Annotated in this window: 46 protein-coding genes and 1 pseudogene; 16 read left to right on the top strand and 31 right to left on the bottom strand. The window is 37.6% G+C overall.

Translation table 11 applies throughout. The features are described 5' to 3' along the window. Positions 1 to 117: 117 nt before the first annotated feature. Positions 118 to 1,029, top strand: a complete 912-nt coding sequence (gene gltC / locus AN964_RS21410) for a glutamate biosynthesis transcriptional regulator GltC (protein WP_055741824.1) — start codon at positions 118 to 120, stop codon at positions 1,027 to 1,029. Between the two features lie 139 nt (positions 1,030 to 1,168). Further along, on the top strand, positions 1,169 to 1,678 hold the full coding sequence (locus AN964_RS21405) for a DUF2179 domain-containing protein (protein WP_055741823.1): 510 nt from the start codon (positions 1,169 to 1,171) through the stop codon (positions 1,676 to 1,678). Between the two features lie 100 nt (positions 1,679 to 1,778). Here the strand turns inward: AN964_RS21405 and AN964_RS21400 are convergent, their stop codons facing one another. The 4 genes from AN964_RS21400 to AN964_RS21385 form a co-directional block, all read right to left on the bottom strand. Beyond that, the gene (locus tag AN964_RS21400) at positions 1,779 to 2,921 is read right to left on the bottom strand and encodes a mannitol-1-phosphate 5-dehydrogenase (protein WP_055741899.1); all 1,143 of its coding nucleotides are present in this window, start codon (positions 2,919 to 2,921) and stop codon (positions 1,779 to 1,781) included. Positions 2,922 to 2,926: 5 nt separating this feature from the next. Further along, entirely contained in the window at positions 2,927 to 5,014 is a 2,088-nt protein-coding gene (locus AN964_RS21395) for a BglG family transcription antiterminator (RefSeq protein ID WP_055741822.1), read from the bottom strand. Positions 5,015 to 5,160: 146 nt separating this feature from the next. Continuing rightward, positions 5,161 to 7,077, bottom strand: coding sequence for a PTS mannitol transporter subunit IICBA (locus AN964_RS21390; protein ID WP_055741821.1), 1,917 nt, complete (start codon positions 7,075 to 7,077; stop codon positions 5,161 to 5,163). Positions 7,078 to 7,450: 373 nt separating this feature from the next. After that, a complete protein-coding gene (locus tag AN964_RS21385) occupies positions 7,451 to 8,191 on the bottom strand; it encodes an SDR family NAD(P)-dependent oxidoreductase (RefSeq protein ID WP_055741820.1) in 741 nt (246 codons plus the stop codon). A gap of 182 nt (positions 8,192 to 8,373) precedes the next feature. Here AN964_RS21385 and AN964_RS21380 point away from each other — a divergent pair, with 182 nt between their 5' ends. Beyond that, a complete protein-coding gene (locus tag AN964_RS21380) occupies positions 8,374 to 9,591 on the top strand; it encodes a Zn-dependent hydrolase (protein WP_055741819.1) in 1,218 nt (405 codons plus the stop codon). A gap of 127 nt (positions 9,592 to 9,718) precedes the next feature. On the opposite strand, the gene AN964_RS21375 is transcribed toward AN964_RS21380, so the two are convergent. Both AN964_RS21375 and AN964_RS21370 read right to left on the bottom strand, forming a co-directional pair. Continuing rightward, positions 9,719 to 11,077, bottom strand: coding sequence for an Nramp family divalent metal transporter (locus AN964_RS21375; protein WP_055741818.1), 1,359 nt, complete (start codon positions 11,075 to 11,077; stop codon positions 9,719 to 9,721). 339 nt (positions 11,078 to 11,416) lie between these two features. Continuing rightward, positions 11,417 to 12,481 carry a C45 family autoproteolytic acyltransferase/hydrolase gene (locus AN964_RS21370; protein ID WP_055741898.1) on the bottom strand — a complete coding sequence of 355 codons (1,065 nt, stop codon included), beginning with the start codon at positions 12,479 to 12,481 and terminating at the stop codon, positions 11,417 to 11,419. Between the two features lie 351 nt (positions 12,482 to 12,832). Between AN964_RS21370 and AN964_RS21365 the strand changes: the two genes are divergently transcribed. Both AN964_RS21365 and AN964_RS27360 read left to right on the top strand, forming a co-directional pair. After that, entirely contained in the window at positions 12,833 to 14,059 is a 1,227-nt protein-coding gene (locus tag AN964_RS21365) for an O-antigen ligase family protein (RefSeq protein ID WP_055741817.1), read from the top strand. 109 nt (positions 14,060 to 14,168) lie between these two features. Beyond that, entirely contained in the window at positions 14,169 to 14,291 is a 123-nt protein-coding gene (locus AN964_RS27360; protein ID WP_268888412.1) for a hypothetical protein, read from the top strand. Positions 14,292 to 14,350: 59 nt separating this feature from the next. Here the strand turns inward: AN964_RS27360 and AN964_RS21360 are convergent, their stop codons facing one another. From AN964_RS21360 to AN964_RS21350, 3 genes are all read right to left on the bottom strand, one after another. Next, on the bottom strand, positions 14,351 to 14,980 hold the full coding sequence (locus AN964_RS21360) for an HlyD family secretion protein (RefSeq protein WP_055741816.1): 630 nt from the start codon (positions 14,978 to 14,980) through the stop codon (positions 14,351 to 14,353). Positions 14,981 to 15,018: 38 nt separating this feature from the next. Further along, positions 15,019 to 16,635 (bottom strand): MFS transporter, encoded by a 1,617-nt coding sequence (locus AN964_RS21355; RefSeq protein ID WP_055741815.1) that lies wholly within the window; start codon positions 16,633 to 16,635, stop codon positions 15,019 to 15,021. A gap of 418 nt (positions 16,636 to 17,053) precedes the next feature. Then, the gene (locus tag AN964_RS21350) at positions 17,054 to 17,482 is read right to left on the bottom strand and encodes a MarR family winged helix-turn-helix transcriptional regulator (RefSeq protein ID WP_055741814.1); all 429 of its coding nucleotides are present in this window, start codon (positions 17,480 to 17,482) and stop codon (positions 17,054 to 17,056) included. A gap of 349 nt (positions 17,483 to 17,831) precedes the next feature. On the opposite strand from AN964_RS21350, the gene AN964_RS21345 reads away from it, so the two are divergent. Beyond that, positions 17,832 to 18,338, top strand: a complete 507-nt coding sequence (locus AN964_RS21345; RefSeq protein WP_055741813.1) for a MerR family transcriptional regulator — start codon at positions 17,832 to 17,834, stop codon at positions 18,336 to 18,338. Between the two features lie 281 nt (positions 18,339 to 18,619). On the opposite strand, the gene AN964_RS21340 is transcribed toward AN964_RS21345, so the two are convergent. The 6 genes from AN964_RS21340 to AN964_RS21315 all read right to left on the bottom strand — a co-directional run bounded on the left by AN964_RS21340 (position 18,620) and on the right by AN964_RS21315 (position 26,051). Next, positions 18,620 to 19,567 (bottom strand): glycosylasparaginase, encoded by a 948-nt coding sequence (locus AN964_RS21340; RefSeq protein ID WP_244885899.1) that lies wholly within the window; start codon positions 19,565 to 19,567, stop codon positions 18,620 to 18,622. A gap of 865 nt (positions 19,568 to 20,432) precedes the next feature. Continuing rightward, the gene (locus tag AN964_RS21335) at positions 20,433 to 21,584 is read right to left on the bottom strand and encodes a thiolase family protein (RefSeq protein ID WP_055741896.1); all 1,152 of its coding nucleotides are present in this window, start codon (positions 21,582 to 21,584) and stop codon (positions 20,433 to 20,435) included. Positions 21,585 to 21,653: 69 nt separating this feature from the next. Further along, positions 21,654 to 22,799 carry an acyl-CoA dehydrogenase family protein gene (locus AN964_RS21330; RefSeq protein ID WP_055741812.1) on the bottom strand — a complete coding sequence of 382 codons (1,146 nt, stop codon included), beginning with the start codon at positions 22,797 to 22,799 and terminating at the stop codon, positions 21,654 to 21,656. A 121-nt stretch (positions 22,800 to 22,920) separates the two neighbouring features. After that, the gene (locus AN964_RS21325) at positions 22,921 to 23,934 is read right to left on the bottom strand and encodes a CocE/NonD family hydrolase (RefSeq protein ID WP_055741811.1); all 1,014 of its coding nucleotides are present in this window, start codon (positions 23,932 to 23,934) and stop codon (positions 22,921 to 22,923) included. Then, the gene (locus AN964_RS21320) at positions 23,895 to 25,061 is read right to left on the bottom strand and encodes a CocE/NonD family hydrolase (RefSeq protein ID WP_055741810.1); all 1,167 of its coding nucleotides are present in this window, start codon (positions 25,059 to 25,061) and stop codon (positions 23,895 to 23,897) included. Before AN964_RS21320 ends, AN964_RS21325 begins: the two co-directional genes overlap by 40 nt. Positions 25,062 to 25,076: 15 nt before the next feature. Next, the gene (locus AN964_RS21315; RefSeq protein WP_055741809.1) at positions 25,077 to 26,051 is read right to left on the bottom strand and encodes an ornithine cyclodeaminase family protein; all 975 of its coding nucleotides are present in this window, start codon (positions 26,049 to 26,051) and stop codon (positions 25,077 to 25,079) included. A 100-nt stretch (positions 26,052 to 26,151) separates the two neighbouring features. On the opposite strand from AN964_RS21315, the gene AN964_RS21310 reads away from it, so the two are divergent. Beyond that, the gene (locus tag AN964_RS21310; RefSeq protein ID WP_367591936.1) at positions 26,152 to 27,315 is read left to right on the top strand and encodes a GNAT family N-acetyltransferase; all 1,164 of its coding nucleotides are present in this window, start codon (positions 26,152 to 26,154) and stop codon (positions 27,313 to 27,315) included. 289 nt (positions 27,316 to 27,604) lie between these two features. Here the strand turns inward: AN964_RS21310 and AN964_RS21305 are convergent, their stop codons facing one another. The 5 genes from AN964_RS21305 to AN964_RS21285 form a co-directional block, all read right to left on the bottom strand. After that, positions 27,605 to 28,696, bottom strand: coding sequence for a threonine aldolase family protein (locus AN964_RS21305; RefSeq protein ID WP_055741807.1), 1,092 nt, complete (start codon positions 28,694 to 28,696; stop codon positions 27,605 to 27,607). 55 nt (positions 28,697 to 28,751) lie between these two features. Then, a complete protein-coding gene (locus AN964_RS21300; RefSeq protein ID WP_055741806.1) occupies positions 28,752 to 29,360 on the bottom strand; it encodes a methyltransferase in 609 nt (202 codons plus the stop codon). Between the two features lie 176 nt (positions 29,361 to 29,536). Beyond that, on the bottom strand, positions 29,537 to 31,414 hold the full coding sequence (htpG, locus tag AN964_RS21295; protein ID WP_055741805.1) for a molecular chaperone HtpG: 1,878 nt from the start codon (positions 31,412 to 31,414) through the stop codon (positions 29,537 to 29,539). A gap of 103 nt (positions 31,415 to 31,517) precedes the next feature. Next, positions 31,518 to 32,666 carry a glycerate kinase family protein gene (locus AN964_RS21290; RefSeq protein WP_055741804.1) on the bottom strand — a complete coding sequence of 383 codons (1,149 nt, stop codon included), beginning with the start codon at positions 32,664 to 32,666 and terminating at the stop codon, positions 31,518 to 31,520. Positions 32,667 to 32,735: 69 nt separating this feature from the next. Next, positions 32,736 to 34,106, bottom strand: coding sequence for an RsmF rRNA methyltransferase first C-terminal domain-containing protein (locus tag AN964_RS21285; protein ID WP_055741803.1), 1,371 nt, complete (start codon positions 34,104 to 34,106; stop codon positions 32,736 to 32,738). A 436-nt stretch (positions 34,107 to 34,542) separates the two neighbouring features. Between AN964_RS21285 and AN964_RS21275 the strand changes: the two genes are divergently transcribed. Next, entirely contained in the window at positions 34,543 to 34,932 is a 390-nt protein-coding gene (locus AN964_RS21275) for an SLAP domain-containing protein (RefSeq protein WP_055741801.1), read from the top strand. On the opposite strand, the gene AN964_RS21270 is transcribed toward AN964_RS21275, so the two are convergent. Further along, a complete protein-coding gene (locus AN964_RS21270) occupies positions 34,929 to 35,870 on the bottom strand; it encodes a polymorphic toxin type 44 domain-containing protein (protein WP_055741800.1) in 942 nt (313 codons plus the stop codon). The genes AN964_RS21275 and AN964_RS21270 overlap by 4 nt on opposite strands. 418 nt (positions 35,871 to 36,288) lie before the next feature. Between AN964_RS21270 and AN964_RS21265 the strand changes: the two genes are divergently transcribed. Next, positions 36,289 to 36,510, top strand: a complete 222-nt coding sequence (locus AN964_RS21265) for a sugar transferase (RefSeq protein WP_055741799.1) — start codon at positions 36,289 to 36,291, stop codon at positions 36,508 to 36,510. 158 nt (positions 36,511 to 36,668) lie between these two features. Here the strand turns inward: AN964_RS21265 and AN964_RS21260 are convergent, their stop codons facing one another. The 6 genes from AN964_RS21260 to AN964_RS21235 all read right to left on the bottom strand — a co-directional run bounded on the left by AN964_RS21260 (position 36,669) and on the right by AN964_RS21235 (position 44,039). Further along, positions 36,669 to 37,781 carry an HD-GYP domain-containing protein gene (locus AN964_RS21260; RefSeq protein ID WP_055741798.1) on the bottom strand — a complete coding sequence of 371 codons (1,113 nt, stop codon included), beginning with the start codon at positions 37,779 to 37,781 and terminating at the stop codon, positions 36,669 to 36,671. Between the two features lie 381 nt (positions 37,782 to 38,162). After that, positions 38,163 to 39,140: a proline dehydrogenase family protein gene (locus AN964_RS21255; protein WP_055741797.1), complete on the bottom strand. Its 978-nt coding sequence runs from the start codon at positions 39,138 to 39,140 to the stop codon at positions 38,163 to 38,165. A 169-nt stretch (positions 39,141 to 39,309) separates the two neighbouring features. Next, complete coding sequence (locus tag AN964_RS21250) at positions 39,310 to 40,206, bottom strand: ROK family protein (RefSeq protein WP_055741796.1); 897 nt, start codon at positions 40,204 to 40,206, stop codon at positions 39,310 to 39,312. Between the two features lie 116 nt (positions 40,207 to 40,322). Next, positions 40,323 to 41,585 (bottom strand): glycoside hydrolase family 18 protein, encoded by a 1,263-nt coding sequence (locus AN964_RS21245; protein WP_055741795.1) that lies wholly within the window; start codon positions 41,583 to 41,585, stop codon positions 40,323 to 40,325. Positions 41,586 to 41,775: 190 nt separating this feature from the next. After that, the gene (gene cdaS, locus AN964_RS21240; RefSeq protein ID WP_055741794.1) at positions 41,776 to 42,432 is read right to left on the bottom strand and encodes a sporulation-specific diadenylate cyclase CdaS; all 657 of its coding nucleotides are present in this window, start codon (positions 42,430 to 42,432) and stop codon (positions 41,776 to 41,778) included. A 299-nt stretch (positions 42,433 to 42,731) separates the two neighbouring features. After that, on the bottom strand, positions 42,732 to 44,039 hold the full coding sequence (locus AN964_RS21235; RefSeq protein WP_055741793.1) for an MFS transporter: 1,308 nt from the start codon (positions 44,037 to 44,039) through the stop codon (positions 42,732 to 42,734). A gap of 132 nt (positions 44,040 to 44,171) precedes the next feature. Here AN964_RS21235 and AN964_RS21230 point away from each other — a divergent pair, with 132 nt between their 5' ends. Beyond that, positions 44,172 to 45,395: a helix-turn-helix domain-containing protein gene (locus AN964_RS21230; protein WP_055741792.1), complete on the top strand. Its 1,224-nt coding sequence runs from the start codon at positions 44,172 to 44,174 to the stop codon at positions 45,393 to 45,395. A 140-nt stretch (positions 45,396 to 45,535) separates the two neighbouring features. On the opposite strand, the gene AN964_RS21225 is transcribed toward AN964_RS21230, so the two are convergent. The 3 genes from AN964_RS21225 to AN964_RS21215 form a co-directional block, all read right to left on the bottom strand. Next, a complete protein-coding gene (locus tag AN964_RS21225) occupies positions 45,536 to 47,860 on the bottom strand; it encodes a putative bifunctional diguanylate cyclase/phosphodiesterase (protein ID WP_244885898.1) in 2,325 nt (774 codons plus the stop codon). Between the two features lie 702 nt (positions 47,861 to 48,562). Next, positions 48,563 to 49,897 carry a C1 family peptidase gene (locus tag AN964_RS21220; RefSeq protein WP_055741790.1) on the bottom strand — a complete coding sequence of 445 codons (1,335 nt, stop codon included), beginning with the start codon at positions 49,895 to 49,897 and terminating at the stop codon, positions 48,563 to 48,565. Between the two features lie 205 nt (positions 49,898 to 50,102). After that, on the bottom strand, positions 50,103 to 51,470 hold the full coding sequence (locus tag AN964_RS21215) for a TrkH family potassium uptake protein (RefSeq protein ID WP_055741895.1): 1,368 nt from the start codon (positions 51,468 to 51,470) through the stop codon (positions 50,103 to 50,105). 611 nt (positions 51,471 to 52,081) lie between these two features. On the opposite strand from AN964_RS21215, the gene AN964_RS21210 reads away from it, so the two are divergent. The 6 genes from AN964_RS21210 (at position 52,082) to AN964_RS21185 (ending at position 57,440) form a co-directional block, all read left to right on the top strand. Next, complete coding sequence (locus AN964_RS21210; RefSeq protein WP_055741894.1) at positions 52,082 to 52,975, top strand: ubiquinol oxidase subunit II; 894 nt, start codon at positions 52,082 to 52,084, stop codon at positions 52,973 to 52,975. A gap of 57 nt (positions 52,976 to 53,032) precedes the next feature. Further along, entirely contained in the window at positions 53,033 to 54,985 is a 1,953-nt protein-coding gene (locus AN964_RS21205; protein ID WP_055741893.1) for a cbb3-type cytochrome c oxidase subunit I, read from the top strand. Between the two features lie 12 nt (positions 54,986 to 54,997). After that, positions 54,998 to 55,603, top strand: a complete 606-nt coding sequence (cyoC, locus tag AN964_RS21200) for a cytochrome o ubiquinol oxidase subunit III (RefSeq protein WP_055741789.1) — start codon at positions 54,998 to 55,000, stop codon at positions 55,601 to 55,603. Continuing rightward, entirely contained in the window at positions 55,604 to 55,909 is a 306-nt protein-coding gene (locus tag AN964_RS21195; protein WP_055741788.1) for a cytochrome o ubiquinol oxidase subunit IV, read from the top strand. A 232-nt stretch (positions 55,910 to 56,141) separates the two neighbouring features. After that, complete coding sequence (locus tag AN964_RS21190) at positions 56,142 to 57,017, top strand: COX15/CtaA family protein (RefSeq protein WP_055741787.1); 876 nt, start codon at positions 56,142 to 56,144, stop codon at positions 57,015 to 57,017. Between the two features lie 192 nt (positions 57,018 to 57,209). Continuing rightward, on the top strand, positions 57,210 to 57,440 hold the full coding sequence (locus tag AN964_RS21185; RefSeq protein ID WP_055741786.1) for a hypothetical protein: 231 nt from the start codon (positions 57,210 to 57,212) through the stop codon (positions 57,438 to 57,440). Positions 57,441 to 57,528: 88 nt separating this feature from the next. Here AN964_RS21185 and AN964_RS27170 read toward each other — a convergent pair. Then, a pseudogene (locus AN964_RS27170) lies at positions 57,529 to 57,671 on the bottom strand (group II intron reverse transcriptase/maturase); the annotation flags it as partial.

The following is a 57,671-nucleotide window of genomic DNA, read 5'->3' as shown; positions in this document are numbered from 1 at the left end:
GTCTTTTCATAATGAAAGGGCTTTTATTTCTATATTACTATAATATATTTAATTAATCATATTAACAATATATAATTAACATATAATTTATATCAAATCGAGATAGAAGGGAAACTTATGGAATTAAGACAATTGCTATACTTTTTAGAGGTTGCCAGAAAAGAGCATATGTCTCTTGCAGCAGATAACTTACACATTGCACAATCCGCAGTAAGCAGGCAAATTTCCAATTTAGAAGAGGAGCTAGGAGTTCAGCTTTTTGAAAGGGAAGGGAGAAATATCAAATTAACCTATATTGGAAGAATGTTCGCAGAAAAAGCTTCCATTGCGATTAATGCTCTTGGTGATGCTAAACAATTAATTAATGAATATTTGGATCCAGAACGAGGCTCCATCAGAATCGGTTTCCCCTCAAGTTTAGCTAGTAATACACTACCGCAGATTATTAACGCTTTTAAAAAAGAGCATCAAGATGTCCGTTTTCATTTAAGACAGGGTTCGTATGATTATTTAATAGAGGGAATTAAAAGAAGAGAAATTGACCTTGCCTTTATCGGTCCTGTCCCAACCCATGATCCTGATATCCATACTGACATTTTATTTATGGAGTATTTTGTCGCTCTATTACCCAAAGAGCATCCTTTGGCAGCCGCAGAAAGCATCGTCCTACGCCAGTTAGAAAATGAATCATTTGTCTTCTTTCCAAAAGGATATATTCTTCGTAAAATTGCAGAGGATGCATGCCTCCAATCAGGTTTTCGGCCGAAAATACCTTATGAAGGAGAAGATTTAGATGCCATTAAAGGCTTAGTTTCATCGGGGATGGCAGTTACATTATTACCAGAAATCACTCTTTTGGATAATATCCCTAATGATACATTAGTGAAACGAGTTACACAGCCTGAAATTCGGAGAACCGTCGGAATCATTAGCCCAAAAAACCGTGACTTATCGCCTTCGGAAAAATTATTTTATGATTTTGTGATACGTTACTACTCGATACTTTCAAGACAGCAAGAGTTTGATTAAGACTTATAAAGATGACCTCCTAGGTGAGGTCCTATTTTTTTCCGATACGTTTTTATACTTGTTTTAATGGGTAGAGGAATAAAAGAGCTGAGAAAGGAAAAGAACAATAGGAGACCCATTAAAACAGAGGTGTAAATCATTGTTAAATATCTTCTTAATATTACTGTTGCAACTGATATATGTCCCTATCTACACACTGCGAACCATTTTTCTTGTGAAAAATGTCACCATATTGGCGTCCATACTTGGGATTGTAGAAATGTTGATATATGTATTCGGGCTTTCCTTGGTTTTTGGCGGGGATAAAAACCTCCTTGCCATGGTGGTCTATTCCGTTGGTTTTGGCATCGGAATTATACTTGGAACGAAAATTGAACAGAAACTGGCAATAGGATTTATTAATGTTACTGTAAATACACAATCGAAAAACAACGATCTAATAGATACATTACGTCGAAATGGATTCGGTGTTACGGTTTATTCCGGTGAAGGACGAGACAGTGAAAGGTATAGATTAGAAATCTTAACTAAAAGAAATAGAGAAAACGAATTATTCGCTACGATTGAACATTTTGAACCGAGAGCTTTTATTATTTCTTATGAACCAAGGAAATTTAAAGGTGGATATTTGTTGGATAGGATTAAATAGTTTTATCGGGGAATGGAAATCAGAAATTCCCACACTGCCCAGGTTCATAGAATACAAAAACACATGAAGAAATGAATCCCCATGTGTCCTGACAAAAATATTACTTTTTCAACTGTTCGTAATGACGTAAAACTTCTTTCGTAATCTCATTATTTTCAGCAAGCCCGCTTACTTCTTTCAATGCGTGCTGAACACCATATTCGCTAATCATTTGTTGTAATTTTACAGCTTCTTCATCTTCCTTAAAATCAAAGAGCAATGCAGAGGCAATTGCTCTGGCAAGATTTGTGTAGGAAAGCCCTGCTTTCTGAGCTTCCGTTGCCGGGCGGACAAGGCGGTCGTTTGGTCCAAGCTTGCGGATTGGCGAGCGGCCCACCCTTGTTACTGCATCATTTAAGTAAGCATTTTTAAAGCGATGAATAATTTTATCAATATATTGTTGATGTTCTTCTGAACTTAAGTCGTATTGCTTAATCAAATAAGCACCTGTTTCGCCTAGTGTCGCTTTTACTTGTCTTTCTATTTCTTCATCTGCAAGTGTTTGATCAATAGTGGCTTTATTGCCTAAGTATCCAAGATACGCAATGACAGCATGACCAGTATTAACTGTAAATAGTTTCCGTTCAATAAACGGAGCAAGATCCGCGACAATTTTCATTCCCTCAACAGGAGGAATATCTTCTGTTGTTTCCACTACCCATTCATAATATGGTTCTACCAATACATCCAATGAACCATTGTTGTTTTGAATCGGTACAATACGGTCTACTGCAGAATTGAAAAAGTACACTTTTCCTTCTAATGTCGCTTTTGTGTCTTCATCAAGGCTTTCTAATATATAACCCTTCAACAAGTCCGTTGCTGAAATTTGATTTTCACAGGCAATTACATACAATTTTTCATCCGTTGATTTTACTCTTTCTGCTAAACCTTTTGCAATTAAAGGAGCAATTCTCGGCAGAATGGTTGGACCAATTGCGGTAGTTAAAAAGGTTGCATTTTTAATAGCTTCGACTACTTCGTTTTCTTGCTTCATATTATTTAAACCAGAAACATTTGTAATGGTCATGGATTCCTGCGCGTCAGTCGCTAATTTTACCTGATATTGCCCTTTTTCATTCAACTGATCAATAACTTGATCGGCAATATCTACAAAAGTTACATGATAACCAGATTGTGAAAAAAGAGCACCAATAAATCCTCTTCCTATGTTCCCAGCACCAAAATGTACTACTTGTTTCATTTCAATCATTCCTTTATCCAATTTGTTTGAAGATACTCTAAAAAGATAGATTCCAGCTTTTCGCGAACAGCATCTTCATTTCCTGATGAAAAAATCATGATAGATTCTTTTGATTCGATTAAACTTGTACTAAGCAAACTGATGATTTCTTGTTCCCTCGTGCTTAAATTCTCGGGAGCCAGCATTAGCAAAAGATTTTTCATGGGCATCTCATTCCCATCCATTCCTTTTACCATAAAAGGCTTATCTAAATGGGAAATCTGAAACAGGAGCTGATGCACATGTTTACTCCGACAATGGAAAAGTCCCATTCCAGTATCAGGGATTCCGAGACCGCCTTTTTCTTCTCTATCTAGCAATGTTTCCATTACATTTTCAACATTACCAATGAGATTTTCCATTTCTGCAATTCTTAGCATTTCTCTCATCGTATCTTTGTATCCATCCTGTCTGAGGTTACGATAGATACGAAAATGCTGGATAATCGATTCGATACTTGATTCAATATCCTTTAATTCTTGCAATAAGTCCGATAGTGTTGGATTTGCTTTTCTTGATACTAGTGGACCCGTTTTACCCGTGTATTTTTTATTTTTGGTTAAGTTCCCGATATTTTTTTGCAAAAAGCTTCTGATTGCAGATATATCTTCATCACTTAAGAGAGGATTCACCAAAATATATTCCGTACGAATAAATGGGAGCCGGACGGTGGAAATAACGACATCAAATGATTGTAAGCTCTCCTGGCTTTGAATTTCCTTTATCGATTTAATTTCAACCGAATCAATTTCCAGTATCTCTTTCTTTATTCGGCTCGCAAGCATTTTCGAGGTACCAATACCAGTTGGACAAACCACTACTGCTTTAATCTTCATTTCTTCTTCCCGCAGTACCAGAGCAGATCCAAAATGAAGTACAATAAAAGCAATTTCATCCTCAGGAAAATCCTCAATATCTTTAAATTCTTTTACAACACTATTTTTTACGGCAAGAAACAGAACCGGGTATTTTCGTTTTATCTCTTCGGTTAATGGGTTGAATAGCCCCATATTCTGCTTAATTCGAAAAAGCGACGGCTCCAGATGGGAAACGAGTCCCTGAAACAGGGAAAAATCCCTTGTTAAATCAACATGAAGTTGGGTAGATACATATTGGATCATATTTTTAATCATTTGCCCCAACACTACACTGTCATACGGAACAGTTTCTACTTCCTGTAGCTTGGACCCTTTTAAAATAGATGCTAAAAAGCGTACGTCAGCATATGTAAACTGAAGGGACAGAGATTCTTCCACCGTCTGGCAAATTTTCTCCATCAGGATGTATTCCTCTGAATGTTCATTGAAAAAACTGCTCTCACTTTGCATTAGAAAACCGTCTTTTATCCTTTGCACCGTAATGCATATTTGGATAATTAGTCCGATATAATCACTGTCAGCCAGCCGCGAGTGACGGTTAATTAACGTATCATTTACAATCCTGTCTATTTCCAATAAATACATTGGATCAAGATAATATAAAATTTTCTCCTGTGTGCTCTTTCCTTTTTCTAATAAAAATAAGCTTTCAATCATATCTTCATTAAAATAAAGCAAAAAGTAACTTGCTAGTGCTTTGCGCTTATTTTCTTCTGTTCCATGAAATTCAACCCCAACACCACGTTTTCGGGTGAGTTCAAGATTAAAATTTTTCAGCCACTCCGTTAATTCATCGAGATAGATAGTCAAAGTTGTAACACTGACTCCTAATTCTGTTGCTAAAGCTTGAATTTTAAAGGATTCCACATCTTTCAACAATGTTAAAAGCAACAACAGTTTCCTTTCCTGAGGTGTTTGGTCCACAGGATGACTGCCGGTAAGATGCTGAACTAAACGAAAAATTTGTTGATTTTTCCCTTCAATAACCAAACCTTCATTTGAATTTCTCACTAATTGAAGGTGGAAATATTCTAATATTTTTTCGATTGTTTTTAAATCACGTTGAATCGTTCGCACACTTACATTTAAAAATGTCGCAATAGAAAAAGCGGTGTGTTTCCCGGATGTTTTGATAATCAATTCGATGATTGCTTTTTCCCTTGAGGTAATAAACATTCCACACCCTCATTTCAGGAAATCTATTTTTTAACTAGATGTCCACTCCAAGCGGACAGTTTCGCAATTTGTCCATGAATGGTGCCTGACACCCAAATGAATAGAAAAGCGACAGGGTACCTGCGCTTTTCTATGTTGTAAGGTCATTATTTTTTGTCGTTGATAATATCCATGATTTCTTTTGCTGATTTGGCGGCAACCATTTTCTCGATATTTTCCATATCGGAACAAGTAACTGCGATTCCAGATAGGATTTCTAGATGTGTGCCATCCTTTCCCGCAATACCGAAAATCAAACGTACTTTATTGCCATCAAAATCAACGCCATTTGGTACTTGCAATACGGTGAATCCTGATTGAAGTACATCTTTTTTCGCTTCTTCTGTACCATGTGGAATGGCTACATCATTTCCCATATACGTAGAAGTCATTGCATCGCGAGCAATCATTGCTTCAATATAGCTTTCCTTCACGTATCCAGATTCCACTAATGCTCTACCTGCAAAACGAATTGCTTCTTCCTTATTTGCGAATTGTTGATTTAGGAAGATATTTTTTTCTAATAACAATCCGTCATTGCTATCAGGCGTATCTTCAGGACTCGGAGCATTTGCTTCTGCGTCCTCTACAACCTCGTTTAATTCGTTAGTATCGCCATTTTTTAGCTGATCAATTAATTTATCATATTCCGGACTTGATAAGAAATTATCTACCGATACATGATAAGCGTTTGGAAGTTTATTTTTCGCTCTAGGCGTTAATTCTTCCTGCGTCACAACAATTTGTGCATCAGAAGGTAAGTTGCTAATAGCTGTATTCGTTACATTTATATTTAATCCCGCTTCTTTTACCTTTTTACGAAGAAGGGATGCTCCCATTGCACTGGATCCCATTCCTGCATCACAAGCAAATACAATCTTGCTTACGTGCTCAGGCATTTTTCCGTTGTTTTCCGCAAATACACCTGCAACAGAGCTTTTTTTGCCTTTCATTTCTTGCATTTTTCTTGCTGCTTCTTCAATATCTTCATCCTTTTGTTTACCTGTTTTTAGAATAAAGGCTGAAACAACAAAGGATACAATAGCCGCTACAAGAACCCCTGCAATGTTAGCAATATAAGCGCCTGCACTATGTGGAGTAACTGCTAGAACAGCAATAATACTTCCTGGTGATGCTGGAGCTAATAAACCGCCGCCTAAAAGAACTAATGTTAATACCCCACTCATACCACCAAGGATAACAGCGATGAATAACATCGGACGCATTAGTACATATGGGAAGTAAATTTCATGAATACCCCCAAAGAATTGAATAAGGGCAGCACCTGGTGCAGATCTTTTGGCTGTTCCTTTTCCAAATATACAATATGCTAACAATAGACCAATACCTGGTCCAGGATTTGCTTCAAGTAAGAATAGAACAGATTTACCTGCAGTTTTCGCTTGTTCAATACCAATTGGTGATAATACACCATGATTAATAGCGTTGTTTAAGAACAAGATTTTGGCAGGTTCGATTATGATACTTGTTAAAGGTAAAAGATTTGTTGCTACAAGCCAATCTACACCATTAACCAGCCATCCTGTTAACACCTTTACCGCAGGACCGATCGCCCAGAATGCGAGGATAGCTAAAGCCCCACCTAAAATACCACCGGAGAAGTTGTTAACAAGCATTTCAAAACCGGCTTTAATTTTTCCTTCGATTAATTGATCGAATTTCTTGATTACATAACCGCCAAGTGGTCCCATGATCATTGCACCAAGGAACATTGGAACTGTCGGTTCCCCTACAATAACCCCCATTGTGGCAATTGCACCGACAACGGCACCACGTTGATCATGAACGAGCTTACCGCCTGTATAACCAATTAGTAGTGGCAACAGATAGGTAAGTATCGGACTAACCATTTTGGCAAGGCTTTCATTTGGAGTGAAACCAGTAGGAATAAAGAATGCTGTAATCAGACCCCAAGCAATGAAAGCAGAAATATTAGGCATAACCATAGAGCTCAAAAAGTTACCAAACTTTTGAACCGCTACTTTTATATTTGATTGAGCCATTCGCTCTCTTCCTTTCATTAAGATAGTACATTAATAATGTTATGACACTAAAACACCACCTTCAACAAAAAGGAAACCTAACTTTGTCGCACAAACTTTGACAAAACTATTGTTTCTCAAAAAATACGCCATCATTCACAATCACTATATGGTGTCGGGCACCGAGTGAAATTCGCACTTTAAATTTCACCACAAACGGACAATCCGCCAATTGGTTCACTCACAATAGACACACCAATTTGACAACTTTTACTTCCAATAAGATTAAAAATTATTAGAGTGTCTGCGATTAATTTTGATTTGACTATTAATCTCTATAAAAAAAATCTAGAGATGCAATCCTCTAGATTTTTTGATCATTCACTTTTTTAATTTATTCTTCATAAATCATCTTAATGGTCATTCCACCATCAATGACAATATTTTGGCCAGTGACAAAGTCATTTTCCGGATCTGTTAAATAAAAGCAGCCTTTTGCAATATCTAATGGTTTTCCAACTCGTTTTGCAGGGTGCTGGGCATGATCAACGGCGCTTAATTGCGCATAGTTATTCGTTTCTATCCAACCCGGACTGATTGCATTCACACGAATTCCTTTTTCACCTAATGAAACAGCCATAGCATGTGTTAGTGCAACAATACCACCTTTTGTCGCTGCATAGCCTTCTGAATTAGGCTCAGACATTAAGGCACGTGTCGACGCGATATTCACGACCGCACCGCCGTTTTTCATATATTTTGCTGCCTCACGCGTACATAAGAAGACACTGCGAAGATTTGTATTAATGATGTCATCCCACTCCTCCACTGTTAACTCTAGTGGGTCCTTCCATCTGGACACACCAGCATTATTAATGACAATATCAACGCTTCCACATTCCCTGGCTGCAGCAGAAAATAAATCTTCAATTTCCTCGGGATTTCTTACATCTGTTTTGATAAAAATAGCATTGCCACCATCTTGATTGATTTGATCAGACGTTCGCTGTCCAGCTTCTCGTTCTACCTCCGCAACTACCACTTTTGCACCTTTCTTCGCATATTCAATGGCGACCGTCTTTCCAATCCCATTTCCTGCACCTGTAACTACTACGACTTTACCCGAAAAGTTCATGGAAATTCTTCCCCTTTTCTAAAATAATTTGCTATACCTATTTTACCTTTAAAACTTCCAGTAATTAAATTTTTCTATCTTTTTTTACATAAAAAACCTAACTCGTTATTAATAACCTAGAGTTTCATAAAACTAATAATTATGTATAATAAATGTATAATAATGCAGGGGAGAAATGATTAATGGTAAATTCCGATCGTCTTTGGACAAGAATTCAAGAACTTTCACTCATCGGGCAAACTTCCGATAATGGTGTTACCCGTTTTGCTTATACAGACATTGAAAAAGAGGCGTATGAAAAAGTCAAACACTACATGCAAGAAGCTGGACTGCAAGTTACCTATGATTCTATCGGAAATTTAATAGGAACTTTACCTGGGGCAGATAATCTCCCCACTATCCTATTGGGATCACATATTGATACAGTACCAAATGGTGGTAAATTTGATGGAAGTCTTGGAGTATTAACAGCTATTGAGGTGTTACAGTCCCTTCAAGAACAAAATATTAAATTAAACCATCCGGTAAAGGTGATTGCTTTTAAAGATGAAGAAGGTTCCAGATTTGGATTTGGTATGATTGGAAGCCTAGCCGTAGCAGGTAATCTGAAAGCGGATCATTTACAATGGAAAGATGCAAATGGCATATCTGTACACGATGCCATGGTGAAGCATGGATATGATCCGAACAAAATTCAAGAGGCTAAAATGGATAATATAAAGCTTTACTTAGAATTACATATCGAACAAGGGAAAGTTTTAGAGAAGGAGAATGTTCCTGTTGGAGTTGTAACGGGTATTGCTGGGCCACTATGGCTGAAGTTTTCTTTAAAAGGTGAAGCAGAGCATGCTGGAGCAACACCAATGAACCAACGGAAGGACCCTTTGGTTGCTGCCAGTTTGATTATTTCAGAAACGGAGAAATTGGCTAAGAAATATGAACATGCAGTAGCAACAGTTGGGACGTTATCCCTTACTCCAGGTGGTGTTAATGTCATTCCGGGAAGCGTGGAATTCACGATTGACATTCGGGATATTAACGAAGAAATACTTGACCAGTTAGAAAAGGAAATCAGGGACTACGCATCAAAGGTTGTGGAAGAACGCGGAATACATATGTCTATTGTGGAACTTCAAAAAATTGCTCCTGTATTATGTTCTAGTACCATTCAAGAAACTATTCAAGAGAGTATCGCTGAACTGCGCTTTCCTGTTATTTCTCTGCCAAGTGGCGCTGGTCATGATGGAATGCAATTTAAAGACAGCTTTCCAATAGGAATGATTTTTGTTCGTTCCCAAGACGGCATTAGTCACAATCCTAAGGAGTTCACCTCAAAGGAAGATGTAAAAATCGGTGCCGAAACAATGTTGCTTACACTTTCCAAGTTAGACCAGAGATAGTTCCATTTCACTTGATGTCTAGCCCAACCAGTGCTTAACTGTACATCACCGGTAGATACGTGACATTCGGGATGGAAAAATGGCATGCACAGCTAGTTTAATAGATTGTGCATGCCACTTTTGTTTGTTATCCCAAATCATGACCCGTAACGATGATATAACCTACCAAGAATACATTCAAGACAATAATGACGGCTGTGCATAGCCAAGCTAGAACTTTTACCCACATTTTATTTGCAAACTCACCCATTTTCTTTTTGTCACTCGTAAACACTACCAATGGTACAACCGCAAATGGGAGCTGTAAGCTTAGAATCACTTGACTCCATAAAAGAAGTTCCCCAGTTCCTCTTGAGCCAGCTATCCAAGTGACAATAAAGGCCGGTATAACAGCTAATAATCTAGTAATGAGGCGGCGCAGCCATGGTCTGATTCTTAAATTCATAAACCCTTCCATTACGATTTGTCCAGACAGAGTGCCAGTAATGGTTGAATTTTGTCCGGATGCAAGCAGTGCAACAGCAAATAAGGTACTTGCAATCCCTACACCTAAAGTCGGGCTCAGCATCTCATAAGCCGCTTCAATTTCCGAAACATCTACACCACTTCCATGGAATGCTGCTGCTCCAAGAATTAAGATAGCGGAGTTAATCAAAAATGCTACAGTTAACGAAAGAGCTGAATCCCATAATGAAAATTTAAGAGCCTCCCTCTTTCCCTCTCTATTACGTTTATACTGCCTTGTTTGGACGATGGAAGAGTGTAAATAAAGATTATGAGGCATAACAGTCGCCCCTAAAATACCTAGTGAAATAAATAGCATTTGCGGATTCGTTACAATCTCCGGCTTTGGTATATAGCCACTTAATAAAGAGGACACTTCTGGTTTGGAAATAATCACTTCATATGCAAAAACAGCAAAAATTGTTGTCATCAATACAATCACAATGGACTCAATAATTCGGAATCCTTTCTGCTGTAACAGCAATAAGAGCACTACATCCAGAGTAGTAATTAAAATACCGATTAACAAAGGAATACCAAATAATAAATTTAAGGCTATAGCCGAACCGATGACCTCTGCCAAATCCGTTGCGATAATGGCAAGCTCAGATAATATCCAGAGACAGAACGCTGTCTTTTTCCCTGTTGCATCCCGAGTCGCTTGTGCCAAGTCTCTTCCTGTTACAACCCCGAGTTTCGCTGATAAAGCTTGAAGTAATATAGCCATTAAATTGGATATTAATATGACAGATAACAACGTATAGCCGAAACGTGCACCGCCAGCAATGGAGGTTGCCCAGTTGCCCGGGTCAACATATCCAACAGCCACCAATGATCCCGGTCCAACGAAGGCAAGAAATTTCCGCCAAGTACCTGCCTTTTTAGGTATTTTCACCGAATTGTTTACTTCTTCCAGACTTACACTAGAACTTCTTTTTAACCATCCACGTTCTTCATTTGTTCGTTCAAGTTGAATGCCCACCGTAGCTCCTCCTCCTTATTTGGACGGGGAAAAATAATTTTCCCTCGCGCAAAAATTAGTCTAAAAAAATTTATATCGATCATTTGTATATCAAAATCATATCACTATTTATTTGCCTTGTAAATAAATTTTTCCTTTGTGCAACTTTTTGTTATTAAGACAACTTACTATCCAAAATAATCCTATACTAGAAAGGGATCAAGCAATGTTTTCCCCTCCTAATAAAAGATTAACAGTTTTTTCTAACATATTTTCTACTGGGTAGATTGGTGAATAATATTTGATGCTGGCACTCCAAATAGACAAACTGCTTATTTGTTCTTATATGTGTACACTAACTCACCTTCGAAACCAATCAGCTCCTTCATCCATATGGACAAATGGTATGTCCGTATCTATTTCACCTTTTATTTTATCTAACCCCAAATTTTCTCCGTTTAGCCATCGGGCAAAATCAAATTGTATTGGCTCTTGATTACCGCCCAAGGCAATCCAAGCCTTCATTTCCCTTGGCAAATAGGCAGATGTATGGATGGTTCCCGCCCAGCTGCCATATAACTTTGAAAAGATTCCTTTGTCAGCGTCATTTAATAATCGAAATGCATCTTGTGCATCCACAAGATTTTCTCGGTTTTTCACCATAATTTCTAATCTTCGCTTAGAATCGACCAAATGATTACGATTCTCTTGTGTCATGATTTCAAAATGGTTCGTACATGCATTTGACCTGCGAACTTCCACCCTTCGCGGGGAGGTTTCCACTATATATGTCTCTCCACTGACATCATAGACAATATAACTGAAGGAATGGCGATGCGGTATTTCTTTTAACATTGCGACCGCGTCGTCAACATTAGCACAAGCTTCTAATATTATTCTCCCTATCATACAACAAATAAAGCCATCTCCCGGATTCTTGCGATGCATAAAGTTATAGCCAAGAGCTAATCCTTTTTCGTTCATGCCATCCATTCTTCCAGTCACACGCTGGCTTGGTCCCACACTGGCGTATCCTTGATCCGTCGGTTTGAAAAAGACATATCTCCCTTCATACGTTTTCGGATGATAGTCATAATTGCGAATTAAATAGTAATCCCCCGTTAAAATGGAACATCCTGAACGGACATAATCTAACCGGTATCCCCCAAATTCCATCAGAACGCGCTCCATTGGCCATTGTAAGGCCGCTTGCAATCCAAGCAATTCCTCCCATACTCCCGGTGCAAATCTAGTAATCGCTTGTTTGACTTCCTCTACTTCAATCGTAAATCTAGGCTTTCGCACCTTCCATTGATTCTCGCGATTTTTAACCGTAATAGAATCCCTTAGTTTTTCTCCTTGCAAAAAGCCGAAATCATAATGCGAGCCACGAAATTGAATTATTTCACTATATATTTGCTTCAAGTTGTATCCCTCTCTCATACGAACATCTCCTTTAAGAATAAAGGATTTTATATGAGAAAAAAAGGAAATAGACGTGGATATCCGTCTTCTATTTGTTTTGAGTATTCCGATTCCTTTTCTCATCTATTTTTAATAATTCCTTAAGCAGAAATTAAGTAAAACGTTATAAAGTAACTAAGTTAAAGAAAAGGGTAAAGAAAATTGCCATCTTAATTTTATACATGGTAAAAAACCCTTTTTTCTTAACCACTTAAGAAGAAAATAATGCCGATAGTACGTCGTTAAACAGTTATTTATATAGATTGATAAAACTGCTCTAATTAGTGCTTTTATTAACGAAAGGGGAGTTTTATGAAGAATATCAGGAACTTAGTATTCCATTACTTTCGAGAACAGCCACTAGCGGCCGCTTTAGCTTTATTAATTGTACTTCCACCGATTGGGATCTTGTATATGCTTACCCTTGGGGCAATGGAAATGTTTCGGGTGATAAAAGGAACGAGAGAAATTCCCTTGGATATTATTACCATACTATTTTCTATTCTATTTTTATCCACGATTGGGGCAGCAATCCAGCAGCAGCAATGGAGCTATCTCTCCGTTTCTCTAAGCATAATAGGTTTTTATGGAGTATATTTGTTTAGTATGAATCTGAATAAAGTGACTCAGATGAGACACTTTAGCTGGGTGATTATATTTGGCGGCATTTACCAGTACTTGTTTGGTACCTTTTGTTTGATGCTATTTCGAACAGGCTGGACCAATAAACTGTTCGGATATTTAACTGGGAGTGAATTATTAGGCTTTTTAAGTCATAAACGTTTATATGGATCAGCCTATAACCCTAATTACTCAGCCTTTTTATTAGTGTTTGCAATGGGGTTTTTACTGGCCGAGCTTTTAAAAGCTATAAAGATGAAGGTTTATAAGCGAATCGTTCTTTATTGTACCTTCTTGGTGTTTCTTGTTGCTGGTATTATTGAGACAGGATCACGTTCAGGGTTCGGAGTAATGCTAATTTTATTCGGGATATTTTTATTAAGATTGAGTTGGAAATGGTCGCTATTTACCGCGAGCATTCTAATAGCGAACGGATTTTGGCTTTACCGCTTTATTCCAAGAAGTTATGACATATTCAAAAATTTTGAAACTCGTCTCTTTATATGGAAAAACAGTATTAATTTAATTAAAGAATATCCTAGTTTTGGTTTGACACCACTTGGATTTCCGACCGAATATTTCAATCTAACCGGACACCAGGCAGCACATGCCCATAATATCTTCTTAGCCTTTTTTACAGATTTCGGGATACTTGCAGGGGTTGTATTTGTTGGAATAACCATTATCTTTATGTTTCAATTTCTAAAAATGCTGAAATATAATCACAGCAAAAGTATTTTTGACTGGTTCCTATTCTCGTTGCCGATTCTTGGCTTAACCGGGATTTTAGATTTTCCATTATCCTCGCCACAGATTGCTTTACCAGCCATTATTATAGTAAGCAAGTGGCAGCAGTACACGTTGCGAGCTAATCAGTCATTTAAAAACAGACAAACTGCTTTACTTCAAAATAAATAAGCACCAGGCTTCTCTCTTATGCCTGGTGCTTTTTTTACACATAAAAATCTTCCATTATAAAACCTACCTTTCTACACAAAATATAGAAACAAGGAAAGGGGGGCCATACATGACAAACAAAAATGATAACCGTGAACGCAAAAACAAGTATCCCAACAATAAACAAAATACCGAATTCTCAAAGGACATAAATATCCGCAGCGAGATCACAAAAAAAGATCACAAAAAATAAATAAGGTGTCAGGCACCACTCATGGACGCTGTCCACGGAGGGTGCCTGACACCCGATAACTATTTTTTAATTTTTACTTCTGCGTTCATACCAGGCAGCACTTTTGATGATGGTTGATCGATAGAGATTTTCACAGGGACCTTTTGAGTTACTTTTGTATAATTACCGGTTGAATCGGATGGTAGTACAGAAAATACAGAGTTTGTTGCATATCCAATTTCATCCACATTGCCTTTAAATACAACTCCTGAGTCGCCATCTACCGAAACATCCACACTATCGCCTTCTTCAATGTCTTTTAAGTCTGTTTCCTTGATATTCGCAATAATGTATAGATGGTCCATATCTGCTTCTTGAGCAAGAACCTGTCCTGCTTGAACTAATTGATTTTTTCTAGCTTCATTTTTAATAATTTTGCCATCCATTCTGGCATCAACTGGAACGGAATTTTTACCATCAAAAATATTCCCTACATTTTCCTTGTTAGAAATATCTTCTCCATTTGATACACTCCAGTCTGTTAAGACACCGGATTTCGATGCTACCACTGGCATCATATCAGCAGAAACGACAGCATCATTTGTTTTTAAATAATGCTCATGTTCATAGTAGAAATAAGCACCTGCTGCTACTAACAGAAATACTACGATAACTCCTATAATATTGGCCAAAATTAATCGACGAGCCATAACTTTTCTCCTCTCAAAGTCAAATTTATTTTTAACATTTAGGCAGTTGGTTCTGTAATTTTTTTATCTGACCTTTTAACCTTCTTCTCTTTTTTTACAAGCCCAATTCCTTTACCTGTCGCCATTTTAACAATCGATGCGGCGAGCATAATTACACCGACCCCAAACATGATTGTAAAAAGATTATGATATGCCATCAAAATGGCTGATTTTTTCGTGTTTGCTATTAATTCATATGAAGTCATACTTTGGGCATCCTTAACAGGCAGTCCCATACTTACGAATCGACGAGTCAAATTGACAAGTTCCGCATTCGTTTCGGAGTCAAATTCTCCTAAATGCCCTCTAATATTTTCATATTGAATATGATTTTGCGTTGAAATAAACCAGGCAACAATTGGCGTAACCACTGCCCCTGTAAAGTTCCGGATTGTATGCAGAGTACCTGAACGCATTGATGCAAAATGTAAGTTTCCTGCAAAGGCTGTCCCTAATGCACCACTAACGAGTACCATACTAACACCTGCTCCCAGAAGCGCGATTTCAACGTATAGCACTGGCAAGGAAACAGCAGGCGTCATCGTTCTCCATTTCCAGCTGACAAACATAACGGCTAGAGAGCCGATGATCCCTAATTTTCCAGCACCTAACGCACCATAGAATAGTGTTTTAAAAATAGCTGTAAACACGATTCCTACAAAAAAACAGCAATAGAAAATTAATAAATAATGAACTGGAAGATCTTTATTATGCCGTAAAAATCCGTTAATCCCAGCAAGAGCTAACACAAGTAAAATATGTGATGCTACCGCCATTACAGTTCCCGAAATTGGTTTGGCTGCCTTCAACGTTCTAAAAGGTACTATTGGGGTTTCTGCTTTTACGTCCACTAATATAAATAAAACTAATAATATCATTGCAATAACCAAAAAAGGCCAAACATAATAAGAGGTAAAACCTTTATTCATTAAGTTGCAAAGTGGAATGGAAAGTACTATCATAAGCAAAATCAATAAAAATAAACCCGTTTTATCAATTGGGGGATGCTCATGCTCTTCCACTATTTTTGGCAATGCAAAAAATCCGATGATTAAGCACAACAATGCTGATATAACATTTAACAAAAACAACCAGCGCCATGCATCCACATCTAATGAAAGTGAACCGAAAAATGCTCCTGCAGCTGTAGCACCGAATAATCCAGTTATAATAAAGAATAAATACGTATTTCGGATATTATTAGGAAATGATTTTAAGCTGACAGGCAGCATCGTTAAAAACAGAATTCCTGCACTGACACTCTGAATGATTCGGCCTATCACAAGGATCACTAAATTAGGTGCAAAAAGATTAATAAGCGAACCACATAGAAACAGTAATATAAAGGTTAAGTAATTTTTCCTTACCCCAAGAGCTCTAGTAATCACGGGACCGAGAGGAACCCCAAGTGCAAAAGCGATATTTGAAAGTGTTGACGGAATAAGTAATTGTTGCGACCCAAGACTGAGGCCATTTTGAACAATTTCTTGGTTCATTGTGTAGGACAAATTTGCAAAATATTGCGGTCCAATGGCGAAAATGGTCAAAAAAGAAATGATTAAAAAGCTAGGAATTTTCATAATTCCCTTTGAGTTTTGTGTATTTTCTTGCTCCATTCCATTTCCTCCTTTCATGAAAATAAATGATGAAAGACTTTGTTGTTTAGAAGATATATCAATCCTTGTCTACAACGTAGCCTTATGGAAAGAATGCAGGATGAAAAGTGTCCTGCATATTTTGTAGAATCAAATAAAAAGAATTTCCACTAAAGGAAATTCACAACACGTACAATAACTTGTATTATGCAATATGTATTATACAACTTTAAAAACTAAAATTGCAATCTTTTATTTATCACTTCCTGTAGTTCCCATATGGTCGTACGCGTGAATCAATAGTACCTTTTCCGAGCATTCCCCCAAAAAACTACTAAATAATATTGTGGATTGAGGTAATTCCTCATTCATTCGTACATCTTCCTTGGATAACAAGGATTAATAAAAAAATACTGTCCATCGTAATGGAGACAGCATTTTATTTACGCCATGATTTAAAATCCTGATTTAAGCGAGAAAGGTTCCCTTCCAATTGTTTCAACTGATCTTCGGACCAATCATGTAGCATTTCTTTATAGGCAGCGTATCGCGCTTGCTGAACCTTATGAAGAATTTCTTTCCCTTCATCCGTCAATTCAACAAGGCTGATTCTTCCATTTTGTGAATCAGGAAATCGTCTAATATATTTTTTAGATTCCAAAGCTGCAACCTGTCTACTTGCAGTAGAAAGATTCAGCAATAATTTATCTGCAAGCGCATTGATTGCTAACGGGCTCTTTTTCTCTAGCTCACTTAACAATAAATACTCGGACCGGTCCAAACTCCCTAGCTTTGGACTATGCGCTGTTGTTAGCCTGACAAGAAGCGCAATTTCATACTCGATCAACTGAAGAACATCCTCTTTCAAACCTGACTCACCCCTAATACAAAAAAACATACAACCAAAACCTTTTCTTGTAGTATAACACAAAAGGTGTCCGGCACCACATAAAGACAACAGTCCACTAGCGGTGCCTGATACTGCATCTGGAAGGTTGTTTTCCACCCCTTCACTGTTCGACATTTTCATAAGAATTTAGTAGGAAGAACACTTTCTTTGCCGAAGAGATACTTGTTTTGTCACATGGAAAGGAATCTGAATTTTTAAGGAGAATAACTCTTATAAAGAAATGGCTAATAGTAATCGAAATTGGATAATAGCAGGAAAATTCACGTACCTGCGATATCAATCAGCCGAATGAAAAGGGGGAAATCACTTGAATACGGCAACTGCAGCAAAGCTACTAGGTATTTCACAAAGTACATTAAAACGCTGGATTAAAGAATTAGACCTTGATATGAACAGAAATGAACTCGGACATTATGATATTCAAGATGAAGATATTTCTGTTTTGAAACAGGTTAAAAAGCAAATTCAAAACGGAACATTTCTGCAAGATGTCACTATCTCCCGAAATAAAGTCCGAAAAGGAAAAACAGCAATTCTTTTAAAGGAATCTACTGCCGATATACTCGTTCAAAGAATGAATGATCTGGAAAAAAAACTGAATGAGAAGGCCGACAAGGTTGTTTCTTACCAATTATTAACCCACAGAAAAGAGATTGAGGATTTGGAAAATGAAATCAATCGCCTCAACACCCACGTTGAGCTCTTAGAGAAAAAACTAGCTGAAACGGAATCGAAGGACATCTCTAACAACAATGCCAACTCCTATAAAATAAACAAAAAAAGAAATTTATTTTCAACGTTATTTAATTTCTAATATAGCTTTGTAAAACCTGCTTCTAAGAATCTTACTTAAAAGGTGTTGATAGGATGGCTGTTTAATGGATTGCCACGTATAAGCTTCATCAAAACTCCTTACATTTTGAAGTCGCAGCAAAAGTGGATCCTGTTCACTTGCCAATCAACAAAAACTAAATCATTAATAATATAGAATATCGGTGTTTTTTTATAAAAATGATGTGTGAAACTATTAAGTAAAATAAAAAGCAGGTGTTCTATCCTTTTCCAAGGTTTAACATCTGCTTCTGGTAATTATTTTCATTCCTCGTGATTATCGAGCCATTCCTGCGAAGCTTCCTCAATTATCGTCGAATGACCATCGCCTTTTCTCGCTACATAAATTTTCGGCTCTTCTGTTTCTGTAGCAACAACAAACGGAAACTCCACATTTGTCGCAACTCCCCATTCCCCCTTCGTATTCATACAAATCAGTGACATGGCGCCAGCTTTTCCTTTTCGTTTCGTTAATTTATCGTGAAATTCGTACACTGCTTTATCTGCTGCTTGTTGTGGTGTAAGTCCCTCTCCCATCAGTCGGACAATTTCGTAGCTAAGGCAGCCTTTCATCAGGTCTTCTCCCAAACCAGTAGCAGAGGCTCCCCCAATCTCACTATCTACGTAAAATCCCGAACCAGATAAAGGGGAATCTCCAACACGACCTTGCATTTTCATAAATAACCCTGAAGTAGAGGTCCCAGCTGCCATCGAGTTTTTGGCATCTAAACAAACAACCCCTACTGTGTCATGCCCATCATATGGACTTAATTCGCTTTTTTTCATCTCTTCTATGCGCTTTTCCCAACTTGATTTTGCGGATTCCGTCAGCATATTCACTCGTTCAAAGCCATTTTTTTGCGCATAGGCAGTCGCCCCATCTCCAACCAGAAAACGATTGAATTGTTGTTCACTTAATTTACGAGCTACAGAGATTGGATTTTTTACGTCCTGCATCCCGGCAACCGCACCAATATTAAAATTATCCCCATCCATGAAGGCTGCATCCAATTCTACGATTCCTTGTTCATTTGGAAGACCGCCGTATCCAACTGATTTATAGAATGGATGATTTTCTACTTCCTTAATGGCAATTTCCAAAGCATCTGCAGCACTTATGTTATTTTTCAATTCCCCGGAAGCTTTTTTAACACCATCGTAGGCCATGGCCCATGTTGCAATCATTCCCCACTTCAATCCTGCTTGTTCCACTAAAGTTCCTCCCCAGTTATGTGGCTTTTATGTATTCTTAGACACTAGTTATAAAATGAGTATATCCTATATCGACAATGGATGGTTATAGGAAAATTGTTCATTTGATAAGCGACCATTTTATCACTATTGTTCCCGTTTTCCTTGCCTTCTCTTGTTTTCGGGAACAATACTGTCATAATTGTTCCCATTTCTCTTGTATCCTCTTAATTTCGGGAACGATTCTATTACTATTGTTCCCGTTTTCCTTGCCTTCTCTTGTTTTCGGGAACAATACTGTCATAATTGTTCCCATTTCTCTTGTATCCTCTTAATTTCGGGAACGATTCTATTACTATTGTTCCCGTTTTCCTTGCCTTCTCTTGTTTTCGGGAACAATACTGTCATAATTGTTCCCATTTCTCTTGTATCCTCTTAATTTCGGGAACGATTCTATTACTATTGTTCCCGTTTTCCTTGCCTTCTCTTGTTTTCGGGAACAATACTGTCATAATTGTTCCCATTTCTCTTGTATCCTCTTAATTTCGGGAACGATTCTATTACTATTGTTCCCGTTTTCCTTGCCTTCTCTTAATTTCGGGAACAATACTATCACGATTGTTCCCGTTTTCCTTGCCTTCTCTTAATTTCGGGAACAATACTATCACGATTGTTCCCATTTTCCTTGCATCCTCTTAATTTTAGGAACAATACCAGCCCTTTTGTTCCCATTTCCGCTGCACCTCCATATTTCCGGGTACTATCTTCCTTCTATAGATACCATTTTTCTCACGCTCTACCTATTCATTACCGTTTTCCAATCAGCAAAACATTAAAAAAAGGCCACCAATCCAATGATGAACGTCACTTTTTTCCTTTAATTTCATCAACCGATTCTCTCAATAATTGTCGCATTCGCCATTCCATGGCCTTCGCACATGGTTTGCAATCCATATCTGCCACCAGTCCGTTCCAGTTCGTGAAGCATCGTGACCATGAGACGCGCTCCGCTTCCTCCTAATGGATGTCCTAATGCAATTGCCCCGCCATTTGGATTTAATTTCCTTGGATCTGCGCCTGTCTCTTTTAACCATGCAAGCGGAATAGGTGCAAAAGCTTCATTTACTTCAAAAATATCTATGTCATCGATATTTAGACCAGCCTTCTTCAACGCTTTTTCCGTTGCAGCAATAGGACCTGTCAACATCAAAGTAGGATCAGAACCAACTACTACCCGGGTGTGAATACGAAACTTCGGTTTATAGCCTAATTGTTCCGCTTTTTCCCGGGACATCAATAATAAGACGGCAGCACCATCACTAATTTGGCTGGAGTTTCCGGCATGAATAACACCATTTTCTATAAAAGCTGGCTTTAAGTTCCCTAACGCTTCCAGGTTGGTTGCTTTTCGCGGACCCGAGTCTTCCTTAAATATCTCCTTAGTGCCGTCCTCTAATGTTACTTCAAGTGGCATAATTTCTTTTGTAAAATATCCATTCTCCTGTGCGTACAATGCTTTCTGATGACTTTCAAATGAAAATTGATCTAATTCTTCCCTTGTAAAGCCATATTTTTCTGCAATTCGTTCCGCAGATAAACCCTGATGGATGATTTCATATTTCTCTTTCAGTCTTGCGCTAAATGGGGCTCCCTGATAGCTAGAGCCAATTGGAATGCGAGACATATTTTCCACTCCGCCTGCAACAACTATATCCATGTCCCCTGATAGAATTGCTTGCGCGGCAAAGTGAACAGCCTGTTGGCTTGAACCGCATTGCCGATCAATGGTCACCCCAGGCACCTCCATTGGATACCCGGCGATAAGTGCTGCCACTCTGGCGATATCTCCAGTTTGTTCCCCAATTTGGGATACACATCCTAAGATCACGTCTTCAACCAGGCTTGGATCCAACCCAGCTCGATTCACAAGCTCTTTTAAAACCTCGCCTGCTAAATCATCCGGGCGATAATCCTTTAAAAATCCATTTCTTTTTCCGACTGCTGTACGCACTGCCTCTACAATAACGACATCCCGCATCTTTTTCTTCCCTTCTCCATTTATAATAGGCATTACCCTATAAAAAGCCTTATACAAGTTTTCATCCATTTAAAGCCCCAAGTTCTTCGCAATAATCGTTTTCATGATTTCATTCGTCCCTGCATAAATACTTGCTACTGGTATATCACGATAACGTCTGGCAATCTCGTATTCTTCCATATAGCCGTAACCGCCATGTAATTGCATACATTCTGTCGCAATTCTTCTAGCTGTGTCGGTTAGCTTCCATTTTGCCATTGAAACCTTCGTTACAATATTTTCTCCTTGCAGGTGATCAGCTATCAGTTGGTCCAAAAAGGTACGCCCCATTTCAATATCTGTCGCCATTTCCACCATTTTAAACTGTGTATTTTGAAAAGAGCTAACCGGTTTTCCAAACACATCCCTACTCTTCACATAATCCATGGTGATACGCAGCATCTCTTCCGATGCAATTTGAGCGGCAATCGCAACAATCAGTCTTTCCTGTTGAAGTTTTTCCATTAAATAGCGAAAACCCTTTCCTTCCACACCAAGTAAATTTCCCTTAGGAACCTTGCAATCCTCAAAAATCAACTCTGCTGTATCCTGAGCATGCAGCCCTACCTTATGAAGCTTTCTCCCGCGCGAAAAACCAGGGGTATCGCACTCCACAACTAAAAGGCTGATTCCCTTATGCCTAGGTACTGCATGAAGGTCAGTTTTACAAGCTACCACTACTAAATCCGCCGCAATTCCATTTGTAATAAATGTCTTTTGCCCATTTAATAAATAGTAATCACCTTCCAGCTTTGCGGTTGTTTGAATATTGGAAAGATCAGAACCAGTACCAGGCTCGGTCATCGCAATCGCCGTAATGAGTTCACCAGATGCACATTTCGGCAGCCATTTTTGCTTCTGTTCCTCTGTTCCGTATGAGTTAATATAAGGAACCACAATGTCATTATGGAGCCCAATGCCAATCAAACTGGAGCCAACCCGTTCCAGTTCCTCATTTATCACGACTGAAAAGCCCCAATCTACTCCACTGCCCCCATACTCCTCATCGATATCGGGGCAAAGATACCCCTGCTCCCCCATCTTTCTCCAAAAGGAACGCGGAATCATTCGATCCTCTTCCCATTTTTCGTAAAATGGATAGGCCTCTTTCTCTAAAAATTTCCTCAATGATTTTCGAAAAATATCATGATCTTCCGTTAAATAAGGATGAGCCATTATGAATCTCTCCTAATCTCCTATTTTTCACTTTGTCCGAGGTCCATCTTGAAATCGTTTATTTCATATATATGCAATAAACATACTGTTTTGCTAAGCGGAAAACTTAGATAAGCTCCAATCAGCCTTTTTCACATATTTTTCCGTATAAAACTGGCAGCTTCACATGACTAGGATATTTTGAATCATGAAAAACTCTTTGTGTGACAACCAATTGCTCTGAATCTTCATATGGATTTCCGCCTGTATTATTATTCGGAAATGCTACAAATTTACTTGATGAGGTTATCGAAAATCGAATTCGATGTCCTTTAGGAAAAGTATGGGCAATATTTTGCATAAAGATTGAATACTTTTCCACTTCTCCTGGAATAAGAAGCTGTGGCGCATCATAACCGTTCCGATATTTAGCTCTTATAATATAGTTGGACAATAAAATAGAATTCCCCTTTTCATCAACATCGCTTAAATTCACAACCCAATCCGTGTCAAATCCAGTACTACCAGCATAAATTTCCGCAGAGAGTTCCCCTGCAATCGCTAAATCTTCCTTTAGTACATTACTTGTATATACGAGAATATCATTTCTTATTTCATATTTTCTTACATTCTCCGGTTCCCTTTCCCCGCAAAAATGGAATGGTTCATCCGGATTGTAAATAAAAGTATCGTTTGGTGATGGTTCGCAAGGTTCATGCAACAGAACACCATCCCCAAGACTTGAATTAGCACGCCCTTTGCTGCCTAAGTAAAAGTTTGTAATCGTTGCTTCTGATGGTGTCCAATCATCTGAGGTTTTCCACTTATTTTCACCGACAAGATAATACGTTGCTCTCGGTTCTTCCTCAATCCCATTAGGTATATTTTTAAGGAAACGGTCAAACCATTTTAAAATTTTCACATCATAATCATATACAACCGCATCATTGCTAAAACGTACTCCTTGGAAATCCCTTGCCCGGTTCGGATTATGTTCCCATGGTCCAAGCCAAATTTTTCGATTCGGCACATTATGCTCTGTAAGCATTCTCCAAGTCTCAGATACGCCTGGACTGTCGCCATCATACCAGCCTGAAATGACAAACATAGGTGCTTTTACATTAGCTCCGCGCTCTGAAAAAGTACAATTTCCCAAAAATCATCATATTCCGGATGATGGCTCCAAAGTGTCCAAGGTCCCGATTCCCGTCCTATGATTTGCTTGGGGATGTCTTTGATTGGCCTTGCATCAACCGCTTCTTCCACGCTCACGGTAAGTCCTGCAAAAATATCAAAATCGGTACGATTTCCAACTGATTGCGCGAGTGTCCAGCTAAGCAATGGCCAGGAGCATACGGTTCCGCCTCTTCTTACCGTATCAATAAAAGGAGATCCAACATTTACTTCATCCACAACCGCCTTCAAATTAGGATGACCACTTGTCGCGGCTGCCACAACTACATAACCCAAATAAGAAGCTCCCCACATTCCTACATTGCCGTCAGACCATTCCTGTGAGATTATCCAATCAATCGTGTCATATCCGTCATCTCTTTCATAATAAAAAGGAACTAATTCACCTTCTGAATCTGCGCGTCCTCTTACATCTTGAGAAACGACTGCATATCCTTTATTCACCCATCTTATAAGGGATTCCTTTTTTCGATTGCGGTCATAGCAAGTTCTTACCAAAATGGCTGGTACCTTCTGCCCCTTCTCCAGACCCTCTGGTAAAAATACATCTGTCGCTAATTTAACTCCGTCTCTCATCGGTATTAAGTATGTTCCTAAATTATTGATGCCATATTCTGATTTGGAAAGAAGAGGGTCATCATAGACTACTAGCGGGGTTAGCTTTTCATATCCTTCCTTGACTATAACCTCCATTCCATTTCGATTTTGGCATACAAAAGCAATGACTTCTTCACCAACTGTAACAATATCTAATGCTGTATCATTTCGAAGAGCCCAAACCTGTGATATACGCTCCTTCCCATTTACCACTCCTCGATATTGCACATGCCTTTGATAAAAATCCCCATTTTCAAGACAAACCCGTTCTCCTGACCATTCCTGATTTGAATAAAAGGCTAGGTTTTTATGTATTTTTTGAAAAGGAATGTTCGCCTTTACATCAGATGAAAGGACATTTTCCTGCATTTGTGTTCTTCTACGCATGTCTACCTTACTATGCATAATTTGATTTTCTTTAAACTGAATCTTGCCTTCATATACACCTGCACAATAATAATGGAAAACGGTTTGATTTAAATAATTTCTCATATGTTACTCCTCCTTTCACATTGAAATGAATGTCCCTTTCTTTGATTTGACTCCCTCATGATAGATAAAATTTGCAGCAGCTAGATCCTCTATCGCCAATCCAAGAGATTCAAAAATAGTAATCTCCGAATTGGATTGCCGCCCATGTACTTTTTTGGTCAATACCTCCCCAATCTCCCCTACAATATGATTGGAATCAATCACCCCTTTTTTTAAAGGGAAAAGGTAATCTCCTGACTCATTCAAAGCCGATTCCACTCTATCTACATAAAATAACGACTTTCTCACAAGTTCTGAATCTAGTTCCCGATCTGCTGCTTTGCAAGCGCCAACGGCGTTTATATGTGCACCTTCCTTTACCCATTCCCCACATAAAATTGGTTCCGTGGATGCAGTCAAAGTACAGATAATATCTGCCTCTCGAACAGCACCTTTAACTGTTTCAAATACATGAATAGATACCGGATATTTTTGCTCCATCTCTGCCTTCCATTCTTTTGCCTTTTCCATGTTTCTGCTCCATATGTTCACCAGTTTAATAGGTCGAACTAAAAGAATTGCCTCTAAATGAGTTCTCGCCTGTTCCCCTGACCCTAATAAACTAAGAACCTCAGCATCCTTTTTTGATAAAGCTTTAGTCGCAACGGCGCTAACAGCCGCAGTGCGGATTGCTGTAATTTTCGTTCCATCCATGACTGCTTTTAAACTCCCATCCTTCGCATCATTGAGTAGAACAACCCCTTGATGTGACGGTTGGCCATGTTGATGATTCTCAGGATAAATCGTAATTACCTTAGCACCAATTACTTCCTCTTTCCGCAAATATCCTGGCATAAGACCCATTAAATTATTCTTTTCTATCGGCACAACCGACCTTAGGTGTTGAATCGCCTCTCCCGCTGCCAATTCCTTTAATACATCCTCCATCACCTGAATACATGCTTTCATTGTTAAAATATCTTCTACTTGTTTTTGATTTATAACAAGCATTACGTCACCCCTGTCAGTGAAAAAATGAAAATGTAAAAAGTCTCTTTTTTATTAATTAAATTTTCTATATAATGCAAATTATACATTACTATGGGGGGCGATTCTTCTGAAAATCACCAAAATCCACAAAAAACAATACAAGGATGCCTTACGTTTATCTTCCTACGCCTTTCAATATGACTATTCTGAGCGAGAATTAGAAAAGAAAATAAAATCATATGAAGACCAGGATTTATATGGCATTTTCGATGGGGACCAGTTAGCGGCAAAGCTTCATATCCGCCCTTTTCATATTTGGCTGGAACAACAACAAGTTAAAATGGGAGGAATTTCAAGTGTGGCAACCTACCCGGAGTACCGCCGGAAAGGTTATGTCCGAGAGCTGCTAATACACTCCTTATCTGAAATGAGGAGAAACGGGCAAACCGTCTCCTTTCTACATCCCTTTTCCATCCCTTTTTACCGTAAATTTGGCTGGGAGGTTTTCTCCGAGTTCCTTACTCTATCTTTGACAAAAGCAGATCTTATCCGACAGCCGCAACAAAACGGATATATTAAAAGATTTTCAAGGGACTCCAACATAGAAGATTTAAAAACTATTTATCCTCAATTTGCTGATAAATTTATTGGAATGATGACGAGGGACCGTATTTGGTGGAAGGAAAATGTCATTCAAAAATCGCAAGTTGCCATTTATTATGATCAACATCATACCCCGCTAGGTTATATGCTTTATGACATTTCAAAGAAAGAAATGGAAATCAGAGAGTTTGTACCGTTAAATCATGAAGCTCGAATCGGACTATGGAACTTCATTTGCCAGCACGACTCGATGGTAAACAAAGTAGAAATGTATACGTATGTGTCTGATCCGCTCCCTTTTACCCTTTTTAATCCTGATATAAAAACGGAACGAAAAACATTTGGGATGGCTAGAATCGTGGATGTAAAAGAATTTTGTGAAATTTACCCTTTCCAATGGTCGGATCAAAGCTCTGTTACCTTTCAAATCGTGGATGAACATGCTCCTTGGAACACAGGAACATATACATTGAACAAAGACATGGGGCTATCCTTTTCACCAGAATTAAGACAAAACACAGGGCTTTCCTTTACCATTAATCATTTTACCGCACTGCTGCTTGGGTTTAAAACCGCACAGCAATTATCCGATGCAGGAGCAATCAAAGGAAGTAAAAGCGAGATGGAAGCTCTGCAAAGTATATTGCTTCAGAAAGAACCAAGCTTGTTTGATGGGTTTTAGAGATTTTTTGATAGAAAATGAGAGCAGATAGGAAGGAGAGAGATTCTTTATTAAACACTATTAAAGCAGTAGTAATCTAGATCATTATAGGGAAACAATTGCTTGGACAGTAGTTTACGTGGGGCAAATCAGCCCCTTTAATTACCAGTTCACTCCATTGAATGGATTTTTGGGCACCTATTCTTCTTTTTGATGACCGCTTCCTTCTTCCTACAGTCTTTTTTGGTACTTATCCATCGTCAATAAAAAGAACCCCTATTCTAATTAGAGAGGGGTTCCTTTTAAACGATTACTTCTTACTCACTTTTTCTCTTAACAATTCAAACACTTTCGCTAATTTTTCTTTCGGAACCTTTTCATACTGATCCCCGATACTTACCTCATAACTACAGGAATTTTCATCAGTCTCTTGCAAATAGCCTGTTAGACCTACAGAGGTTTCCTTATATATCTCTATTAAAATAGGCTCAAGAGCTCCTTTAGCAACATCAAAATGAACGTGGAACATATTCGAAACCGGCACTAATGGCTTCGTCTGAACGGAATCACACTGATTATAAAACGCAGCAAGCTCCTTTGCCTCCTCATAATATTGCTCCATTTTCGGAATCCTCCGATCAAAATAATAATCCGAACTTACAATATAAGGATATAAACTTATGAGATCCCCGCCGTGGCGACGTTTCCAAACCTTTGATTTCTCGATAAAATCTTTGTCACCGACCAAAATAGCTCCAGCGATTCCACCAATCCCTTTATAAAAGGAAACATATACACTATCAAAAAGCGCACAAACCTCAGCAGCAGTCTTTTGATAATAGGGAAGAATTTCAAAAAGTCGAGCGCCATCCAAATCGAGCTTAATCCCTTTTTCACGGCAATAGGAAGAAATCGACACGAGCGTATCATAATCCGGTAATACCCCGCCAATTTCCCGTTGCGGCAGCTCAAGCAATAAACAAGCAATCTCCTGATCTAAATCTACTACATCTTTCAACTCTATTACTCTATTTTTATCCGCAAGCAAAACAGGTTCAATATGATGTAATTCTTTTAGACCGTCCTCCTCATGTATTTCCAAATGGCAAAGCGGGTGATACGCCACCTTTTTCAATCCCTTTTCATCACACCAAATTCTTAAAGCAATTTGCTGTGCCATTGTACCACTTGGAAAAAACACTGCCGTTTCTTTTCCTAAAAATTCTGCAATTTTCGTTTGAAATTCTTCTATTACTTTCCCTTTTCCATACATATCACTTTCAAATTCACCATCTACTTCAGCAAACGCATCTTTCAAAACTTGCACATTTCTTTTTCCATTGCCTGCAACCTGATAGTTTGTTTGTTTAAAAGCTTCCAATAAAGGATTTTGTTTGCTCATCACTTAGACTCCTATTCAAAATATTATCTATATATAGATAATAAAGCATTCCATGTCACCAGTCTAATCGATAGATTAAAAACCTCTCATTAGGATTATGTTCGATTAAATCACGTAATGGAACCTCCTGCTTCAACACAAAAGCAGTTTGATTTTCTAAAAAATACATATATTCATTTGCTGGATAATATAAAATCAATTCAACATCCCGCTTCACTTTTTCAACAGATTGCAGGATATGGTTAACTACTTTCATAAATATTTGCACGGAGAATGGGTTAAAAAAGTAAAAACGATTATCTTTCGGATCTATCTCATAATCCTCCGCTATACAGCAATGAAAATAAATCTTATCTGCCCCATGATGATTCTTTTTCAAATAATTTTCCCGATTTGCCATTGCATCCCGGAAAAATTGTTCATTCATTTCTATCCCTACCGCCGTTGCATGGAAGAAGTGATGTATGTAAAAGTTTAGTCTCCCTTTTCCACAGCCAAAATCAACTATCCTATCCTTGCTTGTTAGCTCATATTCGTCAAATAGAGTCTCTAGTGCATGATAAGGTGTCGGCTCATAGCGATGATAATGTATAGACTTCAGAAAGCCTTTTTGTTCTTCTCTTGTTTTAATATTTAATAGTGCATCAAAATACTTTTCGTTCATTGGAAGCTCCTTTAGTTAATCCCTTTATAAAATAATATTATGGATGTACATGCCGCCTAATGCTTACAGTTCCGAATAAAACCACATCATATGTATACAACAATGCCTGAAATCGCAATATTCACTGTTATAGCTTAGATAAAAAGACACTCGAAAAATCGAGTGTCTTACAATTATCATACCATCACTTTACAAATATCATTCGTAAATTCAACCGGGTCACCAATTGGTAAGCCTTCAATTAACAGTGCTTGGTTGTATAGTAAGTTCGTATATAATTTTAGCTTATCCTTATCGTTTTCAAATGCATTTTTCAAAGATTGGAATACTTCGTGATTTACGTTAATTTCCAATACTTTTTCCGCCTTAATATTTTGGTTGTTCGGCATTGCATTAAGAACTTTTTCCATTTCAATAGATAAGTCGCCTTCAGCTGTTAGACATACCGGATGCGTTCTTAAACGCTTAGAAACTTTTACATCCTTCACCTTATCTGCTAGGACCTCTTTCATGAAGTCAAACAGATCTTTGTTTTCCTTTTGTTCGGACTCTGTAGTTTCTTTGTTATCTTCCTCAATTCCAAGATCACCGCTTGATACGGATTTAAATTCCTTCTCTTTGTAGTTCATCAGCATTTTAATGGCGAACTCATCAATATCATCCGTGAAATACAGAATTTCATATCCTTTATCTGCTACAAGTTCTGTTTGTGGCAGTTTCTCAATCCGTTCATTAGTTTCACCAGTGGCATAGTAAATATATTTTTGCTCTTCCGGCATTCTGGATACATATTCGTCCAATGTCACTAATTTCTTTTCCTTCGATGAATAGAACATCAATAAATCCTGGAGCACATCTTTATCTTGTCCAAAGTCACTGTATACACCGAACTTTAACTGTCTGCCAAAGGAGTCATAGAACTTTTCATATTTCTCACGATCATTTTTAAGCATGCCTTCTAATTCACGTTTAATTTTGCTCTTAATGTTTTTGGCAATAAACTTCAATTGTTTATCCTGTTGCAGAATTTCCCTTGAGATGTTCAGCGATAAGTCTTCCGAATCGACCATCCCTTTAACAAAGCTGAAATAGTCAGGAAGCAAATCAGCGCATTTTTCCATGATTAAAACGCCGCTGGAATAAAGCTCTAGTCCCTTTTCAAATTCTTTTGAATAGTAATCAAATGGAATATTCTCCGGAATGTAAAGAATCGCATTATATCTCACCGTACCATCCACACTGATATGGATATGTTTTAGCGGTTTATCAAAGCCGTAACGCTTTTCTTGATAAAAATTCTCGTAATCTTCGTCTGTTAACTCACTTTTATTTTTTCTCCAAATCGGAACCATACTATTAATGACTTGTTCCTCTTTGTAATCCTCAAACTCGTTTTCGCTTCCCTCTTTTGGTCTTCTTCCTGTGACCTCCATTTTAATTGGGTAGCGGATGAAATCAGAATACTTTTTAATAATCGATTTTAAACGGTACTCTTCTAAATATTCATCATAAGATTCATCTTCAGTGTTTTCTTTGATTTTTAAAATTATCTCTGTACCTACAGAGTCTTTTTCGCATGGCTCGATACTGTAACCATCAGCACCGGTAGATTCCCACTTGTATGCTTCCTCACTGCCTAATGCCTTGCTGATAACCGTCACAACGTCCGCAACCATGAAGGCGGAATAGAAACCAACACCGAACTGACCAATGATATCATGTCCGTCCTTTAATTCATTTTCATTTTTAAACGCAAGGGAACCGCTTTTTGCAATTGTCCCAAGATGGTTCTCAAGTTCTTCCTTCGTCATCCCGATTCCAGTATCGGAAATCTTCAATAAGCGGTTATCCTTATCCGCTTCAATTTTTATATAATAATCATCTTTATTAAAGGTTAACGTATCATCGGTTAACTTTTTGTAGTAGATTTTATCAATCGCATCACTAGAATTGGAAATTAACTCTCGTAAAAAAATCTCCTTCTGAGAATAGATAGAGTTAATCATCATTTCAAGCAGTCTTTTCGATTCAGCTTTGAACTCTTTCTTTGCCATTATGATATCTCCCTTCCATATAAATAGTTTCTATTCATCATTTTAGCACTCTCACTTTACGAGTGCTAATCATTTATTTATTATCATAAAAAAATTGCTTCCGTCAACTGTCTAAACGAACTGTTTTGATCAATCGAAATAATTGATTAGAGATACATTTTAAATTTTCATAAGTCTTGTTTGTATTCATGGCTTGTTCGAGTGCCATCGGCTCATTCATAATCGAAAAATACGATGTTATACCGAGATCGTTTAAAGCAGAGGAATCAGCAGTGACACCTCCAGCCAATGCAATAACTGGAACATGATACTTGCCTGCTAATTGGGCAATTCCAGACGGAGCCTTCCCCATAGCCGTTTGACCATCTAATCTACCTTCACCGGTAATGACAAAGTCTGCTGCTTTCAAATATTTCTCTATCTGAAGCACATCCAGAATGAGCCGGGTTCCTGATTGAAGCTTACCATCTAAAAATCCAACAAATGCCCCTCCAAGTCCGCCAGCTGCTCCAGCTCCTGGAAAATGATGAATATCCACATCTAATTGTTTCTTAAGCACCTTACTAAAATGCCGAAGACCTTCGTCGAGTTCCTGAACTATCTTCTGATCAGCACCTTTTTGAGGGCCAAAAATATATGCGGCACCGTTAGGCCCATATAAAGGATTATTCACATCACAGGCAATATAAAATTCGCAATTTTTCAGATCCGGGTGAACATCATCCATCTTAATTTTTTCAATAGCTTTTAATGATTGTCCATTACTTCCTACTGATTGATTTCGATTGTTTAGAAAATGAAATCCTAACGCTTGAAGCATTCCAATACCTGCATCATTTGTAGCACTGCCGCCAAGGCCGATAATAAATTGGCGACACCCCTTATGAATGGCATCCAAAATGAGCTCCCCGACTCCATAGGAAGTGGTCAATAGCGGGTTTCTTTTTGCCAAAGGAACAAGAGTCAAACCGCATGCCGCAGCAACTTCAATCACTGCAGTTTTTCCATCGCCCATAATACCGTATCTAGATTGTATTTTTTCATTTAGCGGTCCGGTTACAGGCAAATCGATAAAGATTCCGTTTGTTGCATGGATTAGTGCATCTACGGTTCCTTCGCCTCCATCCGCAAGTGGAATTGTGACAATATCCGCATCCGGAAACACTGGTAAAATCCCTTCCGCAATCGCTTTCCCGCCTTCAATGGAGGAAATACTGCCTTTAAACGAATCTATTGCTATTAATACCTTCACGATCGATACCCCTTTTGGCTTCTATCTTCATTATAAAACTATCGTTACAGTCGTATTTGGGGATTATCACTATACCCCCATCCACCTTAATCCTTTTGGAAAGTGATTTTTCAATACTCCGTCTGCAAGCTTTCCCCATCCTATTGAATAGCCGTCTACTTCTACCAAATACCATCCTTTTGGACCTTCTGCTTTTATCGATTCCCCTTTTAAATAAGCGAGAATCTCGGGAGAATTTTTATCCAAATTCCATTTGTTTTTCACTTCATCCCCTTTTAAGGAGAGAGCTAACGCATGGGATGGTTCGAAGCGATTTTTCTTGATCGTGCCTAAATGCCATCCCGGACGAATTACCTTTAAATTTTTCAAAGATAGCATTTCGTCCGGCAGTAAGTATAACTGATCACCAAAGATAATAAATTCTCCTTTTGGTGTGTATGTCAGAGTTTCCTTCGCAAATTGGAAAAAATCCTTGAGCTGTTTTTGATCTTTTAAGCCGTCCTCATATTTCCATTTAGTTGGTTCTTCGCTCTCCGCTTTTCGCAGAACGGCGATGTAGTGACCCTCGCCACGCACTTGCTGCGGCCAAATTCGAATGGTCTTCTCAATATTTTCTGCTCCATTTGAAACCCATTCTTCCCTTCCATGATCAAAGCCTTCGTACACATGGATTTCTTCTATTTCAAATCGGGAATCTTGATTTAAAAATTGGCTAATAACCCCTTCATTTTCTTCCGGAGAAAAGGTGCAGGTTGAATAAACGAGCCTCCCTCCTGGACGAAGCATCATTGCTGCGTACCGGAGAATTTCCGACTGACGCTCCGCACATGCTGCTACATTCTCTAAGCTCCATTCTTCCCTTGCTCCAGGGTCTTTACGAAACATCCCTTCTCCTGAGCATGGTGCATCAACCAAGATCCGATCAAAAAAGTTCGGAAATCGTTCCGCTAATTTCGATGGAGCCTCATTGGTAACAACAGCATTTTTGATTCCCATTCTTTCCACATTTTGCGAGAGAATTTTTGCCCGGGCCGGATACAGTTCATTTGTCAGCAAAAGCCCCTGCTGTTTCATTTTGGCTGCCATATGGGTGGATTTACCTCCGGGTGCCGCACATAAATCCAGTACTTTCTCTCCTGGTTGCGGATCTACCATTTCGGAGGCAGCCATCGCACTCGGCTCCTGTATATAATACAAACCTGCCTCATGATATGGATGCTTTCCGGGGCGATCCTCCTCTTGATAAAAAAAGCCCCCATTTACCCACGGAATCCTCTCTAATTGAAATGGATTTATGTTCAAAAACTCTTCTATCGACACCTTTAACGTGTTCACTCGCAAGCCTTGAATTTTCGGTTCCTCATAGCTTCGTAAAAAATCATCATATTCATCTTTTAATAAGTCTTTCATTTTAGAAAGAAATTCTTTTGGTAACTCCATTGTTTATTCACCTCAAAAAAGGAAATCTTCTCTCCTTATATTACAATAACTATTTAGGGAAATGCGAAGTTCGGAAGGAAATCAGTGTTGGGTGCCGAAAAAAAATAGGGCAGCGCTGAAATGTATGGGAAAGATACTGTGCTTTTTGGGGATTTTTGAAATTCTGGTGGAAGTGCTGAACTTTTTGTTGGAGGTGCTGAACTTCGTGTTGAAAACGCGGAACTTTTTGTTGAGATTGCTTAACTTTACAGGGAAATTACCGAACTTCTGTCAGACCGAGGAACTTCGACGTGAAAACACGGAACTTTTCGTAGAAAGTGCTGAACCTTGAGGGGAAATCGATGAACTTTTGAGCAAAAATGCTAAACCCCCTACCCAAAACAATGCGAAATCCCAATCTTATGATAAAATACAACTTAAAAAGGAGGTCATACCAATGCAAAAACTCCAATTCGAATCAGCATGGGACAAAACGATATCAGAAAATGATCGGGAACGTATCCAACAGGTTTTTCTTGAAACAAGCTCTTCCCAGAATAAAGACATCGAATTCACGCCCTTATGGGAAGCAATGAATCACAAAGGAGAATTGCTCATAACGGTGCTTGTACAAAATTTCAGCGAACAAAAGATTTCTTTTCACAACGAAAAGCTTCAGTACTGGGAGGACGAGAATATCGTTGCTGAACATTCCTTTACTCTCCCAGCACTGATGATTGAACCATCAACCAGTATGCCATGGACCTTTATTTTTCCAACAGATAGCTTTTACAGCCACCCCTTATTAAGAAACGGAAAAATAACATTTGCCGAGATAAATAGTTAAAATCTGTATCCATTATTATAATCGGAACAGCCGTCAGCAATCGCCTCCGAATCCTCGGGGTTGTCAAAATAAGAAAACAGGTATTTCCAATGGAAGGCTCCTGAATATACTTGATACATCCCGGCGGAAATTCTTAACACTTTGCAGCTAAAACCTGCTGCTGCCCCCATATAACCAAAATGGTGGTTACCGATATATTCCCCGTTTTTTTCCTTCCCTTGGAAAGTATAGATTGTCTTATCTCCAATGAATCGCTTTAAATCCCATATTCCGTATGACCTAGTTATATAGTAAAACACGCCAAGTCGATACGTATTAGCAAATGCATCTCCCCTTGACTTCACATATTTCTCATAATTTCTTTTTATATCTTTCGCGAACCGAATGTTCAGCTGATAGGTTCTCGCAATCATGAAAGTGGTTAATTCTTTTTGAGCCTGATTTAAAATGGGATCTTCCGCTAAAGTTATGCCACTCCATCGTCTATTTACTTCTCTTTCAATCATCTTTACTTCATCATTAATAATTTGTTCTAACTCCTCTTTATCCTTTTTGCTTAAGGAGGTTTTGTGCATTAAAAGAGCAGAAAGAAAAAAACATACTGCTGGTATATAAACAAGGTACATAATAGTTAATACCCTTGGGGAGGTTACAAATATAGGTATGCATAATAAGAAAGCGAGCCACATTAAATAGTTCTTTTGAAAAATGGCTGCAATAAGTGCGATAGAACAAGGCAAAAATAAAAACATAGAATATTCAATTTTTGCGTAATACTCCCATTTCCCGGAATTACCTCCGTCATGTGAGAGAAAAGAATCTAGCCAAATAGATAGTCCAATTATTGCTCCAGCTATTCCAATAATCATCCCAATATAGTTTCTGTAATTCTTTGTTGGGTAGTAACGAAAGAAAAAAACAAGGCGATTCCATTTCATTTCCCACACTCCTCTGCCCTTTCATCAATATAGTGTATGCATCCGTGCTTCGCGGGGTAGCCATCATTAAAAGGAAAAACTACTATTTGCAGTATCCATTTCTCCAATTTCAACACTATTGCCACGTCTATTCGCACTAACAAGTAAAGACAGCTGGGTGTGTTTAATGTCTTGCCCATTTTGCGAAAATAGGTATAAATGCAGTTTCAGTTAAGTGCCAACTCCATAAACATAAAGAGAAAAATCATATTTATAAATGGTTACTTTACAAAATGGTATTTTAGGAACGTTTCTCTTCTTGAGCTGCCCAAATTTAACGTTTCTTAATATGAGGTAAAGGAAACAAACCGAAAGAGGGTTAAATGGTCCGTATGAAAAAGAAAGGGGCTTTTTATTAGCAAAAAGGTCATGGCCCCCGTTGCCGTCAGAGGTTGAAAAATATAATCAATATGAGATGCAGCGTTTACTTGTACGCCCAGGTTGTACTGGATTATCACAGGTAAGCGGCAGAAGTAATCTTAGTTTTCACAAAATGGTTGAACTGGATTTAGCCTATATTCATAATCAGTCCATCATTCAAGATATTAAAATTATGCTCAAAACCTTTTTGCTGTTAGTCCGTTCTAGTGGAGCCTATTAATGGTCAATCAGCTTCCAATCCTTTTTTTACATGATGAGGTAGTACGGATAAAGCATGAGGAAAGGATATAATAAGCTGTTCTTTTATCTCATTATGCTTTATCCACAGGTGAATGGATGTAATTAAAATCATCATTCCATTAAATAAGTATCTTCATGTTAATAATACAATAATGGGTCTGCATCAATAATCTCTACAGTAAGATAATCTGCTGCTGCCAGATCAATTTCATATGGTTTGATCTCCTGTCCTTCTTCATCTTTAATTATCCTTATTTGAGGTCGCCCAGCTGAATGAAAGTTATAGTTTGATACTATCCCAGTTTTTCCATCATTTAATTTAACCGTCATACCCTGTGGATAGATTGCAATACATTTTTTAAATAATTCTACCTGTTTACGGTCAAATTGCGTATCAACACCAGCATAAAGAAGCTCTAGACCTTTATGTGGCAACAACGCAGGACGATACACGCGATGGCTGGTCACTGCATCAAAAACATCCGCAACACTCAATATCTTAGCATATTTATGGATTTCTTCTCCCTGCAGGCCTCTGGGATATCCAGTTCCATCAATTCTTTCATGATGCTGAAAAGCACAATGGGCTACCGTTAAAGGAATTTCATGCACCTTCCGAAGTATATCAAATCCAATTTGGCAATGTGATTTCATTTGATGGAATTCATCCTGTGTGAGCTTTCCTGGTTTATTTAAAATCTCTGGCGATATATACATTTTTCCTATGTCATGCAACATGGCTCCTAATCCGATATCCTCAATACTTTTAAGAGGCAAGCCATTCTCAATAGCCAGCTGACAAGCATAGATGGCTACATTTAAACTATGAGTGTAAACATGATTATCATGTATTTTTGTTGTTGCCAATAAATTCAAAGCTGTTGGATTATCTTTTAAAGATACTAAGATGTCTCTAAAAATTTTTTGAAAACTTCTTATTACTCTTCCTGATTTCATCATTCCATGAAAGTTTGAATGGTTGGTATTTAACTCGACAATATTAGTTATTCCATGTGTTATGACTTCCATCGCTTCCATAAGTACTGGTTCCGGTAATGATTCCACAATCTCTATTCCCTCGGATTGTTCATCTTCTATGTAAATAGTATAAATGTGAAATCTCTTTAAACTAGCAATTAAACTATTAGTTAGTTTTGTTCCTTTCGTTAATAAGACTTTTCCATTACCATGGTATATAGATTTACCTAATATAACACCTGGCTGACATCTATCTAACGGCAGTAAACGCACGACCTTCTATCTCCCCAATCTTCCCTAGTCTCTCTATATCCATTTAATAAAATGTACTACGCTTATTTATGTGAAGGCACTTTTATGACAAAAGCCTTACACTCCGACTATTTCCTTATTAAATAAATTTTAAGATATTAAATAAAAAATCTCTATCCTAATTTGTCGATTTTTGCTAATATTGTCGAATTTTTTATTAATATCATATATATAGACATGGGTAAGGGAATCTCTATTGCTATTGGATTTTTTACACATATGAAAGGAGCTTATCTGTATCTAAAAAAGAAACTGGCATTTTCTCATCCAATGAAGAAAATGCCAGTTAATGTTGTTTGAATGGAAAAAATCAAAGATTCATTTCAGAATTTTTCTAAAAATTTACTTGCCTTTCTTTTTCTTAGACATTCTTCCCAATACAAATGCTCCTGCAGCTAATCCAATCATCGTATTTGTCTTTTTGTTAAATACCTGTTTCACTACAAGATTTAGGTTTTGCGGTCTTTCCGCAAGTCTTCTCATGAAATAGCCGTACCAGTCTTTTCCAAATGGCACATACGTACAGAAATTATAGCCTTCTTTTGCAAGTTCCAATTGCATGTCTCTTCTAAAGCCATAAAGCATTTGGAATTCGAATTTATTATTCGGAATATTATGTGCTTTTACAAACTTTTTGACATGATTAATGACATGGTGATCATGTGTTGCAATAGAAGTAAATTTTCCGTTTAATAGATGCCATTCTATTAATTTAATAAAATTAGAATCGATTTCTTTTTTCTCTTGGAAAGCATATTCTTTTGGCTCTTTATAAGCGCCTTTAACAATACGCAAACGATAGTTTTTATATTTTTCAAGATTTTCTTGTGCATTATAGAAGTAAGCCTGAATTACGGTGCCTACATTATCATATTCACGAGATAAATCATCTAAAATATCAAAAGACGGCTGTAAATGGCCATAGTCTTCCATATCGATATTCACATGGATATCATAACGGCTGGCACGGTCCACAATTTCTCTTAAATTATCTAAACAAAAAGTATAGTCGATATCCAACCCTAATTGTGTTGGCTTTAAAGAAATATGTGCGTCTACTCCATTTTCATGAATCGCTTCGATGACTTCAAGAATTTGTTCTTTTGCCTCGGTAGCCTCTTCTTCTTTATATACAAACTCTCCTAAGTTATCGACTGTACAAGCAATGCCGTGGGAGTTTAGTTCTTTTATACTTTGAATTGTTTCCGCTATATTTGTTCCAGCTACAACATTTTGAGCCCCTAATTTTAAGCCATATTTTTTGGCTGCTGTATTAAGAAATTGGTTCTTGGATAGGCCCATAAAAAGATCTTTCAACATCGCAATTACTCCTTAGCTGTGTATTTATTTTTACTTTCATTATAGCACAACTTTTTGAATACGCTATCAATCTTCGAAAATTGTTGAACTTTGTCAAAAGGAGCAATTCTTCAAATTAAAAGAAAGACAGTTCCATTAAAAACTGTCCACTCCACATGTACAAACTCATTCATTTGTCCTTGATTGGTGCCTGACACCAATTTTGGTACCAGTTATAAACAGCGCCGATTAGATTTGCATCGTTTTTGTATTTGCAAATGGCGATTTCAGGAATAAAAGGAGCAATCTCCACTTGTTTTATGATTCTATCCAATCTCTTATTTAACTCGGGTATTAAATCCTCCTTGCTTGAAATACCGCCGCCAATAATGATTTTTTCAGGGTCGAAACTATATTGAAGATTATAGATTCCCTGAGCTAAATAATGATAGAATGTTTCCACTTCTTCCTCGGCAATCAAATCACCATTCTTGGCCATTTCAAATACTTCTTCCCCGCTTAACTCATTTTCCGAAATATTTTTGCGTTTCGCTACCCGTTTAGCCATATTCACAGCAGTTCCTAATTCACTGAAGATTGCATTATCCTTTAGAAGCATGTATCCGAATTCTCCTCCAAAAAGATGCTTCCCGTGCCACACTTTCCCGTCTATAATAACTGCTCCGCCAATGCCTGTGCCTACAACCACAAACAACACATTTTTGAGTCCTTTTGCCTCCCCTTTCCAAATTTCCGCCAGCGCTGCACAGTTTGCGTCATTTTCAATAGAGACGGGACATTGAAATAATTCAGTGAGCTCTGCAAATATTGGAAAGTGGTGTAAATAAGGTACAGCACTTGATCCCTCGACAACCCCTTTATTTTGGTTCACCGCTCCAGGGGAACTGATCGCCACACCGCTAATTTTTGTCCCTTCTCCCAAGCTATTCTTTAATACCATAAATTCTGTTTTCATTTCATCCCAAGTCGCTGGGGTTCTAAAAGAACCTTTATTACCTAATTTCTCATCATTCCATATCCCATGTTTTACAGAAGTTCCTCCAATATCAACTGCCAATAGTGCCATTTTCTATCTCCCTATTAATATCAAATATTTAAGAATTCTTAATTACTATTATATTGGATTTACCTTACATTATCATTTACAAAAGAGTTGCTGATAGAAAATTCTTATAATATTTATTACAACTTCCGAATAGTAAAAAATTTCCTCAACAACCATACACCAGGAGTAAATCCAAGTGATAATTGCCATGCACCTATGGCTTGGAGACCATAGTTTCGGACCAGTTGCATTTTTGCGCTCATACTCCTTACGTCTTCAAACCAGACTTCATGTGTCAATCCATTTTGATCCCTATATCTATAATATGGAGATTGGTATTCTTCAGAGTATTGTATAGGTGATTGATATCGCATGGCCGTTTCAATTGCATTTTGATTGGATACACCTGGTGCTATTCTTCCGGGGCTATAAGGGATAATCCAATCATATCCATACAACGGAACGCCAAGAATAATTTTCCTGCTTGGAACTGTTTTTATAGCAAATTCAATGGATTTTCTAACTTCAGTTATTGGTGCAACAGGACCAGGCTCACTTCCGGAATGATGCCAGTCATAAGCCATAATAAACATATAATCTACTACTGCACCGATTCCTCCGTAATCATATCCCCTTAACCAAGAAATATCTTCACTTGTCTTTGCAGGGACCGCAACTGTTACAGCCAGTCTATCTTGTCTCAAGCGGTCCTTCAGTTCCCGTAAAAATCCCGTAAAAAGATCTCTATCCGCCGCTTTAACAAGTTCAAAATCGATATTTACTCCACCATAGCCGTGTCTTTTTGTTAAATAAGCAATATTGTTGACTAGTTTGGTTCGTGCCGTAGGATTATTCAAAACAGCACTTGCAAGATCAGAGCTAAAACCTTGAGAGGTAAGATTGGTTATCGTTATTAATGGAGTAACGCGATGCTGCCAAGTAGTGCGGACAGCTACCGCATCATTAAGCGTATTTACGATATCTCCGTTTCTGGCGAAGTGATACTCAAAAATAGCGATTGACGACGAATAAGGGGCAAATTGACTAATTAATTCTGCATCCTGTTCCGGACTCCGAACTTGATAATATTGCAACGTACCGGCAAGGTAATTCGATATATTTGGTATTTTAATCTCCATTCCAGGTTGTATTGCAGCAGGCTGTATAGAAGGATTTGCATGTCTTAATTGTTCTTCCGTTACCATCGCCTTTTTGGCAATTTCGAAAAAAGAGTCTCCCGGCTGTACTATATAAGTATATTTAGGAACAAGTACCGCTTGCCCAACAACAAGATTAGAATCCCCAAAACCATTTGCCAATCTTAACCTTTCAACTGGGATTTGGTACATTCTGCTTAATTTAAATAAAGTGTCTCCTTGTCGAACTATATGAATAAACATTACACTCCCCTCCCGTTTACTAAATAAGCACCACTATATATATACGGGAATACAGAGGAGGGACATCCCTAATAAATTTATTTTCATGTAAAAACTGTAATCAATGGAGAACATTATTTATCAAGTAGTAGTTTAAAAATTTTAGGAAGGTAAAATTCCCCCCATCATTTGAATTAAAGTGAAAAAATTCTTATAAAGTATCGACTGTCTTTGGCTGGGTTTCAAAAGAAGCAGGATCAGACATATTAATCGGATACAAATTCCCTTCCAACGCAAAAGAAATTTTGCCCGTTTCTTCCGACACAACAAGTGCCAATGCATCACTTAGCTCAGTCACTCCAAGTGCAGCCCGGTGTCGTGTTCCGACTTTTTCCTTTCCAATTTTTCTTTTTGTTAGAGGAAGGACATTTGAAGCGGAAACGACAACATTCCCTCGAATTAAAACAGCCCCATCGTGAAGAGGATTTCCAGGGTAAAAGATTGCCTCTAATAATTTGGGAGTTACTACTGCCTCCATTGGGGTTCCTTTTTGAATAACGGAATCTAATGAATGGCTTCTCTCAACGACAATCAATGCACCATGTCTTTTTTTCGAAAGATGCTGAATAGATGTAGATAAATCTTCATATGTATCCGTGAAGGACGATAAATAGCAATTTAAATAAAAGGAGGCTGCCATTGCTTCAATATCCGCTAACTGATTTTTGGCATCTTCCAGACAATTTAATAAGCAATATTCTTCTCCACCGAGCTTGGATAAATTTGACTGAAGGTGGGCAATTAAATCTTGAAGCCCTTGTATTAACTGTTGTTTCATAGGGGAAAAATCACAGTTTTTATTATCCATGTTCGTTTCCCTCCCATTATATATAAGTTTTCACAGCAATCTTCCTAGTGGGAACATTTAAGATTTATTGTTACGACTTCAAGAAACCACATTGTTTAATCTTAGTATTGGTTAATTCGTGTATTGAAATCCCTTCCCTTTATAGAGCTAAATACTCAAGTATAAAAAATTTTTTTATTTAGTATCTGCATCTACCTTAAAAATAAAATGGCATAATTTACATATCGAATGACACTGAAATAAAAAAGTTGATTGTTCACAGATAAATGAACTATCAACCTCTCTTTTTACAGATAAATCTATTCCGATTTGGCAGTTACAATTTTCCCCTTCACAATCTCCTTCTCTCTCCATTCAGGATGTGCTTTTCGAACCACGGATGGTCTTATAAGAATTGTAACGACCCCAATTAGGACGGAAGCGGATATTATCAATATCCATCCGGCGGGGATGAAATCGTATAAAAAGCCGTATATAACCATTGCCAATGGTGACAGGGCCTGAGCCATCGTTTCGATGATAGAAAACACACGCCCTTTATAATCATCATCAATTTGCTTTTGCAGCATTACTTGAATAGGAGTGTTAACAATAATTATCAATGCTCCGAAACCAAACATTAATATCATGTAAAAGACAATAATCGAAGCATAAGTCATCTTAATAAAAAGTGGTAAAGCAATTCCACTCATAATTAATCCTAACGCAATAATGCCACGTTTTGATGAAAGAAGCGGAAACTTCACTTCCTTGCGTACAGATAAATAAAAAGAAAGCACGAGCATTCCTACTGCAAACGCCCCTTCTGTCAGTCCAAAATGCTGAGATTCTACTTTTAATTTATCTATTAGAACAAAGGAATACCCCACTTGTTGTGCACCAAAGAAAAAGTTTACTAATAATGCGACCCAGATGATTGTTGTAATGAGAGGATTTAATTTTAAATAAGCAATTCCTGCTTTCATACTATCCCATATTGGCTCCTTTGTTTTACCTTCCCCATTAGTCTTTCGATTAGCAAACAACTTGAAATTCATCGTTGACTCAAGAATAACTGCTATAACAGATGCGGTCATATATAGGATAAGAAATACTGGAATCGAAACAGTACCATACAATAAACCGCCTACCACTGGGCTCCCTATGGCTGCGAATGAAATGGACATTTGATTTAATGACATTGCTTTCTGTATTCTTGCTTCGTCAATCAGCCCAGTAATAGAGGAGGTAAAATTTACTCCTGAAAATGTGGATGTTAGAGACAATATACAGGTTGCTATATAAATAGCTGGAAGGGAAAGACCCGAAGTTAAACTAGTTGTAAGGAGCCCGCCAATTGCTAAAGTCTGTGCAATCTGTGATGTGATGGCAATTGTTTTTCTAGGAAAATTATCTGCTACATATCCGGCAAAAGGACCTGCCAGTGTACGAGGAAGAATACTGCACAAGAGATTAGCGGCAAAATTAGTTGCCGATCCTGTTAACTGTAAAATGTAAAAACTAATAGCAAAGGAATACACTTGTGATCCAAAAGAACCAATGAGCTTGCTAATCGTAAATGTCCAAAGATGATAAGTTGCCTTTTTTAACTTTAATTCGCTATCCATAATAATCCCCATCCCCATTTTCAAAAAAGTTTAATTTAATTAAACAAATCATATCACGCTGATATTTCCTTTTCAAGCAAAAGTTTAATATAATTAAACTATTCACAGGGATTAGGAGTGTGTCTATTTATCATGCTTGGAGAGCGAATACGAAAATTAAGAAAACAAAAGAAGATGACCCTAGAAGCACTTGCAGGAGAAGAACTCACTAAGGGAATGCTAAGCCTGATTGAAAATAATAAGGCCAAACCTTCCATGGAAAGCTTAGCCTACATTGCTAAACAACTCGAAGTAGATGTTGCGGATCTTTTAGAAGAAATCAGTTCACAGGAATTAAGGGAGATTCTTGAAAAGGCTGAAAACCTATTTAATGCGAACCTCAAAGAGAACCCAATAAAATATGAACAAGTAATTACTTTAATAGAACCAATTATTGATAAGCTCATGCAAGGGTATGAATCTGCCAGACTTTTAGACATTTACAGCCGCTGCCTCTATTACGAAAAAAAGAACGACTGGCAGGATTATTTGGAGCGCGCTGCAATCATATATGACCAAATAAATCTTACTTCCAACCGTGCATCGATTGGAATTTTCCGTTCAATGGTAAAATTCACAGATCATGACTATTCGTTTGCTTTAAATTCACTATTAGAAGAACGATCACATATAGAGGCAAACCATGCCTATATAGACCCAATAACCCGTGTAAATCTTGATTATCATGAATCCATTTTGCATTTTGCCGTGGGGGATAATCAATCAGCTGAAAAAGTGATGGAAAACGCCATTCACTTTTCAAAGGAAAATCGGATCTTTTACCTTACCGATGATTTGTACAGACTGGCTGCCGCCAATGCACTGATGTTTAAAAATGAAGAAAAAAAATCGTATTATTTACAAAAAATTAAGCAATACGGGGAATTTGCAGAGGATATACAATCTATCCTATTTTATAAGCTTTTTGACGTTATGTCCCTTAATGAAGACAAAAAGGATTACTCTAAGGCACTGAAAGAAATAGATGAGTTTTTTTCCGAACCGGATACATCAAATATTTTTATACATTGGTTCCACCTTGAAAAAGGAAAAGCTTTATATGGACTTGGTCTCTTTGAAGAAGCAATCTCTAGTCTAGAGAAGGTTGAAATCCCATCCTTCGCCTGTCATCCCTTTGATTTATCACTATTTTATGTGATGGATTCATATAAAGCACTTTGCCATTTGAAACTGGGACATACAAGCAATGCTCTTCACTTTGCCAATATAGCAGTAGAGAACTTTGCACCGCTTCCGCAAACACCATATAAAGATTTCAGTCAAGAAACGTACGATATGATTAAACACAAAATGTAAGTGGTGTCAGGCACCTCTCGTAGACATTTCGTCACACTGTACACCCGACACGGACAAAAATAAATAGAGGTCTATAACCAAAGAGTTATAGGCCTCCATTCATTTTCTTTCTATTCTAATTGCCTGCAAATATCAAGCGCTCAAACAACCAATTCCTCATCTGTCTTCGCCAAAAACTTCCTCATCTCTTCTTGATTCACAGGAGGACTAAATAAATAACCTTGGATCTCGTCGCAGCCCATTTGCAGCAATAAGTCCCTTTCCATTACACTTTCCACTCCTTCTGCTACGACATTAAGGTGTAATCCGTGAGCAATATCAAGAACAGAATTCACCAAAAGAGCCTTCTTTTCGTCTTGGTGGATGTCTGTAATGAACTGCCGGTCAATCTTAATCTCGTCGAAAGGCAGCTGCAGCAATTGATACATAGAAGAATAGCCTGTCCCAAAGTCATCAATCGAGATATGAACTCCTAATTTTTTCAACTTATAAATAACATCTGCTACCTGCATCGGATCTTTAATAAATACACTTTCGGTAATCTCTAATTTTAAATACTTCGATTCCATACCTGATAAATCTAAAGCCTTTTTAATTAAAGGGATTAACGAATCCTGTTGAAAATGTTTTGCTGATATATTGACGGATATAGGAACCTGGAGTAAACCTTCATCCTGCCATTTTTTATTTTGTCTGCAAGCCTGCAATAAGGACCATTCATCTATTTGCAAAATCAGCCCAATTTCCTCTGCAATCGGAATAAAGGTTGCCGGTGAAACAAAACCAAGCTGTGGATCCCTCCAGCGCAATAATGCTTCCATGCTTGTTACCTTGTCCATCTTCGTTTTCGGCTGATAATAAAGCTCGAAGCCTCCCTTATCTACAGCCGTTCGTAAAGCATTTTCCACCAGCAAATGTTCATGAAATTTATTTCTCATTGACTCATTAAAAAATTGGACTCGATTGCCGCCTTTTTCCTTCGAAATATACATGGCAATGTCAGCACATTTGACAAGTGTATCTAAATCCTTTCCATCCTCAGGATATATACTTACCCCAATACTAGCTGTAACATAAAACATATGTCCCTGAACCGGGAAGGAAGACGAAAACGCATCAAGAATTTGCTCCAATGAATGTTGCAATCCATCACCCCCCACATTTTGTACGATCACAAATTCATCCCCGCTAAGGCGAAAAACCTCCCTATGATCATTTTGCAATCCTCTCAGTTTTTTAGCGATTAATTGAAGCAATGCATCTCCCGCATCATGCCCTAATGTGTCATTGATTTGCTTAAATTGATTGATATCGATAAAAATGATTGCCACCCTTTTAGTTGAAGGATTTTTAATTAAATTTTTCACAAAGGCCTGAAAGTGAAGTCTATTAGGTAATCCCGTTAAGACATCAAAAAATGCAAGATGATGCAATTGGTCCTCTGATTCCTTTAATTTTTCCGTTTGTTCCGTTAGCTTCCTATTCATATCATTGCTTTCCTGGAACAATTCTTTAATCTTTTCAGCCATCATTTTCAAATTTTGCGTAAGCAATCGAAGCTCAGCTACATAGCTTTGTGGCCACACTACTTTCTCCAAATTAATAAGCTTCTGCGGCAAGCCAGTTGTTGCAATGGTCAATTGCTTTAGATTATTGATAAAAATCCGGCTAACAACCTGGACAAGAATTACAAGTAAAATCGCAAACAGAATCGAATACTTTAACTGATCTAAAAAATTTTCATATATTTTTTCCTGATATCGAGAGATAGGAAACTGAATCATCATGTTCATGGATAAAGCATCTATTTTTTTCGAATAAACATAGATTCCTAATCCCCATTTCATAATAGGCATTACTTTTGTCGGTTCCTTTGGTAATGCCTCATAAAAGTTATTTGATAGCTTTTTCCATTCATACTGCTGCTGCCAATCATACTTTTGGTCTACTTTAATCCCGTGTAAACTAGTAGCAATCACTTTATGATCAAAATCCGTGATAATAATATCGTATTCCTGTTCTTTATTTTCCTTTATCGTTTCATTTAAACGGCTCGCTGGAGAAGGGTCATACAATTTATGCAAATCGTCTTTATACCATAAAACAACAGACTTTTCCATCCGATTTACACTATTTGCTGCCTGTCTCTCTGAATCCTTTACAATATAATCATGGACATTCGTGGAGTTTGTTGCAATATTCAGGAAAAATGGGAAAAGAATCGAAATGAACGTTATATGGGACAGAAATTGATGAAAAGAAACATTGTTTTTATTCACTTTCAGTATTTTATAAAAAGGAACATATGCAAGCAGCATATCTGCCATTAGAACATTAAAACAGCCGTTAATGATATCCTTTGACACTTTAAAATACAGGGCGTTCCCCGTCAAAGGCTTCCAGTTTAAAAATAGGACTCCTATAAGTCCAAACGTGAACCAAAATAAAGCGTCCACATAGAACATTTTTGCCCTTCTTCCTTTATAAAAAAAAGCACCAACAAATAAAAGTTCTATTATGGAAAGACAGCCGTAACCGAAACCATAAAAACTATGTTGAACGAAAAAAAGGCCTATAATTCCTGCAAAAACCGCACTAGGAAGCCCTATCAGTCTAAATATCAAAAATAAAAAAATACTTGAAAAGGAAAAAGTAATTCCATAAGCAAACGTCAATTTATAACTTGAAAAAACAAGGAATAATCCTGTGAAAACAAGAAATAAAAATGGTTCGCGTTTCCATCTTGATAAAAATGGTTTGAAAGCGCGCATATGTATCTCCTAATCTTTAAAGGAATTAAGTAGTTTTATCGTAATTATGCGTTTAAATTAGGTTCTACTAAATATCTTATCACAAGGATTTTCGCTTGAATATAATGGAATAAATCATGATTTTGATGCCGTGCATCAAGGAATTTTGGCACTTAGCTGGCGAACTAGTTTGGTGCTTTGCTTTTTCTATACTAAAAAACAAATTTCGACTGTATTCTACGTGTTCCCTTATTAATCAAACGTTTGATTAAAATAAGCAAGTAACTGAAATTTACAACCTTTTATCCCATTGTACTAAGAAAAAAATGGCGAATTAGGCAGTGGAAAATATTAAATTAAAAGAAAAGCAGCCCCCCACTTTCTAATTAAAGCGCAGGAACCGCCCCTCCTTCTTACCTATTTCGCAAGAGATCCCATTGGATCCCAAGGTTTTAAAGGAATAGGATCCTGTTCCCATGCCTTTTTCAACTCATCGGAAAGGTACTTCTTGTTTATGACAATTTGATAGGTATATTCATCCATCCACTTGTCACTCATAACAAAATACCCTTTGTTACCAACTTTTTCACCCCAGCTGTTTTCCACTTTCCATCTGTTTGGTTTGCCTTCTACAAGATTCACACCGGTCAGAACCATGGCATGCGTCATGACGCTACCCTTATAATCTAGTCTTTGTGCTTTCGTCATCGAAAATTGGATGCCTAAAGTCGTTTCATAATCATAAAGGTCTAAATCCATAATACCGTGATCTTTATTGGAAGACTTGCCTACATCGCACCCAAACCAAACACTTTCATTATCTTGGATTTGCTTGATGGCAAGTTCCTTCATCGTTTCCATATCAACATTAAGGTATTTAATTTGCTTTCCTTCTACAACGTTTCCAAGGAATTGAACCGTATAGGTTTTTCCATATGGTTTATCTTGAGTCGGTGCGTTGATAATGCTCACATAATCATCTAAATTAAGTCCAATATATTTTTCATAGAACTGATGTGGAGTAATACTCAAGTCTCTATGAAACTCTTTTTCTTTATTCCTATACTCAAAATTAAATGTTTTTGGCGGCTCGCCTAATGAGAGAGTTAGAATTTTATAGATTTCAGATAGCATTTCTTCCTTTGCCTGGTTTAAGGCAGCGGCTGCTTCCCCTTTCCTGTGCAAATCTCTAAGCTTTACTGCATCTTCCCGCAATTTCGTATTCAAAATAGCATTTAGTCGCATAGAACTGCTGCTTTGGAAAGTTTCCGGCATTGCTTGTTTTGGCACTACTCCATACTTCTTAACCAATGAAACAAACATATCCCATTGTCCGCCATCCTGTTGAGGTGTAGCCAAGATCCAAGAAACTAGCCTGCCGTCTAAAGGTTCGTTTGCCGTTTCGAGCACGCTTTCAAGAAAATAATTTGCCTTTTCAAACTTATCCCAGAAGTTAATGTAATTTTGGGATAGCTCGAAATCTTTTAATTGAAACTCACGATTCATTTTGTGATGAAACGTATTTAGTGCCGCAAACATCCAACATCTTCCGCTTTGTTTTTGATTAGATACTTTTCCTGTTTCGATCTCATCAGAGAAGACATGATTCATAGCTACAACCGCATCACTATTTTCAGCAACTGCATCAATACCGTTTCTGATCACGGCATTTTTCACTATCCTTTCAGGCAGTGAATCATTCACCTTTTCCGAAAACTTCTCTACCATTTTTGCAGAAATTTCATTTGCCATTTGATTTCCCCCTTATGCGCATCTTCCTTTCATTATATTCTTAATTATCAAAATAAGAAGAGTAAAAAAGGACGATCCCTCTTAAATAGAAGAACCGTCCTATTGTATTGTTTAGGAATTTTAAAATTTATACCTTTGGATATCCATTTAATAATATTGCCTACGTCTAGCTCCAGAGCCTATCGGCTAACGCATTTGTGCTCCATCATCCTGTCACGACTCTCTCTTTCGGATAATGATATTTCGCTTTCTTATTATTGTCTCCTCCTATTATATATAGGAATGAGGTTAATCCTATCCTTCCAACAAACATAAGAATCATCAGAATACATTTAGAAAGAATGCTCAGGTCAGGAGTGATTCCCATGGACAGACCCACTGTACCAAAGGCAGAGCAAACTTCAAATAATATAGAAATAAGCTCCTGCTGCTTATCAGAAATACTTATTGTTACTACGGAAATACAACACATCATAATCGCTAATATGGTTATTGCCAATGACTTCATAACATCATCTTGATGGAGTTCCCGTTTAAAGATTTTAATCTCACGGTTTCCCTTTGCAAAATGATAGACAAACAACATATTTAATGCAAAGGTTGTTGTGCGAATTCCCCCTCCTACAGAATTAGGTGATCCGCCAATAAACATAAATACACTCATTATCAATAAAGTTGGAACGGAAAATTCGGTAATATTCATGGTCGTAAGTCCCGCACTTCTCGTTGTTGCTGCTTGAAAAAGCGCATAGAAAAAACTTTGATGCCACGTTAAACTCTTAAAATAGTGCTGCCATTCTAATAATAAAATCAAGATAGTACCAGTAATAAATAGAATTCCATAAGTAAAGGTCGTTATCTTTGTAAATAAGGAAAAGCGAAATGGATGCTCCAGCTTTTTCTTTCTGCTTGAAAAATACGTCTTTACTTCAATTAATACAGGAAATCCTATTGCACCAAAAATTATCAGGATGATCGTTATGATTTGCACAAAATAGTCCCCGGCAAATGGAGTAAGAGACTCTCCGGTTATATCCATACCAGCATTAGTGGTAGCACTTACGGATGCAAATAACCCTTGCAGAAATGCTTCCTTCCATGTAGGGAAATACTTCAAAAAATGAAATCCGAAAATAACTGCCCCTATTAGTTCTGTCCAAAGAACCATTTTTAGTATTTCTTTCACTAACTGTACTAGACCCGATAATGCAAACTGATTATTGTCTACCATGATTAAACGGCGTTCACGTAAGCCAATTCTCCTCCCTAAAAGGAGCCAAAAGAAAGTACTCATCGCCATTATCCCAATGCCGCCAAATTGTAAAACAATCATAATGACAAAATATCCAAATAAACTATAGTTCTCCGAAATGTTAAACACCGTCAATCCAGTATCACTAACAACGCTGACCGCTGTAAAAACAGTGTCAATAAAACTTATATGAACCCCAGGTTTATGCACCGCTGGGAGACTGAATAATAAAATGGATACCACTACCGCCAGTAAATAATAACCTACAATAACTTGGACCGGTGAGCGTCTTTCCAGCCACACACGCATCTTACCAAACATGAATTCTTTATCCCCCATTTTTTCCATTTCTCTTATCATAAAGAATCTTAGTTATATTTGGAAGGGATATTGGAAAATCTTCAAGTTTATTGCACACGCTTTACTTTTTTATACATCTTTCACAGACAACTGTTGTTTATATTATTTCCAATACAACATTTACTATATCGATATAATATATATAGATGAATGATCCTACCCCTTGAGTAGGATTAAAAACCTTCATTAATTTTATGTTCATAACTGAGCATAAAAATTTCCAAGATTATGTACTCTGTAACAAAACCTTCACAAAACCTTATAAAACAAGATAAAGCGCTTACTATTCACCTTTAATAATATAAACAGAATAATCGGAATCGAATATTTTTTTAACTGGTAAAAATATATAGTTATTGCATATTTTTACTTGTAAGTGGAATATTTGCATCCAAGTTTGAACTTTCTCTGACACTTGCATTTATTCTACTAATATAGATATTCAATTAAAAATTAATCTGCTATAGTTGTATTGTTTTTTAATAAATAGAATCTAATCTCAAACGAAAGGGGAATTACCATTGAGAAAATGGACCAAATATGCTAAATATTCCTTTTTAGCTCTTCTCGGCATGGTCCTTTTGGCTGGCTGTGATCGAAGCAAATACATTGTCCTAAATCCAGAAGGCCCTGTTGGCCATGAAGAGTTACGTTTAATTATCATTTCGGTAATTTTGTGTGCAGTTGTCATTATTCCTGTTATAGGTATTTTCGTTTATATTGCTATTCGATACCGTGATACACCGGATAACAAAGCACCATATCAGCCTGAATGGGCAGATAGTAAGGTGTTGGAGGTAATTTGGTGGGGAATTCCTGTTGTTATCGTTGCAATACTTGGTGTCTTTACAGCGAAAACAACAATGAACTTAACAAAACCACCTGTGAAAGATGTTAAGCCTATTGTCATTCAAGTAACATCCTTAGATTGGAAATGGATGTTTACGTATCCTGACAAGAAAATTGCTACTGTGAATTACGCAGAAATTCCAGCTGGTGTTCCAGTTCAATTCGTTCTAACTTCTTCTGGAACAATGAATTCATTCTGGGTTCCACAGCTAGGTGGACAAGAATATACAATGCCAGGTATGTCAATGGGATTATGGCTTCAAGCTGATAAAACTGGTGAATATTTTGGCTCAGGGGCTAACTTCACTGGTAAAGGATTTGCTCACATGCAATTTAGAGTGAAATCTGTTACACAAGAAAACTTCAATAAGTGGGCAGATAAAGTGAAAAAGAACTCTCCTGCCTTAACAAATGCAGGATATAAAAACTTAGAAAAACCAGGCTTAGAAAAAGAATTAAGCTTTTCATCCTATCCAAAAGGTCTATATGAAGGCATTGTGAATAAAAACGGCGGAGAATATATGAAACATATGAATCATATGGGCGACGGCAAGTCGATGGACGGAATGGATATGAGTGGTAGTCATTCAATGGATGGAATGGATATGAAAAAATAATAAATAAGGAGGAGATCCGTTTTGGATACATCGCATTTCTTTGTCACCGGCGATCCAATGATCTATGGAGCCGATGTTTCGATTGTATTAGCAGTGGTTGCGATTGTTTTTTGCCTCACCTATTTTAAAAAATGGGGTTGGATATGGAGAGAATGGATCACAACCGTTGATCATAAAAAAATTGGTATTATGTATCTTTTAGCCGCTTTACTAATGCTCTTCCGCGGTGGAGTGGATGCCCTTTTAATGCGGGCACAGCTCGCTGTTCCAAATGCTCACTTTTTAGAGTCAGAGCATTATAATGAGATTTTTACGACTCATGGTACTATTATGATTCTATTTATGGCAATGCCATTTATGTTTGCTTTATTTAACATGGTTGTTCCTTTACAAATTGGAGCAAGAGATGTTGCTTTCCCAGCTTTAAATGCTATTAGTTTCTGGCTATTTTTCATCGGAGCAATGCTCTTTAATCTTTCGTTCGTTATTGGTGGTTCACCAAATGCTGGTTGGCTTTCTTATCCACCATTATCAGAAAGTGCATTTAGTCCAGGTCCAGGTCAAAACTACTGGATATGGGGCATTCAGATATCCGGTATCGGAAGTTTAGCGACCGGAATTAACTTTGTCGTTACGATTTTAAAAATGCGTACGCCATCTATGCGATTACGTGACATGCCACTTTTCACATGGTCTACATTGGCATCTTCTATCGCTATTTTAGGTGCGTTCCCTATTCTTACAGTAACATTAGCTATGTTAACAATTGACCGTTTATTAGGCGGACATTTCTTCACATCAACAGCTGGCGGAAATCCAATGATGTACGTCAACTTAATTTGGATGTGGGGTCACCCTGAAGTATATATCGTTGTCTTACCTGCATTCGGAGTGTTCTCTGAAGTAGTAGCAACCTTCTCGAAAAAACGTATCTTCGGTTATAGTTCCATGGTATTTTCTATGATTGCCATAAGTGTTGTTTCTTATTACACTTGGGTACACCATTTCTTTACAATGGGTGCCGGAGCCGATGTAAACATTGTCTTTGCTATTTGTACGATGATCATCGCAATTCCTACCGGAGTAAAGATATTTAACTGGCTCTTTACGATGTTTCGAGGAAGGGTGCGCATTACTCAACCGATGCTTTGGTTTTATGCATTCGTTCCGTGTTTCCTTGTCGGAGGAGCAACAGGCGTTATGCTTGCCGCAGCACCAGCGGATTATCAATATCACAACAGCTATTTCTTAATCGCCCACTTCCACCAAGTATTAATCGGTGGGGTTGTATTCGGATATTTAGCAGGTATGTATTATTGGTTCCCTAAAATCTTTGGAATTAAGTTAAATGATCGTCTTGGAAAATGGGCATTCTGGTTATGGCAAATTGGTTTCTATGTTTGCTTCATGCCTCAATATGCCCTTGGTTTCATGGGAATGACTCGTCGTATTTATACCTATAATGCTTCTGCAGGATGGGATATGGGTTGGGCACCGCTCAACATGATATCTACGGTCGGAGCATTCTTAATGGGTATCGGATTCATCTTCCAAGTATGGCAAATTGTTTATAGTATTAAACACGGTGAACGTGATGTAACCGGTGATGCTTGGGATGGTCGTACACTAGAATGGTCTATCCCGTCTCCTGCACCTGTATACAACTTTGCAATTCTACCTGAAGTAAAAGGTCGTGATGCATGGTGGTATAAAAAACAAGAAATGAAAAATGGAGACTATCAAGAAAAACCGGTTAAATACGAGCCAATTCATATGCCGAAAAACACTGGTGTTCCATTCATCATGGCATGCTTCTTCTTTATTGCCGGATTCGGATTTACATTTGAATGGATGTGGATGGGAGTTGCTGGCTTAATCGGTGTTGTAGTTACTTTATTCGTACGTTCATTCCAATATGACACAGATTACTATATTCCTGTGGAAGAGATAGAGCGAACTGAAAATGAATATAGAAATCGTGTTCTTTCAGCTCAACAAACTGCAAATTAGGAGGTTTTAAACATGCAACAAAGCGTTTCTGCTCATGTTTCTAACCACGATCATGGTCATGTAGACCAGGAAGGGTTAAAAATATTAGGTTTTTGGATTTTCCTTGTAACCGACTGTCTCCTTTTCGCGACTCTATTTGCAGCTTATGCTGTTTTGCATACTCACACAAATGGAGGATTTACAGGGAAGGAATTTGATAAACCTGGTTTTATCATTGAAACCTTTATCTTATTAATAAGTTCGTTTACAAGTGGTATAGCTGTTTTATTCATGCACAAAGGAAATAAAAAAGCACTATTGGGCTGGCTTATCGTTACAGCTGCCCTTGGTGCAGTGTTTGTGGGACTTGAAATCAACGAGTTCACTAATATGGTTCATGAAGGTGCAACTATCTCTAAGAGTGCTTTCCTTACTTCTTTCTTTACATTAGTAGGAACACACGGATTGCACGTTACCGTAGGTATCTTCTGGATGATCGGATTAATGATTCAACTATCTCGTAAAGGGATTACAACTGTAACGAAAAGAAAGATCTCTGTAATAAGTCTTTACTGGCACTTCTTAGATGCCGTTTGGATCTTCATCCTTACTGTTGTTTATTTAATGGGGGTGATGTAAATGTCAAATCATGAACATACTGCATCCATTAAAGCTTATGTAATTGGATTTATCCTATCTATTATTTTGACAATCATCCCGCTTGTACTTGTGTTAAATCATATGCTTGCAAAATCAGTGCTTTTACCTGTTATTTTAATAGCAGCCGTATTACAATTTGTTATTCAGCTCTTCTTCTTCATGCATATTCGTGATGGAGAAGGACCTCGTTACAATGTAATGGCATTAGTTTTAGGATTGATTTTCGTAGTAACAATTGTCGTAGGTGCAATCTGGATCATGTCATTTAATTCAGTTGTTCAATAAGACAAGCGGAAGTGCCTTGCACATCGGCGTACAATGGTAAATTTATTACCTGCGGGAATGACACGTGGAAATCCGCTAGCCGGTGGCTGCTTGCGCTAGACAAATACAAAACAAACACAACTTTGAAGAATGCTTCTCTTAGTGCGTCACATTGGTATCTAAGAGAAGTTCTTTCTTTATACATTGTTCAATACTGAACAAGATCATTAGACCTTATAAAGAAGGTGTAATCATGAAATTTTTTTGGCTTGCAGTTAGTTCAGCTGTATTGCTATTTATAGTAAATATTATCGGCTTTGTTGATACGATGACCAATTCTGCAATGGGGTGCGGAAGTGGTTACCCACTTTGTAATGGAAGTATATTTCCGGACTTTTCCGATTACCATTCCGTTATTGAGTATACACATCGAATAGTAGTTGGCCTTGCGAGTCTCTTATTATTTGTAGTTTCAGCAATTGCTTGGTTCCGATATAAATCTAAATCCCCTAAAATAAAATGGCTTGTGTTGTTTGCCGTAATAGGCATTCTCGGAGAATCGACTTTAGGGGCATTAACTGTTATGGTCTCCCTTTCACCATTGCTTTTGGCCGCACACTTAGGGATTGCCCTTATTTCCTTTTCTGCGGTAGTAAATATTGCATATGTTATTTTTCAGAGTGAAAGAAAGACACAGGACCATGGAAAATTACCGCTTTCCTTTACCGTTTTTTCTTGGTTCATTTTTATTTTTTCATATGCAGCAATTTACTTTGGCGGGTATGTTTCCAAAACGGGATCTGGAGCTTCTTTTCGAGGTTTTCCTTTTCCGACCGAACATGCATCGGAAGTCGGAATGGCTTTTTGGGTAGATGTCATTCATCGATCATTTGCGCTTGGATTAATCATTCTTTTTCTTATACTTATATGGAGAGCGAAAAAATTCAGCGCTATTCGGCCAGACATTTACCGTTTGAGTATTACTTGTTTTATACTTATTCTCCTTCAAGGATTAAGCGGAGCATTATTGATATACACTCATCTTAGTTTAGGTGCGGTCCTTATCCATGTTTCCATCATATCCTTACTTGTTGGTACTCTAAGCATTATTGGCTTCCATAGCAGATAAAAAATCCTAAATATAATGTTTAGGATTTTTTATTTTGTATTTGTTTTATTCTAATGTATGTTACCATCTCTATTATCACAGAACAAATCATAAAAATAAGAATTATTCCACCCCTATTTGTTAATTTTTTCGAAAAAATATTTGACAATTTTGTGATTATTGGTAGAATATTCAGTAAGGGAGATGGTATTAATGCATGAAAAAAGTCTAAAAGCTATTAAAGGATCCATTTGTGGAGTCTGTTTAGGAGTACTTATTTTTATTGCAAGTTTCTTTGTAAGCGCTGCCAGTGGTGGATATTTTTATACGGCAACAGGTGTAGGTGTTGTCATCGCTTCATTAATCACCCTTATTTTTAGTATGTCCATCATGTTGATGGAGGAAGTTACTTCAAAAGATAATAAAAATATTAAGTCTACATGACATACGTTTTTAAATCGAGTAGGAGGAGGTGACTAACCCCCGACCTCTCACACCACCGTACGTACGGTTCCGTATACGGCGGTTCCATTTATGTCTGACGTAGTTGAGAATATCTCACATAAAGACTCTTCAGCCCTCGCATCTCCCAATAGGAGTTTGTGAGGGTTTTCTGTAGGATTGGGCTTCTGGCTATTCTCCAATATTTCTTTCTAGAGTTTCCCCATTCGTATG

Source organism: Heyndrickxia shackletonii, assembly GCF_001420715.1.
GTDB lineage: Bacteria > Bacillota > Bacilli > Bacillales > Bacillaceae_C > Margalitia > Margalitia shackletonii.
The sequence above is the reverse complement of the archived record's forward strand: the minus strand, read 5'-3'. Positions and strand labels throughout refer to the sequence as shown.

Coding starts and splice junctions, on each gene's coding strand:
- gltC (WP_055741824.1), top strand. CDS start 118: ATGGAATTAAGACAATTGCTATACTTTTTAGAGGTTGCCAGAAAAGAG.
- AN964_RS21400 (WP_055741899.1), bottom strand. CDS start 2,921: ATGAAACAAGTAGTACATTTTGGTGCTGGGAACATAGGAAGAGGATTT.
- AN964_RS21395 (WP_055741822.1), bottom strand. CDS start 5,014: ATGTTTATTACCTCAAGGGAAAAAGCAATCATCGAATTGATTATCAAA.
- AN964_RS21390 (WP_055741821.1), bottom strand. CDS start 7,077: ATGGCTCAATCAAATATAAAAGTAGCGGTTCAAAAGTTTGGTAACTTT.
- AN964_RS21385 (WP_055741820.1), bottom strand. CDS start 8,191: ATGAACTTTTCGGGTAAAGTCGTAGTAGTTACAGGTGCAGGAAATGGG.
- AN964_RS21380 (WP_055741819.1), top strand. CDS start 8,374: ATGGTAAATTCCGATCGTCTTTGGACAAGAATTCAAGAACTTTCACTC.
- AN964_RS21365 (WP_055741817.1), top strand. CDS start 12,833: ATGAAGAATATCAGGAACTTAGTATTCCATTACTTTCGAGAACAGCCA.
- AN964_RS27360 (WP_268888412.1), top strand. CDS start 14,169: ATGACAAACAAAAATGATAACCGTGAACGCAAAAACAAGTATCCCAAC.
- AN964_RS21360 (WP_055741816.1), bottom strand. CDS start 14,980: ATGGCTCGTCGATTAATTTTGGCCAATATTATAGGAGTTATCGTAGTA.
- AN964_RS21355 (WP_055741815.1), bottom strand. CDS start 16,635: ATGGAGCAAGAAAATACACAAAACTCAAAGGGAATTATGAAAATTCCT.
- AN964_RS21335 (WP_055741896.1), bottom strand. CDS start 21,584: ATGCGGGATGTCGTTATTGTAGAGGCAGTGCGTACAGCAGTCGGAAAA.
- AN964_RS21330 (WP_055741812.1), bottom strand. CDS start 22,799: ATGGCTCATCCTTATTTAACGGAAGATCATGATATTTTTCGAAAATCA.
- AN964_RS21320 (WP_055741810.1), bottom strand. CDS start 25,061: ATGAGAAATTATTTAAATCAAACCGTTTTCCATTATTATTGTGCAGGT.
- AN964_RS21315 (WP_055741809.1), bottom strand. CDS start 26,051: ATGCTTGTTATAAATCAAAAACAAGTAGAAGATATTTTAACAATGAAA.
- AN964_RS21305 (WP_055741807.1), bottom strand. CDS start 28,696: ATGAGCAAACAAAATCCTTTATTGGAAGCTTTTAAACAAACAAACTAT.
- AN964_RS21300 (WP_055741806.1), bottom strand. CDS start 29,360: ATGAACGAAAAGTATTTTGATGCACTATTAAATATTAAAACAAGAGAA.
- htpG (WP_055741805.1), bottom strand. CDS start 31,414: ATGGCAAAGAAAGAGTTCAAAGCTGAATCGAAAAGACTGCTTGAAATG.
- AN964_RS21285 (WP_055741803.1), bottom strand. CDS start 34,106: ATGGAGTTACCAAAAGAATTTCTTTCTAAAATGAAAGACTTATTAAAA.
- AN964_RS21275 (WP_055741801.1), top strand. CDS start 34,543: ATGCAAAAACTCCAATTCGAATCAGCATGGGACAAAACGATATCAGAA.
- AN964_RS21270 (WP_055741800.1), bottom strand. CDS start 35,870: ATGAAATGGAATCGCCTTGTTTTTTTCTTTCGTTACTACCCAACAAAG.
- AN964_RS21255 (WP_055741797.1), bottom strand. CDS start 39,140: ATGTTGAAAGATCTTTTTATGGGCCTATCCAAGAACCAATTTCTTAAT.
- AN964_RS21250 (WP_055741796.1), bottom strand. CDS start 40,206: ATGGCACTATTGGCAGTTGATATTGGAGGAACTTCTGTAAAACATGGG.
- AN964_RS21245 (WP_055741795.1), bottom strand. CDS start 41,585: ATGTTTATTCATATAGTTCGACAAGGAGACACTTTATTTAAATTAAGC.
- cdaS (WP_055741794.1), bottom strand. CDS start 42,432: ATGGATAATAAAAACTGTGATTTTTCCCCTATGAAACAACAGTTAATA.
- AN964_RS21235 (WP_055741793.1), bottom strand. CDS start 44,039: ATGGATAGCGAATTAAAGTTAAAAAAGGCAACTTATCATCTTTGGACA.
- AN964_RS21230 (WP_055741792.1), top strand. CDS start 44,172: ATGCTTGGAGAGCGAATACGAAAATTAAGAAAACAAAAGAAGATGACC.
- AN964_RS21225 (WP_244885898.1), bottom strand. CDS start 47,860: ATGTTCTATGTGGACGCTTTATTTTGGTTCACGTTTGGACTTATAGGA.
- AN964_RS21220 (WP_055741790.1), bottom strand. CDS start 49,897: ATGGCAAATGAAATTTCTGCAAAAATGGTAGAGAAGTTTTCGGAAAAG.
- AN964_RS21215 (WP_055741895.1), bottom strand. CDS start 51,470: ATGTTTGGTAAGATGCGTGTGTGGCTGGAAAGACGCTCACCGGTCCAA.
- AN964_RS21210 (WP_055741894.1), top strand. CDS start 52,082: ATGGTCCTTTTGGCTGGCTGTGATCGAAGCAAATACATTGTCCTAAAT.
- AN964_RS21205 (WP_055741893.1), top strand. CDS start 53,033: ATGATCTATGGAGCCGATGTTTCGATTGTATTAGCAGTGGTTGCGATT.
- cyoC (WP_055741789.1), top strand. CDS start 54,998: ATGCAACAAAGCGTTTCTGCTCATGTTTCTAACCACGATCATGGTCAT.
- AN964_RS21195 (WP_055741788.1), top strand. CDS start 55,604: ATGTCAAATCATGAACATACTGCATCCATTAAAGCTTATGTAATTGGA.
- AN964_RS21190 (WP_055741787.1), top strand. CDS start 56,142: ATGAAATTTTTTTGGCTTGCAGTTAGTTCAGCTGTATTGCTATTTATA.
- AN964_RS21185 (WP_055741786.1), top strand. CDS start 57,210: ATGCATGAAAAAAGTCTAAAAGCTATTAAAGGATCCATTTGTGGAGTC.